The organism is Paenibacillus sp. FSL R7-0333 (assembly GCF_038000365.1).
Lineage (GTDB): Bacteria > Bacillota > Bacilli > Paenibacillales > Paenibacillaceae > Paenibacillus_AQ > Paenibacillus_AQ silagei.
In genome coordinates, this window is record NZ_JBBOBZ010000001.1 from 7,726,338 (window position 1) to 7,777,252 (window position 50,915).

The window sequence follows — 50,915 nt, forward strand, 5'->3', positions numbered from 1 at the left end:
TGCATCTGCAGCGGCTTCGCCCGCAGGCAGCGGGGGAGCCTGGAACCGCTCAATCATGCGGTCGCGCGTGCTCTTCGGCGTGCTGCCGTTCAGGTACAGCACCGGTTCCTGAAGCTCCTGCTGAAGTACGGCCTGGAGCATTTTACCCATGCCCACATACTGGGTGAAGATCAGGCAGCGCTCGTTCTCCTCGCGCAGCTCGCGCACCATCGCGAGCAGCCGTTCCAGCTTGGCGGAGCGTTCGATCAAGGAGGTGGTGTCCAGAGCGCTGCCGTCTTCCGGCTCAGGCAGTGCCTCCTTGGTCAGCAGCATCGGATGGTCACAGAGCTGCTTCAGGCTGGTCAAGGCGGCGAGAATGGCCCCCTTGCGTTCGATGCCCTCCAGCTTCTGCATCCGTTCAAGCAGGCTGTTCACGTTCTGATCGTAGAGTGCGGCCTGCTCGGCCGTCAGGTTAATGTAGGTCTTCATCTCATTTTTATCCGGGAGATCAAGCTGGATCGCCGGGTCCTTCTTCTTGCGGCGCAGCATGAACGGCTTGACCAGCCGCTGCAAATCAGCGGTCCGCTCGGCATTGCGCTCCTTCTCAATAGCATTTGCGAACCGGTCCTGGAACCCTTTCGGGCTGCCCAGATAACCAGGTGTAATGAAATCGTAAATCGACCACAGCTCGGACAGCCTGTTCTCAATCGGCGTACCAGTCAGGGCGATCCGGTGCAAGGCCGGGAAGCTGCGCACGGCGGCGGACTGCTTCGTTCCGGCGTTCTTGATATTCTGTGCTTCGTCCAGGCACACGGTTGCCCAAGTGAACTGCTTCAGCAGCTCCTGGTCCAGTGCAGCGGTAGCGTAAGAGGTAAGCACAACATCTGCCTGCGAAGCTGCGCCGTAGAAATATCCGGCATCCAGCCGCCGGCTTCCATAGTGAAGCATCACGTTCAGGGAAGGCGCGAAGCGCTGCAGCTCCTTCTGCCAGTTGCCCAGCACGGAGGTCGGACAGATGATCAGCGAAGGCCAGCCGGCCGGCTCGGTCTGCCGCCGGGCCACGTGTGCGCCGGAAGCTGCTGCTTCCTCCTCCTGCTCCTTCAGATGGAGCAGGTAGGAGATCAGCTGCACCGTCTTGCCAAGCCCCATGTCATCGGCCAGGCAAGCGCCCAGCCCGAAGCGGCGGAGGAAGACCAGCCAGGCGAAGCCCTCATGCTGGTAGCTTCGAAGCTCGGCATGCAGACCGGCCGGCACCTCCGGCTTCGGCCACTGGCTACGCTGCCCGAGCTGGCCGATCAGCTTCAAGAGGTGCTCGTTCAGTTCGACCTCCAGCCGGACGCGGACCGCTTCTTCCTCGGCACGCTGCGCTTCCGCTTCCTCCGAATCGCCGTCTGCACCTTCGTTCAGCAGGTGCAGCTGCAGCACATCCTGGAAGGACAAGCCGCGCGACTTGTCCATCCCGGCCATGGCCCGCTGAATCTGCGCCAGCAGCGCAGGGTCCAGCGGAATCCACTTGCCGCGGAACTGGACGAGGCGTTCCCCGCGCGCTACGAGGTCAGCGAACTCCGCCTCGGTCAGGTCGGCGTCGCCGATGGAGATGCGCCAGTCGAAATCGACGAGCGCATCCAGGCCGAACAGCGACTGCCCGCGGCTGCCCTCAGCCGTGCCGGAGCTGATCTTCGCGCGCAGGCGCGGCTTCCTGCGGCTGGCGGCTTCCCACCACGCCGGCAGCAGCACCTGCCAGCCGGCCTCCAGCAGGAGGCGGCTGTCGGCCGTAAGGAACCGCCACGCGACCTCGTCGCCGAGCGGTTCTGCCAGCACATCGGCGCCGCGCCCGATGTGCTCCGGAAGGCTGTCACGCAGCCGTGACAGCCACCCGCCCGCGCGCTCGTGGACATGCGCTGTCCACGCTGCGGGCCAAGTGCCATGCGGCTCGCCGTCCCCGGTGAGCCGCAGCGGCACAAGCGCGGACTCGTCGCGCTTGTCCTGGAGGAGCAGCTGGAGCCGCCAGTGCGGCAGCTCATCGTCAGGCTCAAGCAGCTGCAGCACCGGCCGGAACGGCGCGGTGTCTGCCTTCCAGCCGATGGACATCAGCCAGCTGTCCTCGTCCATACCGGCTGCGCTTCTCCCGCCTGCGCTGAACAGCAGCGGGAATTCACTGCGCAGATCACCGGCCTGCGCCTCGGTGCTGTAGTGCCGCTGGAAGACTGCCGCCGAGAAGGCGGCCTGCAGCCCTTCGGCGAACCCGCTGCGCTCCTGAAGACGATGCAGCGCGGCCGCATCGTCCCAGTCTGCCTCGGCGGCTTCCGCAAGCGCCTGCTCCGTCCAGGCCCAGCGGAGCTGGCCTTCACGGTAGGCTGCGAAGCTCGGGGCATACTGACGGTCCTCCAGCATTCCGGCCAGCAGCGGGGCCAGCCGGGTCAGCAGCTGGGCATCGCCCTGCCAGCTCCAGCCGACATGCCGGAGCAGCCGCAGGTCCGCAAAGAACGGCAGGACCTGCTCGGCAGGCAGCACCACCAGCTCGACCTCATCGGCCTTCGAGGTGCTGAGCTCCGTACCGTAGAAGGATTCCTCGTGCCAGGCGAACAGCTTCTGCTTGAGTTGGACACCGGGCATATAATCATCCCGGTCATCCACACCGTAGATCAGCGCATCGCCATACTGGGTAAGGGCGAGCTGGACGGTAATATTGCGCATCTGTATATTCATGGAATCAGTTTTCCTTTCCGCAGCTCCTCCTGGAGGGCGCGCAGGCGGCTGTGTCTATCTGTGAAGCCGTCCAGGAACACTTCCCAGCGTGCTTCACGTTTTAGTTTTTTGTACAGCTTGGCGAGCCGCTTCAGCAGCTTCACGGCCGCTTTGTAGCTGTGCCGGTTCTTCTCCAGCACGAAGCGCTCCACCGCCTGATGATAGAACGGCAGGAGCAGCTCCGGCGCATTCTTCTCAATCGGCTGCAGGTCGCTCACCCGGAAGTCGGAAGGCTGATGGCCGGAGGAGATCTGCATATCCATCCATTCCTGCCATTTGCCGTAGGCAAGCAGCTGGGCTTCATAGATCTCGCGGGACAGCGGCAGCATACCGGACAGCGTATCCCACATCTGCGGCTCCGCTTCGGGCAGGCGGCGCACCGCCTCATCCCAGTAGCCCGCATAATCCAGCAGATTGTACATTCGGCTGTTCAGCAGCGGGCCGAGCGCGGCCAGCCACAGGGCCAGGCGTCTCCACTGGCCGGCTTCGGCCAGCGGAGGCAGGAAGCTCATCAGCTCCTCCGGGTGCAGCCCGGGCCGTTCGGACGCTGTGTGCAGCTTCTCTATAGCCGCAGCATCCTCATGAAGCAGAGCGTACATCCGGCTCTCGGCCAGCAGCAGGGCGTGGCGGGGAGCAGCGGCGCTTAGCCCTTCTCCGGCTTGTTGCAGCTCCTTCAGCTCTTTGGTGTACAGCTCCGGTCCGCTTAGATTCGGGGTAATCCAGTTGATCCACAGCAGGCTGTAACAAGCAGAGAAATAAGGCTGTTCTCTGGCGCGGTCGCGGGCCTCCGTCAGCATCTCGCTCCGCAGATAGGCAATCGTATCGTAGACTCTCGGCCACTCCTCAGGGGCCTCTGCCAGCGGCAGCGCCCGCTGCATCAGGTCTGTAATATGTTTTTGCAGCTCGGAAATCGCAATAGAAGTGTAGTAGCCCACAGAATAACCAAGGGAGGAGAGGTTGGCCGAGAGCGGCTGTCCGCCAGGCCGGATCAGGCTCTCCAGCACACAGAGATGAGCATGGAGCTTGAACAGCATGGCGGCAGCGGGAGGCAACTTGGGCTGGCCCCCTGTGATGGCGGCGAGCGCCCGGTCGGCATACTGCGGGTTGCGCACCGTATGAGCAAGCGGCTCCACCAGCAGCGCCATGTATTCTCGCCACTGCTGCACCGTAGCCTCAGGAATCAGGGCGGCCAGCTTCTTCAGTTGTTCCCCGCGCCGTCCCGGAACAGCGGATGCCGGAGCAGAATGAAGCTTGGGCTGGTCAATCAGCGCCTTGGCGTTCGCGATGGAATGCACAGGCCGCTCCTGTTCCTCGGCGTATTGCATCAGCACAGCCGCCATATGCTTGCACATCCCGGATACAGGGCAATCGCAATGGCTCTCCTGCAGATCGTCCAGGTCAATGGAGACCGCATAATCCTCCCGCCCTTCGACCAGCGCCATGATTCTGTACGGCGTGACCATTCTGAAGGCCTGCACGCGCTGCTGCTTATAATATTGAAATCCCCGTTTCAGGGTCAGATCATCGAAAGAATGGGCAACCTCCGAGATGAGCTTATCCCACCCGGCAGCATCCATGATATAGTTTGACTGCATCGCTATCGTTCTCCTGTAGCAGATTGGGTGAATCCATCGTTCCATTATATCATTATTGTATAGCGTATCCCGGAAAAGTCTGAAATCCTGGCAGGTATGATATGCCCCATATTGAAAAATTAGGGGAACATGCTAATCTGAAATCTAAACCTATGAGCAACCGCTGGAAGGATGAAGCTTAAGCAATGCTGCGATTTAAAATGAAATACCTGCTGCACAACAAACAGAACCGTCTAATCCTGATGCTGACAGCCGGGGTATCCCTTCTGATTACTATGATTGGTCTATTCTCCTATAGAGAGTACCGTAATGCACTGGACACCGAGCTGAATACACCGAATATTGAACTGCTGCAGATTAATGTAGATGTTACGAACCGGGCCTTCCGGGAATCCGACAACAAGGCAGTGGATCTGTCCTTCCATCCCGCTGTACTGAGCTATATCAATGCGTCTGAGGCGGATAACCGGGGCAGAGCCGCAACGGCGCAGGAATACCTTAAGGCGCTGGCGACAGAGCCGGATGTACACGCGATCAGCGTGGTCAAATTCAAGGACCGGTCTGTGCTCTCCAGCCGCTACGGCTATGTTCCGTCCTGGGGGGAGGCGCCTGAGCATGAGTGGGAGTCCTGGATCGGGGGAATGAAGGAGAAGCCGCTTTTGATCAAAAGAAGGCTGTATACCGGCCCCGGTTCCCGCCCCGGTGATACTGAGCTGTTATCGCTTGCCCGGCCGGTGGTGGTGAACGGCGAAGTGGCCGGTGCCGTGCTGATTGATCTGGATTACGATACGCTGTTCTCCAAAATGTACACCCATCTCTCCAGCTACCAGCTCGTCTATAACCTGGAAGGAGAGCTGATCTACCCCAAGCTGAATCTTCCGTTCCCGCACGCGGAGCTGGGAAAGGTGCTGGAGGACATCGATGTCAGTCCCTTTGCCCATGTCACCATCGGAGGCCAGGCCTACATGGCGAATCAGACCTTCTCCAATGTGACCGGCTGGCGCCTGCTCTCGCTCGTACCCATGGAGCAGCTGCTCAAAAATGTGAAGATTGCGCGGAATATGATGCTGATGCTGTCACTGATCTCCATCGCCGTAGGTCTCGCTGCCATGTATTATTACAATTTTGCCGCCTTCCGGCCGCTCAAACGGATTAACAAGCTGCTGCTTCCTGAGCAGAAGGCAGCCGGGCAGGGCGGACTGTACGATCTGGAGCCGGTCATCGGCAAGCTGGTCGGTGATTTCCGCAGTAAATCGCTGGTGGCGGACTGGAGTCTCCCGGAGCTGCGCTCCAAATTCCTGCAGGACCTGATCACGCGGAGTATCGGCACACAGGAGACACAGACCCGGTTTGAGCACTACTTTACCGGCTGGAAGGAAGGTCCGTTCGAGCTGCTGGTCTTATCCATAGACCGGCATACCGAGTGGTCCGCGGGCTTTAAGGAAGAGGATCAAATGCTGCTCAAATACGCGATGATTAACATGGCCTATGAAATCTGCGAAGCTTCCTGGCGGACCGTGGTCGCTGCACCGCAGCAGGACAGTCTCGTCATCCTGTTACAGGCGGCAGGCGGAGAGGAGCGGGAGCTGTATGCAGATGCCCGGCGGCTGGCGGCTGCCATGCTCGATGTGCTGAAGATTCCGGTGTCCGTTGGCATCGGTGAACAAGCAGGCTCAATTACCCATATCGCCCAGTCCTACTTAGAGGCGCAGACTGCGCTCTCCTACCGGTTATATGAAGGGTATTCCCATGTACGGGTCTATTCCCGCGCAGAGAACAAATATGAAGAGAGCAGCGGGGCGGCAGATGAGCTATGGAAGCAGGAAATGCTGAACGCCCTGAGAGCATCCGATGCCGCCGCTGCACAGGATTGGATCCGCAGAGGGATTGCCGAGACCCGCAAGCGGGGAATTCAGCCGCAAAAAGTATTCCGCTCGCTAAGTGACCTGCTGGAGGAGATTCTGCATATGGCGGCTGCCGGGGGATACCCGGTGCCTGCGGAGCTGGCTGACTACACCTGGCATCAGGTGACAACGATGGAGCTTAATGAGATTGAACAGATGCTGTGCAGCATAGCGGTTCAGCTATCGGACGCCTTCGGGGCGCACCGGCAATCGAAGGAGTTCCTGCTGGTTCAGAATCTTATAGAGTATATGAAGGAGAATCTGCAATTCAATATCGGGCTGTCTGATATCGCCTCCCATGTGAACATGGGGGTATCCTCGGTGAGCACCATCTTCAAGGAAGAGACCGGAACTACCGTCTATGACTATCTGACCAACTTGAGAATCAATAGAGCCTGCGAGCTGCTGCAGGACAGCAGTCTGAGAATTGCCGACATTGCCCAGCAGGTGGGTTATCAGAATGAGAACAGCTTCATCCGGGTCTTCCGCAAGATTAAATCGACCACACCCGGCAAGTTCAGGGAGAGCAGCAAATCTTCCAAGGAGTATGCAGATCGGCCAAAACCGCGCCATTCCGGCGTTTCTGAGGATTCGGAATAAGATTATGCGATTGAAGGAATACCCCCGGTTGCGATAAAGTTCTATTTGAGAAAACTTTCACATCCTTCATGGCAGGCTGCTGATACTCAAAGAAAACGGGGGTGAGGGCACGGGCGCAAGGCTAGGCATCAAGCATCTGCAGGCTGCCCGATTACTTCTATATTAGAGAAGAGGGATGGATTTGAAACGATCGACTCAAATAGGACTCTGGACAGCGGCTGTAGCAGCTCTGGTCCTGTTGATTCTTAGAATCGGGATTCCTGGGGGAGGCGGCCCGAGCCGGGAGACTGCCGGCACAGATTATCCCGGACGGCCAATCACACTGCTTGTGCCCTACGCCGCAGGAGGAGGAACGGACGCCACCGCGCGAGCGCTCGCCACCGCGACAGAGAAGGTGCTGGGCCAGCCGGTAATTGTGGTTAACCGCACCGGCGGCGGAGGCTCCGTAGGACTGATGGAAGGCGCGAATGCCAAGGGAGACGGCTATACCGTTACTTTTTTGCCGGCCGAGCTGACCATTCTTCCGCATCTGGGATTATTGCCGATTACCTATGAGAGATTCAAACCGATCGCTCAGACGAATTTTGATCCTTCCGCCATCACCGTAAGACAGGACGCGCCATGGCAGGACGTCAATGAATTTCTCGACTTTGCGAAAGCGCATCCAGAGGAACTCAAAATGGGAAACGCAGGAACGGGGAGCATTTGGCACTTGGCCGCCGTAACGTTGGAGCGGGAGACCGGTGTGAAGTTCGCGCATATTCCCTTTGAAGGTGCAGGGCCGGCCGTCTCCGCCTTAATGGACGGATTCGTGGATGCGGTACCAGTCAGTCCCGCCGAGGTGAAGAAGTATGTGGATGAAGGGAAGCTGCGGATATTGGCAGTCAATGCCGACAAGCGCTCAGAGGCGCTGCCGGATGTGCCGACCCTGGAAGAGCAGACCGGAATTCATGTGAACTTCACAGGAACATGGAGGGGACTGGCTGTACCGAAGGATACGCCGGATGCGATTGCGGAGGTATTGGCAGGGGCATTTATCAAAGGGACCGAAGACAGGGAATTCCGCGAATATATGAATTCGAACGGGCTGGGGCTGCTGGTGAAGGACGGCAAAGCCTTTGCGAAGCAGCTCAAGGAGAGCGATGATCTGTTCGCCGCCATGATTCCGGAGCTTGGACTAAGCCGCAAGTAGAACATACACACTCATCACGAGTAAGAAGGGTAGGGTAATCATATGAAAATCAAAAAGACACTGGATCGGATTCCCGGCGGAATGATGCTCATTCCACTGTTTCTGGGAGCGATCATTCACACTGCTTTTCCTGATGCGGGCGAATATTTTGGAGGGTTCACCAAAGGCCTGATGACGGGCACCGTGCCGATCCTGGCCGTATGGTTCTTCTGTATGGGAGCCGCGATCGATGTCAGAGCTACCGGAACCGTATTGCGCAAATCCGGTACGCTGGTATTGACCAAGATTGCCGTGGCCTGGGTTGTTGCCCTGATCGCTATCCAGTTCCTGCCCGAGGGCGGGGTGCAAACCGGCTTCTTCGCCGGACTGTCGGTCCTCGCCATCATCTCCGCTATGGATATGACCAACGGCGGGCTGTACGCTTCCATTATGCAGCAGTATGGGACCAAGGAAGAGTCCGGTGCCTTCGTGCTGATGTCACTCGAATCCGGGCCGCTCGTAACCATGCTCATTCTGGGCAGCACCGGTGTGGCTGTATTTGAACCGCATCTCTTCGTTGGCGCTGTCCTGCCGTTCCTCGTCGGGTTCATCCTGGGGAACCTGGATCATGATCTGCGCGCCTACTTCGGCCGAGCTACTCAGACGCTCATTCCCTTCTTCGGCTTCGCTCTGGGCAGCTCGATCGACCTTGGCGTAATCGTTGACACTGGCCTGCTCGGTATTCTGCTTGGTATTGTCGTTATCATTATTACCGGTATCCCGCTGATTCTGGCCGACAAGTTCATTGGCCGCGGTAACGGAACTGCCGGACTGGCCGCCTCCAGTACCGCAGGTGCTGCGGTCGCCAACCCTATGCTGGTAGCGAACATGAAGCCCGAATTCCTGCCGGCCGCCCAGTCCGCTACAGCGCTGGTAGCCGCATCCGTGATCGTTACATCCATTCTCGTCCCGGTCATCACAGCTTACTATTCCGACTACATGAAGAAAAAGAACCCTCCGGCAGCAGAGGGACCTATAGATGCTAAAGCTCAGAAGGCAGTGAGCTAAACGTCGGATAACAACGTAATTAACACATAATAGAGCAATTAAATTCTATGTTACTTAGAACCTCCGGACAGCGTTAGGGCTGCTCCGGGGGCTTTTTTTGAATCATCTGAATGAAGGAAGAGTAGATGGAGAAATCCTGCAAGAAGTGCAACAATGGAATCCATACAAGCGGTTGGTGAGTGGACCCGTTAGGGTGATTTTGTTCTTAGTTCAAGCAATCAAACGAATAATACATAATATTGATTTTATAGAAAACAGCCTTTTCCCGGGCGCTAACTTCGGCATATAGGTTCCTTACTCCGGGATGGCCCGGATCAGCTCCGTATAAGAGAGGCCGGGGAATTTAAAGGTTGTTACAGTACCGTCGCTAAGCTTGTGATAACCGCTATATACACCGTTGTTGTAGCTAAAAGAATCCTGAAACAGATCGGAAATATACGCTGGCTGCACACCGCCGAATGTAGTAGCAGGATAACCGGGGATATCTGCCTCCGAAGCCTGCCATATGGCTGTGGCTGTTGTGCCTGCAATCTCAACCACTGTGGTTATTTCTCCATTGCTGTAGGCATAACGGGTGGCGTCCTTTGAGGCAAAGGCATACGAGTAGTAATGGGATTGATCACTTTGTACACTTGTACCGGGTTTAAAAGCGTAGCGCACCGGCAACGAAATGGCCGCCAGGCGGGCCTGCTTAAGATCTGCTGAATGGATAGCCTGGGCATCAGGAGTGAAATTCTTGGATTGAATGAAGATGATCTCCCTTATCTTTTCATAGTACACACTGTATCCAAACGCCTCACTGACAAACTTTGCGGGAACCATGATTCGCCCGTTGTAATTATTGGCTTCACTATCCATCTGTACAGGCTCGCCATTCTTATAAGCAATCGATTGCCCCTGAGTCATTTCAAAGTGGTCATTAGAGGAATTCGTGATCGTGACCGTATGGCGGGTAGCGTCCCATGAATATTGGAGCCCCAGGGAAGCAAGCGTGCGGATGGGAATCATCGTTCGGCCAGACTGTATAAAAGGACTGCTATCAGCAGAGATAAAAGCACCATTGATGTTCACCTGTATAGGTCTTGTGGTTGGCTGGGCGGGGCTGGAAGCAGGGGCTGCCAGAATAACGTTGGGAAGCATAAGCATTAACAGCATAATGCAACAGGCAGGAAGCCACCTTTTTAATGAAGACATATACCAATCATTCCCTTCCAGTAATTTGTATATATTGATTATAACGTGAGTATTGAGAGGTTAACAATCCGTTACCCTGGCCCTCAAAAAAGCCCTCCAGATGCCTTTATGGCTGGTAGAGGGCTTATCAGAAATGTTGTGTTTTATTTCTTCGTTACAGGAATCCATACCTCGCAAATACATTCATCGTGCTCATCATTCGTCCAGAAGTATTTCTCAATGCAAGGCCCTTCTACTTGCTCAAAGCCTGACGACGGGAACCATTCCGAATAGATCCGCCGCCACACATTCTTAATCTCCGACCCCAGCTCCGGGTCATTTGGTACCTTATCCTGGCAATCGAATACGGCATACGTCTGGCCTTGTATAGTCAGATTAACCAGATCTTCTGGTACCTTCTGTCCTTCCGGCAGTTCCATTCCCATCAGATACCGTTTGGTCCCATCTTCACGGAAGTCGTAGTAATAACCGAACAGCAGCGAACCGGCAGGTCTTCCGGCACATTCGTTAATCCGGTCATGCGTCCCATCGTTCCAGATTTTCTCTACGAACGCAGGGATTTCGCTATAAGCATCCTGGTGGATAATAACCTCCTTACCCATGACGCCATAGCCTTTCTCTTCAACCATCCTGTAATTCATTTCGCTTTCCCCTTTGATCTGAATTTGAAAGGAGATGCGGGGGAACGATTTGAGCTTCACGTTCTTTTTCTTCGCCATATTGGGCGTCACTCCATGCACCCGCTGAAACGCTTTGGCGAAGGACTCCGGTGTCTCGTACCCATACTTCAGCGCAATGTCGATTACCTTACCGTCCGTTCCAGCCAGCTCTTCCGCCGCCAGTGTGAGCCTCCGGTTGCGCACATATTCGGTAACAGTGAACCCTGTCAAGGCATGGAACATCCGCTGAAAATGGTACGTCGAGGTCATCGCCGCTCCAGCGATCTCCTCGACGCCGATGGCGTTATGCAGATTCTGCTCTACGTAATCGATCGCCTGCTGAAGCAGCCGTATCGTCTCCATCTCCTCACCTTCCTTTCACTATTCATTGTAGAGAAGCGGGCAGGGAGGGGCCTGACCGGGAATGCTTTGAATTGTCCGGATTTTTTATCATATATTCTATTCGATGCGTTTCCTGAAAACCAAGGCTGTTATACAAATGTATGGCCTCATTCCCAACGACACAGGATAGGGTAACGCTTGTATAGCCGCGCCGGTGGATCTCATTGCACAAGTACTTCACGAAGGTTCGTCCGATTCCGCGTCCCTGAAGGTCAGAACGTACACTAACACTGCTGATTTCATTCCCGTGGATGTGGCTGTAAGCCGCAATTTCCCCGTCAAGCTCATAGACCAGCCTGTCCTGTGCATCCGCTGCCCAGGCTGTTCGTCTGCCTTCATTAGGCTCTGCAGGCACAGAATCGGGGAAGCAGCCAACGCGCATCCGCATTTCATGAAAAGCAGTAGCATACAGCGAATGGGCAGCCACAAAGTCCTCATCTCTATACAACCTTGCAGAGGATGTCTCCTGAGGAAAAGAACCCCCGGTTCGTTCCATATAAATAAGTGAATAGTACGGAGCATAGCCCAGGCTGCGGGCAAACGCAAGAGAAGAGGATGCCCCGGACCGGACAGAAGTACTGACCTTACGGGTTCCGCCTGCCTGTAATTGAGCTTCTGCCATCTGCATCAATGCCCTGCCGATGCCTTGTCTGCGATACTGTGGGGCGACAAATACATTTAAATGAGACTGGGGTACGGACGCTTCCATTTGGACTAACGCAAGAAGCGTCTCATCCACATAAGCGGCACTAAACAGTTCGGGCTCCTCTTCCAGCACCTGCAGGAGGTCAGGACCAGTGTACGCGTCCAGGCTTAATAGTTTTGCGGCTGCGAGCGAATCCTTCTTGCTTAGGCGTTCGCAGCGGATGTCTGATCGTTTCATTGGGTTTTGTGTCCTCCCCTGACTTTAATTCAAGCAGTCAATAATAGCATTAACAGATGCTGTTTTTCCACTTGCTTCCGAACATTGATTGGAAACCGGCGAGGTAAGATACATTTTTCCAACTGTTTGTTGAAGAGTAGGGGCAGCAAGGCCTCGTTAGTCCGCTTGGCGAGAATAACCCTCTGCTTCACTGTCGTAATCTTGCTCTCCTATTGCAATAGGCTGCATATGTCAAAACGAATCGTTTATACTGGCGGTAAGAGGTGATGGGGATGGACCCGCAATTGTTCGAGCGTATCTATGAAACGGTGGTGCGGCGTGAGCCGACCTATGACGGGATCTACTATACGGCGGTGCTGACGACCCATATTGTCTGCCGTCCGTCCTGCCGGGCGAGAACGCCGAAGGCAGCGAATGTTGTATTCTATGGCTCCTTGCAGGAGGCGATTTCGGCAGGCTTCCGTCCCTGTAAAAGATGCCGCCCCGAGGAAGGCGGCACCCTCCGTCCGGACGCAGTCCTGGCGGCGCAGGCGGATGCCATAATGGACGGGCGGTTCGGCAGCAAGCTGACCCTGAAGTCGATGGCTGAAGAGCTGAAGGTTAGCCCGTTCCACTTACAGCGCACCTATAAACGGGTAACCGGCCAGTCACCTGCTGCCAGGCTGGATGCGCTGCGCACCGAAGAAGCCCGCAGGCTGCTGACGGAGACCGCAGCAGTGATGGCTGAAGTCGGCGGGGCTGTGGGGTTCCGTACGCCCTCTCATTTTGCCGCCTGGTTCGTGAAGAAGACGGGGCTGTCCCCTACAGAGTACCATAGCAAGCATAACGAAGGAGGAAACCAACATGAACCCAAGCCCAAGCCGGAATAACAGCCGGAGTACAGATACTATCACGATTTATCATCATACCCTGAAACTCGGGAACGGGGAGTGGACCCTGTGGGCTAGCGATAAAGGCCTGATCCGCGTATCCTTCCCGCAGGACGAAGGGCAATTACCCGCCTCCTGGTTGAAAATGTATGCGCCTGCCCATGAGCTCATGGAGGATGCCGGGAGATTTGAGCAGCTTGGGGTGATCACGCTGCTGGAGCGGTATTTTGCCGGAGAGCCGGTGGATTTCAGCAATGTGGAGCTGGATCTGTGGGGCACCCCGTTTCAACAGGAGGTGTGGCGGGGGCTGCTTACCATCCCGCATGGGGAGACGGCCAGCTACAAGCAATTGGCTGAGCGGATTGGCAGACCGCTGGCGGTTCGTGCTGTCGGTGCGGCCAACGGGCAGAATCCGGTGCCTGTCATTGTACCTTGCCACCGGGTTATCGGCGCGAACGGCACCTTAACCGGCTTCCGGGGCGGACTCCAGATGAAGCAGGAGCTGCTCCAGCTGGAGGGAATTCTCAATGTAAAGGCGGCTGGTCATGAACGATTTGCTTTTTGAGCTGCCGCTGCCGGAAGACTTCGACCTGGGGGCCTGTCTGGAGTACATGAACCGCTCGCCGCTGGAATGCCTGTTCCGCACGGATAAAGCAGGCGTCAGCCGGATGTTCAGGATAGAGGGTGGCCCGCTGCTGGTGCGGCTCAGTGTGTCCGAGAATCACAAGCTGAGTGTAACCCGGCTGCATGGGGCGATTCCCGGTGCGCTGGAGCATGAGGTGCTGGCCCGCTACATTGTGGAGTGGTTTGATCTGGACCGGGACCTTGCCCCGTTCTACAGGCTGGCGGCAGCGGACCCGCTGCTCGGGCCGCTGGCCAGCCAGCACCGGGGGCTGCGGATCATCGGCATCCCGGATCTGTTTGAGGCGTTATGCTGGGCGATTCTGGGCCAGCAGGTGAATCTGGCTTTTGCCTACAGGCTGAAGCAGCGGCTGACAGCTGAATACGGGGAAGCGCTGGAATGGGAAGGGCAGACCTACTACCGTTTCCCTGGACCAGAGGTATTCACAGAGGTGCAGGTAGAAGAATTATGCGCCTTGCAGCTAACCCGCAGCAAAGCACAGACGGTGCTTACCGTGGCCTCGCTGATCACAAGCGGGGAGCTAAGCCGGGAGGAGCTGCTGGCGCTACCGTCCCCGGCTGCCGCCGAGCAGCGGCTGCTGCAGATCCGCGGGATCGGCCCGTGGACCTCGCAATATGTGCGGATGCGCTGCCTGCGCGATGCGTCCTCTTATCCGGTCGGCGATGTCGGCCTGCAGAACGTGATCAAGCATCTGACCGGCATGGACCGCAAGCCGACGCCAGCGGAGCTGCTCGACCTGGCCCAGCCTTGGCAAGGCTGGGAAGCATACGCCACCTTTTACTTGTGGCGGGCGTTATATTAGAACAAAGCACGGTCCCCTTAAGTATGGCGGGACTGTGCTTTGTTTGCGTTGTTGCGGCTGATGCCCAATGCGGATGTGGCCGAAAAACCGACCACAATTGGACTGTGCAATGGCTACCGGACCGAATGTAATCGAAAAACCGATTACATTAGACGCCGCAATGGCTGCCGGGCCGAATGTAATCGAAAAACCGATTACATTGGACGCCGCGCGAAGATACATAGGTCTGCGGAGCATATCGCATTTGCCGAAATGCCCATCGGCCCGAGGTTACCTCAGCCTCCCCAGCCTCACCGCCCCTTCATCGTGAAAATCTGGAAGCATACGCCGAACTTATCGGTCACCATGCCGTAAGCGGGACTGTAGTAGGCTGGGGCCAGCTCGATATCGACAGTTCCGCCTGCCTTCAGTGAGTTAAATAGCTGCTGTGCTTCCGCCTCGGTCTCCACCGTGAGACAGATGTTGATGCTGTTGCCCCGGCTGCGCGGCATACCCGGCTCATAATCAGCCACAAAAAACTTCGTTTCTCCCGCCAGCAGCACCGCATGGGCAATCTGCGCCTTCTCCTGCTCCGTCATCGGGGCGTCCGGGTTCTGCGGGCCTTCGCCCATTGTTTGCCTGAAGAGGACCACAGCGCCAAGCGCCTCCTGATAAAAAGCTATCGCCTCCCGGGCAGATCCGTCCACCAGAATATAAGGGTTCATTTGCAGTTTCATGTCTTGTTCGCTCCTTGGAAGGTATATTTGCCTGTACTAACCGGCTATGGTTATAGTGTAGACTGTAATAGTGACAGGTCTTGTCATAGTTAAAATAATAAATGGAGTGAACCTTGTGTCGAAATCCAAAAGGCTGCTGGATCTCATGATGACCGTCAACCGCAAGCGTAAATTCACCGTCAGGGAGCTGGCTGACGAATTCCAAGTTTCTTCACGCACAATCCTCAGGGATTTGCAGGAGCTGGGGGAGCTGGGCGTACCGCTCTATTCCGAAGTGGGGCCGCATGGAGGGTATCAGGTTCTGAGCGAGAGAATCCTGCCGCCGATTGCGTTCACGGAGGAAGAGGCGGTGGCGATATTTTTTGCCAGCCATGCCCTGCGCCATTATAAATATCTTCCCTTCAAGGAAGAATCCTTATCCGCCTTGTACAAATTCTATAATTACATGTCTGGCGATGTCCGTGACCGGATTGATGAGATGAAGAACAGGATTGATTTCCTGACCCCGTCGCGGCAGGCGGAATTCCCTTATCTGCCCCAACTGCTGGAGGCGGCTACCGGGCAAAAAGTGCTGCTGATCGATTATGAGTCGAAGGGCCGGCGGCAGCAAAGGTGGATTCAGCCCGTCGGCATCTATGCCAGTAACGGCCTGTGGTATTGTCCGGCGTATTGCTTCCTGCGGGGCGGCATCCGTACTTTCCGCTGCGACCGGATTCAGTCTGCCGGGTATGATGAAGCGGGACCGGCCGCGCTTGATCTGCGTCATATCCACTTGGACAATACGGAGCATTACGGCAGCCCGCCGCAGGAGCAGGCCGAACAAAGCCTTATCCGGCTGTACGTGGAGCTGGGGAATGAAGGGGTCCAGGCCTGCGAAGGGGAGGTATGGTCCCCGCAGCTGCTGCATATCCGTGCAGACGGCACAGGCTGGCTGGAGGGAGAGATTCCGGGAAGCGATCTGGGCTTCTTCGCGCGGTTTGTGATTGGCCTGTGCAGCGAGGCTACTGTGCAGGAGCCGCCGGAGCTGGTGGCTGAGGTGAAGCGGACGCTTGCGGATATGCTGGAGAAGTATAGTTGATTCAAAACCTATATTGATTGAACTTGAAGCATAAATTAAGGGAGGAGTGGCGGAAGGGAATTTTGGAACTAGAGGAGCGTTAGCGTCCGCCTTTGTCTGCGGATTTTCACCACGAACAGCGGTATGAAAATTCAAGAAATCTGCAGACAACAGCGGCTGGAAGTCCAAATATTCTCTGGAGCCACGCCTCTCCCAAAATAACAAAATTAGTAGTTCAATCCATATAGCCCAGCCATATCCCCGCCAATCTGCGGATGCCCTCATCGATCAGCTCCTCGGCGATTCCGCCGAAGCCCAGGATGAATTCGGGTTCGTCATAATCCGGCTTGGCCCACCACGTATAGGACATGGGGGTAACGCGGATGCCTTCAGCTTCCGCTGCGGCAGCAAGCTCCCTGGCGCTGGTGCTAAATCCGGCTTTAACCCTAGCGCTGCCTTCTGCGGGCGGCTTAAGGGCCAGCAGCAGATGAAATCCGGCATCCGTTCCGCTGAGCACTGCGGCATCGCCGAAATGCTGCCTGACCGAACGCAGCAGCAGGTCATGCTTACGCTGGTAGAGCAGGCGCATCCGGCGCAGGTGCTTCTCGAAATGACCCCGCTCCATGAAATAATGCAGCGCAATCTGATGAAGCCGTGAGGCCGAATGCTCCAGGTACAGCTCGCTTCTCAGGCTGTGATAGTCTGGCAGCAGCTCCTCCGGCAGCACCATATAATGAATACACAACGCAGGGGTTACCGACTGGGCGAAGCTGCACATATAGATCACCGGACTGCCCTCAGCAAGCCCTTGCAGCGCGGGGATCGGCCGCCCGTGATAACGGAATTCCCCGTCATAATCGTCCTCGATGATATATCCGCCTGTGGACCGGGCCCACTCCAGCAATGCGAGGCGTTTGGTGATTGGCATGGTCATCCCCCGGGGAAACTGGTGGGACGGCGAGATGTACACAGCATCTGCCCCGCTGCTGTACAGCTTGTCTATTTGCAATCCATCCTCCTCCAGCGGAATGGGCAGGACGCTATATCCGCTGCGCCAGAATGCCGCAGGCAGCAGGTGGTACCCCGGATCTTCGATACCCAGCCCGCTCACCCGTCCTTTCAGCAGCAGACACAGCAAAGAACACAGCGTATACTGGTCACCACCGACTACAATCTGCTTCTCCGTGCAGCGCAGCCCGCGGAATTGCCGCAGATGGGCGGCGATGCTCTCGCGGAGGGCCGGCTCCCCCTGGGGATCGCCGTACTGGAGCAGGTCTGGATTCGCGAGCTGCTCCTGGTAGAGGCTGCGCCATATTTTGTGTGGGAACAGGGAGAAATCATTGCGCGACATATGGAAATCATACGCGTAGTGCCGTGAATCACGGGGCGTGATCGGGCGGGGGGCCGGACTGGGCCGTTCCCCGGCGGCAGCAGGGCTGCCTTCCCGGTGAACGGGCAGAATATAGTAGCCGCTGCGCGGCTTGCTGGCGATGAAGCCCTCTGCCAGAAGCTGCTGGTATGCAAGCTCCACCGGAGTGGCGCTGATTCCGCATAACGCCGCCAGGCGGCGGATAGAGGGCAGGCGCGTCCCGCTCTGGAGGGTGCCGCCCAGGATTGCTTTTGCCAGATAATTATAGAGCTGTATGTAGTACGGGACCTCGCTGTGTTCATTCAGATCAGGGACAAGCAGCATCCTTCACCTTCAATCTGTCCTTTGAAATTAGACGTTTTTGTATATTTTATAGTATGCAGATCTGCATTACCATAAGAGCTATAACATCAGGTGGGAGATGACGGGAATGAACAGGCATTCAGAACTTGTAACAGGGGATAAGGTATATCTGCGCCCGCTTAACGGGGAAGACGCCGAAATGTATTACCATATGTTCTATGGCACGGAAGTCCGCAGACTTACAGGAACGAAGAAGCATATCACCAAAGAGCGGATTGAGCAGTATATCGCCCATAAGTCCGGGGATGACAGTACGGTGCTGCTGCTGATCGCGCTGAAGGAGAACGACGAGGTTATCGGCGACATCGCGATTCAGGACATCGATGGGGATAACCGGAATGCCAATCTGCGGATCGCCATCGGGGACGAGCGGCATCAGGGACAAGGTTATGGGCGTGAAGCGCTGCTGCTTATGCTGGATTATGGCTTCGGCATTCTGAATCTGCATAGGATTGAGCTGGAGGTCTACAGTTATAATGCCCGTGCTGCGCATGTCTATGAGTCCATCGGGTTCGTGCAGGAGGGAGTGCGGCGTCAGACGCTGTTCTATAACCATGAGTATCATGATGTGATAATGATGGGCATGCTGGAGAGTGAATACCGGGAGCGTTATTTGAAGTAGAGCAGGAAGGTCAAATAAGGTCAAATCCTTAATAATGTTAAAATTTATTATAAAAAAAGAGCCGAAACGCCGGATTTTCCCGGTTTTTCGGCTTATACCGGTTTTGTTTTCTCCGGGGGTGCAGGCTATAATAAAGCCATAGGTCAGACAAAGTCAAAGTCTTAGCAAGACCGAATTCAAAAAATCAAAAGTCAAATGAGAGGAGAATGAAAGATGTTTGATTTGGTTCCTTTTGGTAAACGCAGAGATGATGCTTTTGGTGTGCTGGCGAAGTCGCTGAACGAAGTGTTTAATGATGATTTTTTCGCACCGCTGACAAGTAACGCGCTGTCTTTCCGGACCGACATTCGTGAGAGTGAAGGGGCATATCTGATCGAGGCCGAGCTTCCGGGCTTCCGCAAAGAAGAAATCGACATTGATTATTCCAGCCCTTACTTGACGATTAAGGCGGTTCGCACAGAAGAGAGCAATGAGGAGAACAAGGACCATCAGATGGTGCGCCGCGAACGGCGGTATGGTGAATATGTACGCCGGTTCTATGTCCAGGATATTGACGATGCGGGCATCCGCGCTTCCCTGAGAGACGGTGTGCTGAGCCTGGAGGTGCCTAAACGGCAGAAATCCCAGGGCAAACGGATCGAAATTCAGGATGGCGGAAACGATACTTCAGACCGGAAAGAGCTTCAGTAAGCGGAAGGACAGCCTTATGAGGAAGATGGACCTCCAAGTCCGCCTGAAGCTGCCGCTTCCGCAGGAACTCCGGGCTTAGCGGCTGTAGCCGCTGGCCTATCCGGTTCACCGGGCGGCAGCAGGATTTCACCGGGCTTTTCATATAGCACTAATATAAGACGCATTGTAGTGGGGGTCCCGGCTATAATGCGTCTTTTCCCGGAGGAAGGCAGAAGGTTCCCATTACACGAAAGGAGGAGGTTCCGGTGGCGGCAAATTACTATGAGCGTCTTGGGGTAGATCAGAAGGCCTCGAAGCAGGAGATCAAGAAGGCCTATCAGAAGCTGGCCAAAAAATGGCATCCCGATGTCAACAAGGCCCCGGAGGCAGAGGCGAAGTTCAAGGAAGCAGCCGAGGCATATGAGGTGCTGGGCGATGAAGAGAAGCGCAAAATCTATGATGAGGAGCTCCGCTATGGAGCCGCCGCAGGCTCACGGGGTCAGCGCAGCTACGGATCGGCCTCCTCTGCGTCATGGGAATCGCCGTTTGGCGCGGGCTGGAGCAGCGGAGCCGCTTCTTCCAGCGGTATACCGGAGGAGGATCTGTTCGGGATGTTCTTCGGCAGCCGGGGCGCGGCTGACCGTGCCGGCTTCTTCTCGGGCAGCAGTGGTGCCCGTCCAGGCGGAAGCCCGTGGGGGGATGAGTTCAGTATGATGCAGGCCCAGCTTGAGATTACGCTGGAGCAGGCCTACAAAGGCGGCAATATCAGCGTTCAGGCGGCCGGCAAGGACCTGAACGTACAGATTCCGGCACGCTCGGCGGAAGGGACGGTCATCCGGGTGCCCGGCGGCGGAAGCGGGTCGGGCCAGGGCGGCGATCTGCTGATCTCGCTGCATCTCCTGCCGCATGAGATCTATGAGCCGGACGGAGGGGATCTGCTCGGCACGGTTGAGATCGCCCCTTGGCAGGCTGTGCTGGGCGGGGAAGCCAAGGTAGCGCTGCCGGATGGCAGCAGCGTGAAGCTGAAGATCCCTGCCGGAATAGCCAGCGGCGGAACGCTGCGCCTCTCCGGCAAGGGGCTGAGACGTCCGTACGGAACGAATGGTGACATTCTGTTCCGGATGGAGATGGTCATTCCGGCCGGAACGACCGAGGCAGAGAAGAAGCTGTACCGTCAGCTGGCGGAGTCCGGCAGCTTCCAAGCCGGCGCGAAACGGCGTACCACAGGCGGAGCGCAGCGGCGAAGAGCGGCAACACGGTAAAGAACATTTAAGTTCAGCATATATAACAGCCGGGCATCCGGTTGATTAACCTATACCTATACATTTAGAAAGGCGATGATTTTATGGATTTCAATAAGCTTACCCAGAAGCTGCAGGAAGCGGTAGCAGAGGCGCAGTCGCTGGCGGCCTCCGGCGGGCATCAGGAGATTGACAATCTTCATCTGCTGAAAGCCTTACTTCAACAGAATGAGGGCCTGCTGCCCCGGCTGCTGCAGAAGATGAATGTTCCCGCAGCCGAACTGCTGCAGGGAACCGAGGCGCTGCTTCAGCGCAAACCCAGCGTAAGCGGGAGCGGAGCGGGCACCATGCGGCGCTATGCATCGCCCGCGCTGATTGCCATGCTGGAACAGGCGGAGCAGGAAGCAGCTAAGATGCAGGACGAATTCGTCGCGGTGGAGCATGCCGTCCTGGCGATGGTCTCGGATGCGAGCAGCGGGAACCGCGAGCTGCGCGGGCTGTTCACCAGCCGGGGCGTTACCCGGGAGAAGCTGCTTGGAGTGTTAGCGGAGATTCGCGGACACCAGCGGGTGACCAGCCGGGAGCCGGAGGCCACCTATGAGGTGCTGGAGAAGTACGGCCGCGATCTCGTGGCTGAGGTGCGGGCCGGCAAGATCGATCCGGTCATCGGTCGCGATGCCGAGATTCGCCGGGTGATCCGCATCCTCTCCCGCAAGACCAAGAATAACCCTGTCCTGATCGGGGAGCCGGGTGTCGGCAAGACTGCGATTGTCGAAGGGCTGGCCCACCGGATTGTCCGCCGGGATGTGCCGGAGGGACTGAAGGACAAGACGATTTTCTCGCTGGATATGAGTGCGCTAATTGCCGGTGCGAAATACCGGGGGGAATTCGAGGAGCGGCTGCAGGCGGTGCTGAAGGAGATCCGCGAGAGTGACGGACGGATTATTCTGTTCATTGACGAGCTGCATACGATTGTCGGTGCCGGCAAGACGGAGGGGGCTATGGATGCGGGCAACATGCTGAAGCCGATGCTGGCCCGGGGTGAGCTGCACTGTATCGGGGCGACCACGCTGGATGAGTACCGCAAATATATCGAGAAGGACCCGGCGCTCGAACGCCGCTTCCAGCAGGTGCTGGTCAGCGAGCCGGATGTCGAGGATACCATTTCGATTCTGCGCGGCTTGAAGGAACGCTTCGAGGTGCATCACGGGGTCAAAATCTATGACAGCGCTTTGGTAGCAGCCGGTGTGCTGTCTAACCGTTATATCACGGACCGTTTCCTGCCGGATAAGGCGATTGACCTGGTCGATGAAGCCTGCGCAATGATCCGCACGGAGATTGACTCCATGCCCGGTGAGATGGATGAGGTAACCCGCCGCCTGATGCAGATGGAGATTGAAGAAGCCGCGCTCAAAAAAGAAACCGACGACGCCAGCGCGCGCCGCCTGGAGAACCTCCAGCGGGAGCTGGCTGACCTCAAGGAGAAGCATCTGGGGATGACGGCCCGCTGGGAGAAGGAGAAATCGGCCATTCAGGGCATCCGCGACCTGAAGAAGCGGCTGGAGCAGGCCCGCAAGGATCTGGTCGATGCGCAGGAGATCTATGATCTCAACAAATCGGCTGAATTAAGCTATGGCATTATTCCTGATCTGGAGCGGCAGCTTAAGGCGGCAGAGGAAACGGCGCAGCAGGACCAGGAGACCCGGCTGCTGCGTGAAGCCGTGACGGAGGAGGAAATCGCCGATATTGTCTCACGCTGGACGGGAGTTCCCGTAAGCAGACTGGTGGAAGGCGAACGGGATAAGCTGTTGCGGCTGGAGGAGACGCTGCATGAGCGGGTAGTCGGGCAGGATGAGGCGGTCCGGCTGGTAGCCGATGCCGTTCTTCGGGCAAGAGCCGGCATCAAGGACCCGAACCGTCCGATCGGCTCGTTCCTGTTCCTCGGGCCGACCGGGGTCGGGAAGACGGAGCTGGCCAAAGCGCTGGCGGTCTCGCTGTTCGACCGCGAGGACGGCATGATCCGTATCGATATGTCGGAGTATATGGAGAAGCATAGTGTCTCCCGTCTCGTGGGTGCTCCTCCGGGATATGTCGGCTATGAAGAAGGCGGCCAGCTGACCGAAGCGGTGCGCCGCCAGCCATATACCGTGGTGCTGCTGGATGAGGTAGAGAAGGCTCACCCGGATGTGTTCAACATTCTGCTACAGCTGCTGGATGACGGGCGGCTGACCGATTCGCAGGGCCGGATGGTCGACTTCAAGAACACGATCATCATCATGACCTCCAATATTGGCTCACCGCATCTGATTCAGGGCACGGATGACAACGGCGAGCTGACTGAAGCGGTGAAGGACCGGGTCATGAAGGAGCTGAGCGGGCATTTCCGTCCAGAGTTCCTGAACCGGGTGGATGATATTGTAATGTTCAAGCCGCTGACACTGGGCGAGACCCAGAGAATTGTGGTTAAGCTGGTCGATGGCCTGCGTCTGCGCCTCTCAGAGCGGAACATCGGGCTGGTCCTCAGCGACCAGGCGGTCCGCTTCATTGCCGAGGAAGGCTTCGATTCCGTCTATGGCGCCAGACCGCTGAAGCGGTTCATCCAGCGCAGCCTGGAGACCCGGGTGGCGCGTGCGCTGATCGCCGGAGAAGCGGAGGAAGGCTCAGTGCTGACGGTGGACGAAGCGGACGGCGAGCTGACTGTTGCAATAGCGAAATCAGAGTCTGCGAAGACAGTAGGATCAATGTAAAATGTAATAGGCCCCGGCGCCTCCCCTAAGGAGGCAGCGGCAATCTACAAAGCATCCACAAAAAAAGCGTTCTGCCTTATTGAGGCAGGAGCGCTTTTTTATTATTCGACTTAGAGGCATTAGCATTCTCGCTGAAACGGTACCGTCCTTTAAAAGGACGGCAAAGCCGTTTCCACTTGCACGACCGAAAGTCAGCAGCTGTGTTTGTTCCGCAAAGTATTTGCCTTCTATTGATTCATATCACCTCGGTTAATAGGTCTTTGGTATGGTCTAACCAGCATCCGAATTGAGACTATGCGACGATTTTTTGTAAATATGTGGTTGAAATGTTGTCATGGCGGGAGCTGCCGGGTAATAGAAATGATTAGAACTTTCGAATATGGCTGGATTTGCAGCAGAAGCCAAGGAAACGGAGGGAGAGATCATGGCGGCACAGACGGTATCCGGTATCAGCCCGGTACAGGCCACTACAGCTTACGGCAGCACACAGAGCGATGTCAGTTCTCTGGAGAAGCAGCGCAACCGGCTGCTGATGGAGCTGGACAAGGTGAATGCGGCGCAGGGCGGAGAGATGCAGACTCCTTATCGCCGGGAGCAGCTGCAGCGGCAAATACGGCAGCTGGAGGCCCATCTGGTGCAGAAAAGCGGGAGTACCGCTTCGGCTTCATTTGTACCTGCTCCCCCGCTTCAGGATCATACTCCGCCCTGGCGGACTGAGGGAAAGGGAGGCCTTAAGGGCATCGGTCTGACCGATCCCCGGACAGCGACGGTAGACGCAGAAGGCCATTTCGACGCGTTGATTTAGATAAGGGAGTAGTGAACCCAATCCTTCCCTTTGACCGCGTTCATGTTTTCAAAGAAGCTTTGAGCGCGTTTGTTGTTAGTAGAAGTAATCCAAGTCATGTTGGCATTATCCAAAATCTAAAGGATTCTCACTATATTGTTAGAAACGGCCGGATAGTGTTCGAATATTTGCAGATCATGGAATGGGAGCGGAATTAATCCGCTGTGATGAGCCTCATTTAGAAACCGTTCGTTATTTTCTGTACTGGAAAAAACCCCGTTCGGCCGATTGCTTAGCAAATTATCGCACCAGTAGCATTCATCGCCGGTAATTATATAGTTGGTATGAACCGATTCAAAGTAAACCACCGATGAACCAGGGCTATGCCCGCTGATCACCTTGAATCTGAACTGGTTGTCGTAAATATATTCGTTGTCTACGGTGACAACCTGGCTTTGAAGCAGCTTCTCCTTGATGGCCGGCGAGCACTGCTGTAGCGCAGTTTCATAGTCGGTTTTTGAAATAATGATTTCAGGTTTATCAAACAAGTCAAGATTCTCAATATGGTCAAAGTGACTATGCGTAATGATGACTGTATCTACGGAGCTTAGATTGCCAATGATGCCTCTTAACTCGTCTGCTACGTCTGTTAGTGTAATTCCCCATTGCTGTGCCACATTCTCATCGCGAAAGCCTGTATCGATAAAGATTGTTTTATTATTATACTTGGCAATATAAAATGACCACGCAATCTGGACTAATTCCTCCGAATGATTCATATCACGGTATACGTTGCTTAAGCGAAATGAAGATTCACCAAATTTCACGGCGTAGAGTTCCATGGATGGGTTCAACCCCTTCTTGTGGCATCCGAGTTATACAATGTACGATTCAATATTTAATGAGTTTACCCCATTTCGCCGTGCCCGGTCTAGAGTGTCGATGGAAGCCTCGATAATGATGCGGATATCTGTGCCGGTTCCGAACGGTCCGACCAGACCTCCGATGTAACATCCCATGGGCCTCAAGCTGCGAACTCTCCGATCTTCAACGCATGAACACCCTTTCATAAGTTATTCCGGCCGGAACTTCTTATAGTAACCATAAACCTTACCCTAGCAGGAAGGTCAATACCTAGGTTGCAGCCGGCATGAATGCCGGTCTTGCCTGATAGATTAGCTATTCCCAATGAATGACAAGCGGGCAGCGCCACGATAGGTCGGCGTTTGCCCGCTTGTTCATGTGCTATCCCCCGCCTGTATGAAGTTAAGAATCTCCGTCACAATATGTGAAATGGCATCCTCCCGCGGGAGGAGGATGCATTGACTGACTATTTCGATGTCCTCCTGAAATAGCTCGATGATCTGGAGCATGGCCTCCGGCTGTTTCTGGCGGACACCTGTCAGAAGGTCTGCGAATTCGCTGTCTGTGATAGCTGCTGGAGCATTTTTTGCTTCCATTTGTTAACCCCCTGTTGACTCATATGCAGCTGTGCCGCGACCTCAGCCTCTGTCATTTCCTGCAGATAAATCTTTTGCAGAATCACCTTTCCTTTAGCTGGAAGGGTATCTAATAGCTGCTCAACGGACAACCGGTTAATCATCTCCTCCGCTTCATCCCGCTGAGCCGGGCGGATATCCATGAAGGTACATTCATGCCGGCGGGTTCGCTTGCTGCGGTATTGTAAGCGCCAGCCGATTCGATAGATTTCCTGCCGGTAACGCTGTATCATTTGCTGTTCCATTGCCGTTACGCCTCCTCTTCTATATATCTTTCTAATAATAGGGAAATATTAGGATGTATTTTACAACCAAAATACGAACTTATGTTCTGTTATTTTAGCATATTTGCCTGCGGACCTATAGTGATATATTTCCTGAAGCTTATTTGCAAAAAAAGAAGAAGCTCCGATAAGGAGCTTCTTCCTCTCTTCTTATGACTCAGCCCTCCGCCTTATTCGCTCCAATTCACCAGCCGGGGCTTCGGGTCAAGGATAGACTGATACTGCTCCTTCCAGCCGTACTCGGCATCCGGGTCCAGCAGCTTATAACGCAAATACTTCTCCAGCCTGAATTCCGGCTTCGACCAGCCAAGATGCTTCAGGCGCAGGTTGCTTAACTGATGGGGCAGCTCGAAGATATTCTCCGGCAGCCGCCCGCAGTGCTGCGGCAGATCATTCCAGGTATAGGTGAAGTCTTCCCGGTAACGGAGCAGGAACGGGCGGTAGCTCTGGTGGGCCTGCCAGTACATATCCTCGCGGTAACTTCCCTCATCCCAGAAGTCGTAGAGCCGGAAACAGAATAAGTCGCAATCTGCTGTCCGCAGCAGGGAGTCTACTTCCTCTGGAAAACATGACTCGAACAGCTCATCTCCGTCCAGATTAAGAATCCACTCGGGATGGGTCGCAACCACCGCCTCCCACTGCTGCTTGCGCAGCTCCGATTCATTATGGAAGCGGGAGACAGGATTCTGTATCAGGTGGAGCGGAATCCCCTCAAGAGCCTCCCGGCAGATATCGGCTGTATCATCTGTGCTTGCGTCGTCGATAATGACGGCCTCATCGATATACTTGCGGTGCTCCTCAAGCACCTGGCGCAGGAATCTGGTGCCTTCGTTCTTGACGATCATCGTGAGGGTCAGCTTGGGCCGGCGGGAAGCAGGGACTGCCGGGGTGACAGGGGACGCTGCATAAGCGGCTTGAGGCTTCTGCAGACCTGCTTCTCCTTCCCTGCCTGTGCTGGCTCCTCCTGCCGGATGCTCCTTCACCGCTCCGCTTCCTTCTGCCGTCTCGGCTACGTCAGCAGGCAGAGGCTCCTTGGACAAGCGCTGCCGGGCTTCGGCTTCGGTCCACAGCACATCCCACTGCGCTGCTGCCTCTTGTACTCTTTTGTCAGCAGGGGACGGAGCCGTCTCTGCCTGGCCCGGCAGATCAGTGTCGCTGTCTTCAACGGTCGGCGCTTCATCTGAGCCGTCAGGCTCTGCTTCACTCCTGGCCCCGGCTGCTTCTGAATGACTGCCAGCTTCATCCTTCGCCTCTACTATAGAAGCTGCTTCCGCGCCCGAGGTGTGCCGGATGAACTCCGCGACCAGATCCAGATCACTGTCTCTGTAGAGGTGCAGCGCAGGGAAGTGGGTATCCACGAAGAGCGGAAAGCCGAGGGCCGCTGCACGGATGCAGAAATGACGGTCCTCTCCCCAGTAGGAGATATTACGGACCCGGTCGTAGCTGATCCCGGAGCTGAGGGCTGAGCTGCTGATCAGCGTGCAGGCGCCAAGTCCGCCAACCTCATAGATTCCAGGCTGCTGCATCTTCAGCAAAAAAGCATAGAAACGGCGCTGAATCTCCTCCGGAGAGAGCTGTTCCCCTGGATGAATCTCCCACTGGTTGTATTCGTCATGCATCCATACCTGCGGCTGCAGCAGTGTATTCGGCTGCCACTGTGTCCAGAAAATCTCGGAGATAATATCCTTGCCTGTACCGATCAGATGCAGCAGCGTATCCGGGTGCAGAATGAGGTCCGAATCAATCAGGAACAGGTAGTCATAGCCGAAGGCCTCCGCCCGCCGGATCATCAGATTCTTGAATCCGGCCACCTTCCAGACCAGATTGGAATGCCAGACATGAGTATGCTCATCTCGGATATAGTTATCATGGTAGCCGGAGGATTGCAGGAAGACAGATCTGCCGTTCCGGGCGAACTGCTGCAGCAGCCCGCTTGCGGCTTCATACGGGTTATCGTCAATCAGATAGAAATCAAGATCGATATCCTTCAGGTTCAGACGCAGCAGAGAGTTCAGGAATTGCTCCAGGATCGCCGGTTTTTGATGAATCGGGCTGCCCAGCAGCACCCGGGTTCTATTCGGATTCATAGCAGCCACTCCAGAATAAGGTCAACATGATAGAACATCCCCTTGGATTCGCAAATAGTTGATATAAATTATATGTATTCGATATTTTTAGAGAAGTACCGGACTTTCCCCATTTTCCCGAAATAATCACCTGCATGTATAGAAGAGAGCCGTATTGCCGTTTGCCCTGAGCTATTGTACAATACCGCTAATATATATAATCCCCGGAAGAGGGCTGGCAGGAGTGAGAGGATGGACAAGCCAACGTTAAAAGTACAGCAATTGATCAATGTCCTCCTGGCGATGAATCCGCGCGCTGAGGTGTTCCTGCATATGGAGGGCGGAGAGCTTAGGCCGCTCGTGGACGAGGATATCGAGGAGATTTATGCGCCGCTGCATGCTGCCAAGACGGCCGTCTATATCGGTGTACCGGCAGATAATGCAGCCCGTGTAGAGGAGGAGGCGCCATGAAGCAGGCTCTGATCCGTCTGGAGCAGGGACCGGAGGTTCGGCTGGAGCTGTTCGATCAGGAAGCGCCGGGAACCGTAGCCAATTTTGAAAAGCTTGCGAACAGCGGCTTTTACAACGGTCTGGCCTTTCAGCGTGTGGTTCGCGGCTTTGTTGCCCAGGGCGGCTGCCCGGAGCGCAACGGCAGAGGCGGCACAGATCCCATTCCCTGTGAGACGCAGGGGAATCCCCATAAGCATGTGCGCGGGGCGCTGTCTATGGCGCATTTTGGACCAGGCACGGGGTCCTGCCAGTTTTTTATCTGTTATGATACGTTCGATTATCTGGACGGCTGGCATACGGTATTCGGCAGGGTTACGGAAGGAATGGAGCATGTCGATGCCCTGCGACGCGGAGCGGTCATGCAGGAGGTCCGCGTCTGGTAAAGTCCATGGTAAATTCATACATTGTAATTCCTAGTATTCCGATATATAATGACTCAACAACGAGTGGGAATGCTCATAGACATGGAGGAAGAGACAATGCGTAAAGGGATAACAGGGGTTGCTATTCTACTATTATTAACACTGATGATCAGTGCATGTTCGAGTGGGAATAACGCTTCATCTACCAATGCCGCACAGACACCGGCTGCATCACAAGAGCCTGCTGCCGGCGAACCGAAGGATGGAGGCAGTCTGATTATAGGGGTCGCTTCCGATCCGGTAGTGCTGAATCCGAACTATGCGGGTGACCGTGTCAGCCTGACCATTGACCAGGCCCTGTATGCTCCGCTGTTCCAGGTGAACAACGGCAAGAAGACCTTCTACCTGGCAGACAGCCTGACACCGTCAAGCGATAATCTGACGTATACATTGAAGCTTAAGGATGGATTGACCTGGCATGATGGAGAGAAGCTGACGGCGGATGATGTGGTATTCACCATCGACAGCATTCTTGATGAGAAGCAGAACAGCTTCCTGCGTGCCAACTTCCTGATTGGCGACAAAGCGATTAAGGCTGTCAAGGTCGATGACCTGACTGTGGAGTTCAAGCTGCCGCAGGTCAGCCCGGCTTTTGAAGCCACGCTGGTACAGGTATTCCCGATTCCGAAGCACATTTACGAGAATGAGACCAACATTGAGAAGAGCACGAAGAACGCTTCTCCTGTCGGCTCCGGTCCCTTCAAGTTCAAGGAATACAAGGCCGGCGAGTATCTGACGCTGGAACGCTTCGACAACTACTTCGGGGGCAAGCCGCATCTGGATTCGGTCACTTACCGGATTGCCAAGGATACCAATGCTGCGAATCTGGCTCTGCAGAACGGCGAGATTAATGTACAGTATCTGGACCCGAAGGATGTTCCTACGATTCAAGCGACGAATAATTTTGAGATTCTCCCGTATAGCGAAGGCCGCCTCGCTTATCTGATGTTCAATGCGAACAGCGATACCGGTGCCCTCGCCAAAAAAGAAGTCCGGCAAGCCCTGTCTTTGGCCCTCAGCCGCGACGAGCTGATTCAGACGGCGTACACTTCCGGCGAATATGCTGATCCGGCAAAGTCCTTCCTGACTCCGGATGCACTGTACTTCACGAACGATGTCCCTACCTTTGACAATGATGCTGCCAAGGCGAAGGAACTGCTGGCCACTGCCGGTGAGAGCAACCTGAAGCTCCGGTATATCGTACAGAGCGGTAACAAGGCGCAGGAAGCCATCTCGCTGTATGTGCAGCAGAAGCTGAAGGCAATCGGCGTAGAGGTTGAATTGCAGAACATGGATTCCTCGGCCTGGGTGCAGAAATTCATTGATCTGAAGGCGACCGACTATGAGCTGGCTCTGACCGGCTATATCATGGGCTATGATCCGGATGCGTACCGTATCCTGTTCACTACGGACAGCTCGTCCAACTACTCGCATTATTCCAACAGTGAAGTCGATAAGCTGATGAATGACGGTGCAGGCGAAGCAGATCCGGCTAAGCGTGCAGAGATCTACAAGAAAGCGCAGGAACTGGTAGCCGAGGATGCACCGATCTATCCTATCGCCTATACCAAGACCGTGGTAGCAGTATCGAAGAACTACGGCGGTATTGATGAGGCTGTGCTGAAGCCGGTCGTCATCTTCGAAGACCTGTCCAAGATTTACAAGAAATAATCCGCCTCACAAAATAAGCAAGGCAAAAAAATAAGCTGGTTCCCCCAGCTTATTTTTGCCTGTTAAGAGCTGGGAGAAGCTGCGTATGAGACAACTCATCGTCCGAAGGTTGCTGCAAACATTGCCGATGCTGTTTTTTGTATCGGTGGTCTGTTTTACCATGATTAAGCTGGCTCCGGGAGATCCGGTGCTGTCTTTCGTGACGCCCAATATGCACGCTGATGATATTGAGCGCATCCGTCATAATCTGGGGCTGGATAAGCCTGCTTATATCCAATATTTCATCTGGATCAAAGAGATGGTCCAGGGCAATTTCGGGTACTCGCTGGTCAATCACCAGCCTGTGCTGGATCAGATTCTGGACCGCCTCCCCGCAACTGCGGGTCTGATGGGCAGCGCCATTGCCCTGGCCGTCCTGCTGGCCATTCCGCTGGGCCTCGTGGCCGGTGCGAACCGCAACCGCTGGGTAGACAAGCTAATCAATTTTATCGCTTATATCGGCATCTCCATCCCCTTATTCTGGCTGGCTATCCTGCTGATGTATCTGTTCGCGATCAAGCTGCACCTGCTTCCAAGCATGGGGATGCGCACCATTGGTGTGGAATCGCCGCTTGATGTGCTGAAGCACGGGATATTGCCGTGTACGGTGCTGGCCTTCAGTTTCCTGTCCGGGTATGTGCGCTATATCCGCTCCAGCACGATCGGACAGCTTAAGGAGGAGTATGTGCAGATCCAGTACGCTTTTGGCTCGAAGAAATCCACCATCCTGTTCCGGCATGTGCTGAAGCATGTACTGCTGCCCGTGATCACGCTGATCGGTATGTCGATGGGAGATCTGGTGGCTGGGGCGATTGTTACGGAAACGGTGTTCTCTTGGCCGGGGATCGGCTCCCTGGGGATGACGGCGGTGAAGGGGATGGATTATCCTGTCATTATGGGGATTACCCTGTTCTCTTCCTTAATGCTGATCTTCGGTAATCTGGTGGCAGATATTCTCTACAGCGTTGTCGATCCAAGAATCAAACTGAAGGGGTGACCTCATGAATCGCAGTAAATGGAAAAATCTGCAGTCCGAGCTGTTTACGAACGGTCTGGGTGTCGCTGCTCTTGTTATATTGATGGTGTTTACACTGGGGGCGGTCTTTGCCTTCCTGTCCGGTCATGATCCGAATGCCATGGATGCCATGGCCCGCCTGACGAAGCCCGGCGCCGCGCATCTGTTCGGCACCGATGATTATGGCCGCGACTATCTGTCCAGAGCCTTATACGGAGGCCGGGTTTCGCTGCTGGTCGGATTCTCCTCCATGATCGTAGCAACCTTTGTGGGCGTGCTGGTTGGGGTGATTAGCGGATATTTCGGCGGCTGGATCGATAATCTGCTGATGCGGATGCTGGATATTATCATGTCGATCCCGTCCTTCCTGATCCTGCTGCTGCTCAGCGTCTATCTGAAGCCGAGCATCGGCAATCTGATCATTATTATTGCTCTCTTGATGTGGATGAATGTGGCACGTGTCGTCCGCGCGGAGACCCTGACGATCAAGGAACGGGAGTACGTGTTATATGCCAAAGCCTCGGGACAGAGTGCCTTCGGCATGATCTGGCGGCATATCCTTCCGGGGCTGATACCGGTGATTATTGTAGGGGCGACGAATAATATTGCCTCGGCCATTATGATGGAATCGTCGCTGAGCTTCCTCGGCTTCGGAGTACAGCCGCCGAATGCCACGTGGGGGAGTATGCTGAACAGCGCACAGGGGTATATTGCCCAGGCGCCTTATCTGGCGCTGTTCCCCGGGCTGATGATCCTGTTTACGGTGCTGAGCTTTAATGTGCTGGGAGATATTTTGCGGGTCGGCTTTGAACCTAAGCTGATCCGAAGATAGGAGGGCTTAACATCATGACTGAACGGCTGCTGACTGTTGAGAATTTACAGGTTTCCTTCGCTACCCGGGACGGGGAGAATCAGGCCGTCCGTGGCGTTAGCTTCCATATTGATGAGGGTGAGACCGTAGGCATTGTCGGGGAATCCGGCAGCGGCAAAAGCGTTACAGCCAAGGCGGTCATGTCACTGATCACACCGCCGGGGCATATGACTGCCGGGAAGCTGGAGTTCCGCGGCAAGAGCCTGAAGGGGCTTACGGAGAAGCAGTGGCGGTCCTTGCGGGGCAACCGGATTGCGATGGTCTTCCAGGACCCGATGACCTCGCTGAATCCGGTCAAGCGAATCGGCCAGCAATTGACAGAGGTTATCCGCAGGCACCGCGGACTGGATAAAGCGGCGGCGTATACCGAAGCGGCGGAGCTTCTCCGCCAGGTCGGCATCCGTGATCCGGAGCAGCGGCTGAAGCAATATCCCCATGAATTCAGCGGAGGGATGCGCCAGCGGGTGATGATCGCGATGGCGCTCTCCTGCCGCCCGGAGCTGCTGATTGCCGATGAGCCTACCACCGCGCTGGATGCGACCATCCAGGCGCAGATCCTCGATCTGTTCAAAGAGCTGAAGGAACGGGGAGATACGGCAGTTGCGCTTATTACCCATGATCTTGGAGTGGTAGCCCAGGTCTGCACGCGCGTCATTGTCATGTACGGCGGACTGGTGATGGAGGAGGGGACGGTGCAGGATATCTTCTACCGGCCTCAGCATCCGTATACGCAGGGCTTGCTGCGTTCCATACCGAAGCGCGGCGGCGGTGAACGTGAGCGGCTGATTCCGATCGAGGGCACACCGCCCGATCTGCTGAATCCCCCGCCCGGCTGCCCGTTCATGGACCGTTGTCCGCATGCCTTCGCCCGCTGCAGTGAACGTCCTCCGGTAGTCGAGTTTGCACCAGGGCACCGCTCGATGTGCTGGCTGACCGAAGGTACAGAAGAGAAGACAGCAGTTACAGCGGGGAGGGATTTCACTTGAGCGAGCGCAAGGTGCTTGTAGAGGTTAACAATCTGAAGAAGCATTTCCCGAAGGGCAAGGATTTGCGCGGACGGGATAAGGGTGTACTTAAGGCCGTAGACGGGGTCAGCTTCCAGATCCGCCAGGGCGAGACCTTCGGTCTGGTCGGTGAATCCGGGAGCGGCAAGTCCACGGTCGGGCGCTGTCTGCTCCGTCTGTACGATTATACAGACGGTGAGGTGTTCTACGACGGGAAGCCGCTTGGCAAGCTGGGCGAGAAAGGGCTGAAGCCCTTCCGCAGGCGGATTCAGTCAATCTTTCAGGACCCGTATTCCTCGCTTAATCCAAGTCTGAATGTACTGGAGCTGATCAGTGAGCCGATGCGGATTCACGGTCTCTATCCGGGCGAAGAGCGCAAGGAAGCGGTGGCAGAGCTGCTGGAGAAGGTGGGGTTGAAGCGGGAGCATCTGTACCGCTTCCCCCATGAATTCAGCGGCGGGCAACGCCAGCGAATCTCCATTGCACGGGCGCTGTCGGTCCGGCCCGAGTTCGTCGTCTGCGATGAGCCCATCTCTGCGCTGGATGTCTCTGTCCAGGCCCAGGTCGTTAATATGCTGGAGGATCTGCAAGCCGAGTTCGGGCTGACCTATCTGTTCATCGCCCATGATCTGTCGATGGTCCGCCATATTGCTGACCGGATCGGCGTGATGTACGGCGGCCGGCTGGTGGAGGTGGCTCCAAGCGATGAGCTGTACGATAATCCGCTCCACCCCTACACCAGAGCCCTGCTGTCCTCCATTCTGGAGACAGATCCGATGAAGGCCAGCCGCAGAATCCAGCTGGAGGCTTACCCGGCTGTGCGCGGGACAGAGGAAGCCGCTGCACTGCGGGAAGTGAGTCCCGGGCATTATGTGGCCGGGGAATATGCAGACTAATATTATGAACGAATCTTAGGAGATACACATCTGTGAATCAAGGAGGAGATACAATGACAATACCGACTAGCAAGGTCAAATTATCACAATGGGATGCCCTTCTGCTGGAATCGCTGCGCGCGCTGTCCGGATCTGACGAAGAGCTGCTGCGCAGAGTCAGTGAAGGGGATCTGCCGGCCGATGAGAGTAAATACGAGTTCGATTACGGGCAGTTGTCTGCCCTTGCAGAGGAACAGCCGGAGGGATTCCGCCGGGCCGTTCTGGAAGGCTACCAGATTAAATACAATACCATCCGCGGCATCCGCAGCTGGATCGAGGTTGCACTCGGTATTGAAGCGAAGCTGGAGCTGGAAGAGGGGCAGGAAGCGGTGGAAGCGGAATTAACGGAGGCTGAACGCGAACGGCTGGAGGATGTGTTGTCTTACGGCTGGGCGGTCACTGGCGGGCCTGCTGGAGACGGCAGTACCGGAACGTACCGGATTGAGCCGATTCAGCGCTAGAATCTGATAAGGGAAAGCCAAAGACAGCCGCTCCAGGAATGGGAGCGGCTGTTTACATTTACATATTCAACTGAATTCTGCGCGTGCTTAGTACGCCTTCCAGTCCGGTAGGGTCAGTGCTGACCTTGCGGGCAACGAAGGCTTCGGCCCGCTCTGAGGTGCGCAGGCGCAGCGGCTTGGTCTCAAGCTGTACCAGCTCCCACATCACATCCGCAACAGAGTCTGCCGTCTGCGGCTCCACATTGCGCTCCAGGAAGGCCGCTCTATAAGCATCCAGAATTGGCTTGTACTCGTCTTCCAGAACGCCGCCGGTGCTGGCGACATGCCCCATGACGGTTGAATTGAACTCCGTAGCAATCGCTCCTGGCTCCAGCAGGGTGATATCGATATTGAACTGCGGTTTGTAATAGGTGGCGAGACTCTCCAGCAGCCCTTCCACTGCGAATTTGCTGGCGCAGTAGACCTCGTTCATCGGTTGCCCGACCAGTCCGCCGACACTGGAGGTAGCCACAATATGGGCGTAGCCAGTCTTTTGCAGCAGCGGCAGTGCAGCCCGGATCGTATGCATGACCCCGTACACGTTGGTATTGAAGACATCCTCGATCTCAGGGAACGGTGCCTGCCCAAGCGCTCTCAGATATCCGAATCCGGCATTACAGAATAATAGATCCAGCTTGCCTTGCTCCGCTTCTATCCGGTCTATAACCTGCTGAATACTCTCCGGCTGTGTCACCTCCAGCTCTACGAACTGCAGACCCTCCACATTCTGGTACAGCTCCTGTTCACGCTTCAGATGGCGGGTTCCGGCATAGACCGTCCAGCCCTCATGGGCGAACTTCAGTGCAGTGGCAAGGCCGATGCCGGAGGATGCTCCGGTGATACAGATTACTTTGTTCATACCAGCTTTCGCCTCCATTAGTTTGAATTCATTGATTTGGAATATTGAAAAAGGTATATATGTTCCAGTTTTGCCCACATTATAGCATATAGCAATAGAGCTTCCTGTAAATCGACATAAAGTTCGTGGTTTCGCGGGAATTGGGCGATGCCAAAGTTGCTATATTTGTTTTCAGTACGGTACACTATAATAAAAATCTTATCTGCCAGCGAATGGAGAGGAACAAGGGAACAATGGAAGTATTCAAGCGTTATGTCGCCAATTTAACAGTCCGGCGCTTCTTGATTCTGGGATTGATTGGACTGCTGCTGTACAGTATCAGGGATATGCTGAATCTGGTGCTGCTGACCTTTCTGATCGCTTATGTGATGAACAGCTTTCAGGTGCTATTGAGCAAGCGGATCGGCAAATTCGTGAAGGTAAACAGCAAGGTCATCATCATTATACTGTATGTGGCGCTGATCAGCATGATCGTCATGGCACTAGTCAAATATATGCCCAAGGTATTCTCGCAGATCAAGCAATTAACCACTTTTCTCGGCACGCTGACCTCCGATGATATTCCGCAGAATGAAATTATGCAGTACTTGTTCCGAAAGGTCAGGGAGCTCAATTATCAGAGTTATTTGAATCAAGGGATCGAATATGTCTTCAAAATCAGTAACTGGGGCACCACCTTCGTCCTGTCCACGATTCTAAGCCTTGTCTTCATTCTGGAGAAGAATCGGATCGTCAGCTTCACCTCCCGCCTGAGAGACAGCAAAATCTCCTGGTTCTATGTGGAGCTGGAGTATTTCGGCAGAAAATTCATCTCCTCCTTCGGCAAGGTCATTGAAGCACAGATTCTGATTGCGCTGTTCAATACTTTGTTTACCGTGGTCGGGCTGTGGGTGCTTGGTTTCTTTTTCGAGCCATTCCCGTATCTGTTCGCCCTCTCCATTATGATCTTCATGCTCAGCCTGATTCCGGTCGTCGGCTTTGTCATTTCGCTGATTCCGCTGTGCATTATCGGTTATAACACGGGTGGACTGATGCTGACGATCAACATTCTGGTGATGATTGCCCTGTTACATGTCATAGAGGGCTACTTCCTCAACCCGAAGCTGATGTCCTCCAAAATGAACCTGCCGATGTTCTACACTCTGGTAGTGCTGTTGTTCTCCGAGCATTATATCGGGGTATGGGGACTGATTCTCGGGATTCCAATCTTCGTCTTTTTCCTGGATATTCTGGATATCAGCCGGGATAATAAGCCTTCGCTGGAATGACGCAGTCAATGATATAATTCGTAGTACACTAGGGGGATATTCAGCCTGCTCAAGGTTCGGGTATCTCCTTTTTTATAGAATTTATATGTTTTGGGGTCCCCGCAAAGTACCTGAGTCATCATCGAAGCTAAAGCCCCACTTGGTGGGGTTACCTTAGGAGGAATAACCGGATGATCAGATATCCCGTATTAGAAGCAGAAGCCGTTATTGGTGTAACTGCACCCTCATCAGGAGTAGGAGAGGAGCTTCGTGAACTGCTTGAGCTGGCTGTAGAACGGCTGCAAAAAAGAGGGTACGGCGTAGTCTGCGGACCCACAGCATGGACACAGGAAAAGGCTAAATCGGCTCCGGCTGCTGTACGTGCCGCTGAATTCAACGCGATGATGGCCGATGAGTCCATCGGACTCGTCGTGCCTCCCTGGGGCGGGGAGCTGCTGATCGAGATGCTGGAGCAGGTGGATTTCAGCAAGATGAAGTGTAAATGGATTCTCGGGTATTCCGATATCAGTGTGCTGCTGCTGGCTGTCACGCTGAAGACGGGGATTGCCACTGCCCATGGCACGAACTTCATTGATCTCCGGGGAGAAGAGACAGACCCGACAACCGCCATGTGGGACAAGGTATTGTCTACGCCAAGCGGCGGCTCTGTATTTCAGCAATCCTCACAGCAATACCAGCTGGAATGGGGAGGAGGCGAGCCGTCGCCCCATGTGTTCAACCTTACAGAAGCCACTAGCTGGAAGACGGTGGGCAATCAGGCCCTCGCCATGCAGGGCCGCCTGCTGGGCGGCTGCATTGACGTTATCCGTCATCTGATCGGCACGCCGTATGGAGATGTGCGGCATTTCCAGCAGCACTATATCCATAATGAGCCTATTCTGTGGTACTTAGAGAACTGTGAGCTGCCCGTGACCGACCTGCGCCGCTCCCTGGTGCAGATGAAGCTGGCGGGCTGGTTCGAGCATTGCAGCGGACTTATGTTCGGCCGGAGCGCGGCTAACCGCCCTATGGACGGGTACACCGTAGAGGATGTCTACCAGGAGCTGGCCGATGAGCTGGGCCTGCCGGTCGCATACGATATCGACTGCGGGCACCTGCCTCCCCAGGTTACTTTGGTGAACGGGGCTTTTGCAGAGGTCGAGGTTGGGGCAGGCAAGGGAACGGTGACGCAGTACTTCCGGGATTAGAGAAATAGTCTATGGAGTCGCGTGATCGCTAAGTTAGGCTCAGCCTGACAAACTAGCTTCAGGAGGTAATCAATGAGCGTTATTCATCACGTTATAGACGAGCTTAAGTTGAACGTTTCGAACATAGAGGGTGTGCCAGATTCGTTTAGTTCCGAGGTATATAAGCTTACGCTTGCCGGCGGAAAGAACGTCTATGTGAAAGTTCCGTATAACAAAGACAAGCTGTACCGTGAATTTCAGGTCCTTGAAGCATTGAAAGGCATGATTCCTGTTCCTGAGGTGCTCGATATTTGGTACGGGGATGACACTATGACAGGAGCATTGCTTCTTTCAGCAATTCAGGGGACGCCTTGTACAGGGGAGCTGGACGAGCAGCTTTCTTATCAAATAGGCATGTATCTTGCAATGCTCCATGAGGTTACAACTCCGGGATATGGCTACCATGTAGCCAGCGGCTTTAAGGATCTGGACCCGAATGACTGGCGAATATATATCCGGAGTAATTTTGAGAAATGGGAAGAGCCATGTAAGGAGATACTCGATCCAAGGCTGGTTGAGAAATGTATGCTTCACTTTGATGAGCTGTTCTCTGCTCTGCCTGATCCTGACGGACCCTGCATGGTTCACATGGATTATAGACCGGGCAATATATTGGTGAACGGGAACAGGGTTGCCGGCATTATTGATTTCGAGAGTGCCCGCGGCGGATCGTCGGAGGTGGATTTTACGAAGGTCAACCGGTATCTGTGGGAGGTCGATTCAGGAACTAAGAGGCCATTCATGGAAGGTTATCAATCAATCCGGCCTATACTGGATCTGGAAAGAGTCCTGCCGTTATATGATCTATACGATGCGTTCGCCTCCATTGTGTGGTGCCGTAACCGGGGTGTGGACAAGAATCAAGCATTCCTTCAGGAGAATGTGAACACGTTAAGTACCTTGGTTGGATATTAGGATGTTGCTCGTGCTGACGCTAATTTCCACTTTTCTCATACCATAATCAAACCTCTCTTAAACAGGTATATTCGTCATATATAATGTGAATTTATGTCGAATTTAGTTGAAAAAAAGTGCTGGGATTATTCAAGGAATGCTCTACGCATGCTTGGCATCCTGTATAATTTATGAATATACAGACAGCCATAGCTGCTGATTCCTGAGCAGTGAATTCCTCACGAAAGAGAGTAATGACTATGAAATCCATCGCCTGGGTGACTGACAGCACCAGCACCATTGATTCTGAATTCGCCAAGAATAACCATGTGTATATCGTTCCCCTCCGTCTAATCGTCAATAATGAATGTTATAGAGAAAATATAGATATTAACGCCGATCAGTTCTATGACAAAATGCGTCAGCATGACAAGGTAGGCAGCTCCCAGCCGCCGATTGGCGAGTTCGTGGAATTATACGAGCGTCTGAAGGAAGAGTATGACGAGATTATTGCGATCCATTGTTCCTCCGAGCTTAGCGGAACCTTCAACACCTCGATGCAGGCGGCAGACATTGCTGGAGTCAACGTAATTGGTATCGATTCCAAAGTAGGCGCGTACCCGATCCGTGAGATGCTTCTGCGCGGTATTCACTGGCAGCAGGCAGGCTGCTCTGCGCAGGAGATCAAGAACAGAATTGATAATATAATCGAGAAAATGTCCTTCTATATCATCCCCGCCAGCCTGAGCCAGCTGCACCGCAGCGGACGGCTCTCCGGCTCTCAGTTCCTGCTGGGCCAGCTGATGCGGATTCATCTGCTTCTGCGGTTCGATGAGGGCAAAATTGTCGTCTCCGATAAAATCCGCACCTTCAAGAAGACGAAGCAAAAGCTGCTGGAGACCATCCAGCAGGAAATCGGCCGCTTCCAGGATGTATGTATTATGCACGCCAACAATAAAGAAGAGGCGCTGAGCCTGGAGTGGGCCATTAAGGCCATGTCCCCTTCGGTGCGTACAGAAATAATGACCTTTGTCCCGGTGGTAGGTGCTCATATGGGCGAGGGGACACTGGCGCTGTCTTGGATTAACCGTACGGCCCTGAATAGTATTGAAGCTGAGAATGAAGTGCTGGAGTCTGTGCTCTAGAAAAGGAGCGGAACGATGTTCTTATATCATTACTATGATGCATCTGTGGGTCCGTTTGTTAGCCTATCTGATTTGCCGGGCGATCAGGCGAGGGCCGTGCTGGAGACGATTAAGCAGACCAAGCCCAAGGCCCAGAGCGCCCAAAGACATGATAAGTATGTGGAATATCGGCGGAACTGCGAGAGCATCATCCGGGCGGAATTTATACGTAAGGGCGGTGTGGTCCAGCGGTCCTCCCCGCATTATATGGTAGTTGAACACAGTCCGTGGCTAAGCACATGGTTCGAGAATGGCGCATCGCTCAAGATTCCGATTGAGGAATTTGATGTGAACACGATTTCTTTTACCTATGGGGACTCCATGCCCACCTTCAGCCCGCTGATTAACGATGGCAAAGAGTACAGGCACACTCTGTATACCTATCCCGAGATTGTGAGCATCATTGACAAGTACGGGTTACCGCAGAATTGGAACAATGACGGAAAGTACGGTCCGGAGCGGTACGTCGAAGCGCATGTCTGGAGCGATGGGGCGGTTGGCCGGTATCTGAGTGAGCGGAGCTGGGCCCGATAATATGGTATCGAAATAACCAGAAAACGGCTGGATCAGGGGAACCTGACCAGCCGTTTTTAATGGAATAGTATTATTATCAAGACTTCAATCTAAATGATAACAGAATTCAAATGAATAGTCTAGTAATTTTTGGGCGAGATGTTAACATAAGGTTACCGGTAAAACAAAATGTGAGTGCGCACTGTTACATGAAATGGAGTCTGCAAATGAAGGGTTTAGACTTGAGCGAGGAGTTCTATTGGGAGATTGTGAGGCCGCTGATCGCCAGACGTTTCCCGCAACTAATGGAGAAGCATGCTGCCGGATTGATTGGATATGGCTCGGATGTTCTAGGGCATGATGACGACTTATCAAGAGATCATGAATGGGGAGCCAGATGCTACATTTGGCTGTAGGACTCGGACTACGATCAATATGCTGTAACCCTCGATCAAGCGTTGGATGAAGAGGTTCCGGCTTTATTCAAAGGGTATCCCGCCCGCTTTTCTGTAGATGAGTCTCACAAGGTGCTTATACCCTCTAATGGTAGTGGCAATCTGCATCATATTGCTATTACATGTGTCTCCCGGCATATGCGAATCCAACTGGGTCTGCATAGTGTGCAGCCTTCCTTACACGAGTGGCTAATGCTTCCTGAGCAGAAATTGCTCGAATGGACAAGAGGGAGAATCTTCACAGACCCTATAGGGGAAATAACAGAAGTGCGTTAGACCCTTGCTTATCTGCCAGATGATATCTGGCGCTATAAATTGAAATATGCCTGGAGTTCATTCTGTCATCTCTATGTGGTAAAGCTCGCTGAACTTCGGGGAGAAACGTTGTCAGCCCGGCTGCTGTTAAACCGGATGGTGGAGCAGGCGGTGCAATTGGTCTTTCTCTACAACAGAAGGTATCGGCCGGGGACCTACAAATGGCTGTCCAGGGAGCTGGCGCAGATCAGCCCTGTGGTCAATGAGCATGTTAAGCAACTTGAAGCGATCCTGATGGAACCCTCTATTGCAATAGCAGTGCAACAACTGGAAGGCTTGTTAATGAAATTGGCGTATCAACATAATGGATTGAAAATAACCGAATTTATTGAACTTCAGCCAGCGCCGTTCTACGCAAGAGGCCTGCAATCGTATTCTTATGTAAATATAGAAGATGCGATACTGGCTACGTTACCTGGAGAACTCCAGCATCTTGAAATCCCGGGTGCACTGGATCAGTTGATTACAAGTGATCACGTGTTGATCTGGGCGGATCATTATTCCAAATTCAGGCCAGTATACAGTGCCAAGTCTGATATAACAAGAACCGGGATAGGGGATATGATTGTCTAGCTGACCGTGTTTAATAGTCACCGCCGAAACGATGAACATGATATTTTTAACAGTTTTTTTAACAGAAGATGAAATAATATATTTTATAACATCTGGGATTATATATCATAAATGAATCTTTATCACATAATTCTATTTCTCTTGAAATAGACCGTGAATGGAGGTGAAACTATGAAAAAGCCAGTAATGATCCATCCTTCGTCTGTTAAAACAAATTTAAACCCGTTGACGACTAATCGTCCTTGCTAATCTAACCAGGGATATCTGTGGAGCTTTTAGAGCACACAGATATCCCTTATAAATTATAACGGAGGATAAATATGAAGATTTTGTATAAGCTAGCCGCTAACTTAATCAGATATTCTATTACGGATGATTATTACTTTATCTATAATGCACTGTACGGAAATGGAAGAATAGTTTCTAAAGAATGTAATGATTTTTTTGATGGTCATACTATAGTTTCGGAGCATGAAGTACTGGAGTATTTTGGCGATGAAATGTTCAATGATTTAATTGCTTTGAATTTTATCTATAAGGTTGAAGAAGATGAACGGGCCTTGTTGGAGAAAGAATTGGATCAACGGCAGCAGGCGTTACATACTGGTATTTATTTTGACAGGCTTCATCTTTCTACAACTAACAAATGTAATATGAGCTGTAGCTACTGTTTTTGTAGCACCTTTGACTATAGTGAAGCTAACCCGCAAGATGATAAGCTGAGATTTCCGCAGCAGGCAATGTCTTTTGAGGTTGCCAAGGAAGCTATTGAGAAATCGATTCAGGTCATTCAAATGAACGGAAAGAACAAACTGTCAATTGAGTTTTTTGGCGGAGAACCTTTTTTGAACAGTAAGCTGATTGAAGAAGTATTATTACACTTCGGCGATGGTACAAGCTTTGGCATGGATTTGGAATACGGAGTCACTACAAATGGTTCATATTTGCCATCCAGTATATTGGAGCTGTTGGCTAAGTATAAGGTGCGAGTGGCTGTAAGCATTGATTATATTGATTACCTTACAGGTGAGTTCCGCGGAGAAGGAAATAATCTGATTAAGTGGGCTACACTGGACAAGAATATTGGTAAGCTTAGAGATCACAATATCAATATTGAACTGCAGTCAGTAATGTCAGAAGAGACTTGGGATCATTTTAATTATGAGCTCATAGACTATGCTGCAACAATGGGAATAAAAAGTATTGAGATTATCATGTCTTTTGATTTTGATTTTTATAGAAAGTTTGGTTCCAAAGAGATTGGTGACCGAATTCTGGATGCTTACGACTATGCTCAGACTAGAGGCGTGTTGTTATCAGGGTATTGGTATCAATCATTCTGGGGAATTGTTCATCCGGATGAATGGGTGGAAAGAAGAGCCTGGAAGACCTGCCCTACCATCGGGCGTCTAATAAGCATTGAGCCGGATGGCAGTGCCTATGCCTGTAAAACAACTTCAAAAAAATTAGGAAATACAGATTTATTTCAGGAGATTTTTGCTGGTGAAGCATACCGTTATTATGCGATGAGAGCATACTCCAACTCCAAGGGTTGCGTCGATTGCGAATTGGAGGGATTTTGTTCGGGGAACTGTACAGGTGCTGTAGAGAATGAATTTGATGATATCTATAACTATGATGAAGCATACTGCAAAACAATTAAACATATAGTTAAAGGATTGCTGGAACGTTATTTCGTGGAAATTAAAGTGCAATTGCCGGAGACCGAGAAAAAAGCAGATTATATATCAGGATAAACTTTGTTACCTAGGCTCCGTCTTTGTTAATGGATGGGGCTTTGTATAATTTGACTATCTAATTTCGCAATACATGAAGGGATGAACAGTTTGACTAACCCGAATCAGAGCCGTTCTCTTGAAGAGAGAGCAAATCCTATCCAAAAGTTATTTTTTACGTGGACACGTTCGTTTACTAAACATGCTATACGTAAGGATCAGTCGCTAGATGCCATCCAAGAATCCATTCTGACTATTCCCTCCGCCTATGGGATTGGACAGGTTCAAGAAGAGTCTGAGGTCATGCGCAGATCCCAAAAAGTGCTTCCGCTTGTTATTCATATCGTGCGTCAATTAAAGTGCTCTTTCCTGGCCTATGCATTACTATCCATTCTGACGCTTGCATTACAATTCTCTATCCCTTACTTGTTCCCTGATATCCTTCGCGCTATCATTAACGAAAGCTCGCAGCCTCACGGGAGAGCGCTGGGGGCAATCTTCCTGTTTGTCGCCATTCAAATGGTTAAGGTGATCTCCAATTCTCAATTTCTGCATTTCCGCTGGAAGTTAATTACCTCCATTGAATTCAATTACCGGAATATCCTGTTTAAGAATATTTTGCGGAAAAAAGAATCCGCTCAGCGTGCCGGGCAGCTGATAGATTTGTACGGAAACCAAATTAGCTGGTTCAGAGGAATAGTTTGGTTTATAGACGGCATAAGCAGCGCGCTCGGGATTCTATTCGGCGTTGCACTCCTGGCAATGTATTTAGGTGCCGGGGGCCTTATGGGGTGTATTTTGCTATTCGCAGCACCTATGTTTTCGAGGCTGCTTCATCAACTGAATCGGGTGGATACTGAGCTCAGCCGGGCAAACAGTAAGCGGCTATTTGAAATCAACGATTACCTTAACAAATATAGAGAAGCTAAACAAATGAGCTTCACCAATTACTTCATTCGCAAGATTAATGAAGAAAGATCGCGCCAATCGGAAATTTTACATAAAAAAAGTAAGATTCAAATTCTGCTAACTCTAATCAACTATTCTCTGGTTCCGTTGACGGCCATGATATGCATTGCCTTCTCCTCTCTTATGGGCTATCCGCTAAGTGTTGAGAAAACCATGGCATCCTTTATTGTATTTGGCCTGCTGGACCGGTGTATTAACGATTTCCTCGTCAGTATCAACACAGTTAGACAAGGGCTAAAGGCTGCCTCACTCGTAAAGGAATATGTTAGCCTGGATGAAGAAGAAGGGGAGGGAAGCAGGGGGACTGTAGAGAACGCAGGGATGATCTCACTGAAGAAAGCAACGTATAGCACACCTAATGACCCTGGCCAGATTCTGCTTACAGATATAGATCTAACGGTCAATCCAGGACAGTTGGTTATCATTATAGGTGCAACGGGGGCCGGGAAAACGAATCTGCTGCGGGCCATTGCCGGATATCTGGAATGCGTTCAAGGAGATGAATCTGCGGAGCTTAGCTGTGAGGAGGTCATGGATCCTTCACCTTTATTCCCGGTAAGCATCAGAGATAATATCATCCTTGACAAGCCTTATGAGGAAGCGCGTTATCGTCAGATCATTCATTTATGCGAGTTAAGCAAGGATCTGGAACAGTGGGCAAGCGGGGATTCTACAGTTATCAACACAGATATGGTCAATCTATCAGGGGGGCAGAAAAAAAGAATCTTGCTGGCCCGGGCTGCATATCAGAATGCCAAGACCGTATTGTTGGATCAAATTTTGAATTCTTTGGATGCAAAGGTGCGAAAGAGAGTACTTAAACATTTGATTCTGGATTATTGGAAGGATACAACAAGAATTATGGTGGCCGCCACTATGGATCAGGAATTGTTTGAACAGGCAGACCAAGTGATTGTAATGAAACAAGGCCGCATCAAGGATGCTTTCCAAAAGAATGCATTAGATTACAATACACTTCGTGACTTTCTTCCTGATGAAAATGTAATTCCAATGAATAATGAAAGTATCACCAAGGAATTGTCAGAAGAGCAGAGCTTGAAGCGGGAAGGGCCGGGCCCTGAAGAACAGGAGAAGCTTAAACAATCTAGTCTTAGAGTACTGAAGCATTACTTTTTAGCACTAGGAAGCAAGCCGCTACTGGTTCTTTTCATAGCTTTATTTATATTAGCGCAGATAATCGATGCTGCTTCTATTTATATTGTGCCGCGGTTCGGTGGAAATACTGCAAACCCTATGTTATTCGCCTCTATTTATTTTGGCATAGCCCTATTGCTGGTTATTACCAATGTAGTGCGTATAAGTATAATCTACTTGGGGAATGTAAAAGCCGGTGAAGCCCTTCATCAGCAATTATTACAGCGGGTATCAAAATTCAGTTTTTTGCAGTTCAGTAAACAACAGAACGGCGCATTATCCGCGCGTTTTTCTAATGATATGAAGGTTATTGATATGGATATGAGCGGGTACACCAGCAATCTGCTGGAATCGTTTTTCAAAATTATTGCCGCAGCAATTCTAATTGCTTACTCGGATTTCTACATGGTGCTGGTGCTTGGTGTGTTCCTGATATTTTTCAATAAAATTCAGAAGGAAGTTCGGATCACGGGCAAAATTACATCCAGGCTAGCCAATGAAGCACACGAGCCCTGCCTCGCTATTCTTAAATCTGTGGCTGCAGATTCTAATTATGTCAGGAAGCAAAGCCTGCAAACTTATTTTACGAATATCTGGGAAGGGAAAATTACAGACGCATTAAATGCAGAGTATACAAGACAGTCAGTGAATAGACTTTATCTGTTCTGGATAGAGGTAGCAGGGTATTTTACATTTTCTGTTTTCTTGATCCTTATGAGCTTGAGAGGCTTCGCGGGGGACTCCGTTATCATCTATGTGACTTTAACTTATACGTTAACGGCATTTTCCAATTTTGAAGGGCTGCTCAGAGATCTTCGTCATATGGAGATTGGGACGAATTCACTTGAAAGAATCTTGGGGCTCGAAAGTGAAAAATCCCCGGTAACCGCAATAGAGATCATGCCTCCGGTTATGAATACAGCAGGGGGCCTGACCATCAGGAATTTGCGCGCCCAATATAATGATTCCATACCCGTCATCTCCGGATTGACACTAAAACTTGCGCCTACTGAAAATCTGCTGGTCAAAGGAAGAACGGGAAGCGGCAAATCTACGTTATTTTATTGCCTGACCCGATTTATGGAGTATGAAGGCGAGATTCTCCTCGGAGACACTAATGTGAAGTCCATTCCAGAAAATCTGCTGATGAAAAAAATAGTCACCCTGCCGCAGCGGCCGGTGCTTTACCACGGAACGCTAAGAGATAATTTGGACCCCGAGCAGCAATGTACGGATCAGGAGATATGGTCAGTGCTTGAGAAGCTAAATCTTAGGGAGAGAGTATGCTCTCTCCGACAAGAAATTGATGAAGATCAGGGGAGCTTCAGTCAGGGTGAAAAGCAGCTTCTTAATTTGGGAAGATGTCTGCTGCTCAAGCCGGAATTGTTATTAATTGATGAAGCAACCACCGATATTTATGGAGCGCAAGAATCTGATTTATACCGACTGATAAGCAAGGAATTGCCGAATACAATGGTCATTGGCATTTCACACAAAGAGACCCAGTCCAGCTTTTATCATAACATTCTGGATATGGAAGAGATGAAACTCCAAAAAATAAGATAAGGGTCTCTTTTTAAATCTTTTTCCTCCAATATTCCAATTTATACAATTTCCTAGTATCAATATACATAGTAAATGTACATAGTCCTATTGTAGAATCAAGAAGTTGTCGAATTATGGAGTGATATTCCATCCTTGGAACTCTGTAGGGCGATGGTTTTTATGAATTTTTTTACAAAGAAAGAGGGGGAAGAAATTTTGTTATTCCAAGCAGCACGCCGTAAACTCAGTCTGTTGATTGTATTTGCCCTGTTAATCAGCAGCCTTACGCCACATCTGGTGTTCGGGGAGTCCGCGCAATTGAAAGATATCGCAGGCTCTTATGCTCAAAAGGAGATTCAATCTTTAACTGAAGCAGGAATCATCTCGGGGTATGAAGATAACACCTTCAAACCGAATAAGGCTATGTCGCGCGCCGAACTGGCGAAAATTATAGTCCTGTCCTTAGGACTGGAAGTAAGTGGTGATCAGGCCGCAGCATTCAAAGACGTTGCCGCTACCAGCTGGTATCGTGGTTATGTAGGTGCGTTGGTGAAGGCAGGCATCACAGAGGGGACATCGGCGAGCACGTTCAGTCCTAATTCGAGTGTAACCCGGGAAGAGCTGGTTGTATTTTTCATCCGGGCCTTTGAATTAGATGAAACGGCGAAGAAGCTGCCGCTTGGCAGTAAGCTGTCAGATATGTCTGAGGTGTCTGATTGGGCAAAAGCTCAAGTATCCCTCGCCTTCAACAATGGGTTCATCAACGGGGTAGAGGGCATTGACGGCACGCTGAAATTCAAACCTAAAGAGCGCGCAGAGCGCCAGGCTCTGGCTCGTCTCGCATATGAGTTCAAGACGAATAAGGCACTATATGTTGAGAAGTCCAAGCAGCTCCTTGCTGAAGAGACGAACAATGTTAAGACTCCGGTGGTTACTCCGGCTCCTACAGCGACACAAGCTATCCGTGATACGTCTGTGAGCGCTCCGGCAGCCCCGGGTCCAGGAACGCCAGCATCCGCAACGCCTGCACCCGCAACACCGGCACCAGCGGAGCCGACTCCAGCACCAGCAACACCGGCACCAGCGGAGCCAACTCCAGCACCCGCAACACCGGCACCAGTGGAGCCAACTCCAGTACCGGCCAATGCTCTCCAGATTGTAGTGAAGGGGGAGAGTACAGATGCTATTTATGCAGAAGAGTCCACTGAAGTTATTTTCCGTACAACGCTTAATGCGGCAGAGACAGCAACTGCAAGTGTCTATCAGATAGATGACAGCGGCAAAGTGATGTCACAGATCACCCTGCTGTACGATGATGGTCAAGAAATTCATGGAGACAGCCTTGCGGCTGACGGACTCTATAGCGGCAAAGCAGCATTAACTGAAAATACAGAGGGCTACATAAATCTGCAGGCCTTTGTTGGAGAGGTGCCTAGCAGTGCAGTCTTTAAACTGTCTGTACTGAAGCATCTTACAGATGAACAGCTTGCACAAACAGAAATGATTGAAAATAATACACAGAGTAAGCTTGATCAACTGGCTGCTTCTACAAGTAATTTGCAACAGGCAAAGGAAGAAACAGTGGCTTGGCTTCAAACCCAGGACGAAGTAGAGCATGCAGGAATATCGGGTGAAGGAGGAAGCATCTGGTATTTGCTGGACAACGGGATTCTAGGCGGAATATCCTCGGCCCCTGAGAATACAAAAGGATTAAACAACACTGTAGAAGAGGCTGCGTCCAATAATGCATTGACGGCGCTCACGCAAGATGTGGAACAAACCGTAGCCACCATAGGAAGCCAGCAGGTTGCTGTGGTCTCTCCATTCTCCGGCACACTTCCATCTTCGACGGTGTATGACGCTGTATATCAAAGCTTCGAGCAGTCGAATTACCCCTTCCTTGTGGAGAGAGTAAAGGACAGCGCAGCGGGCGTTAACTTCTTCAAAGGACTTAATCAGTATGGTGTTGTGGTCTTAGATTCCCATGGGGATACGTACTATGATGAGATCGTGCTCCAGACATTCCATGATAAATACGGTGTTGATTTCAAATATGCGGGGCCGCAAGTCATGTTCCTGACTGGAGAGAAGGCAACCGCAGAGAACAACAAGACCTATGAACTGGATCTGAAAAAGGGAAGATTGGCTATCATATCGGGTTATTATGCGATTACGCCTTCTTTCATTACACGGTACAATGATATGCTTCCCGGCACTATTGTATATAACGGCAGCTGCCGCAGCGCATACAACGATTCCATGTCGGATGCGTTCATCAACAATGGCGCCAGCACTTATTATGGTTACACCGATTATGTAAAGCTTGCTTATGATCAGGTCATTGCTCCATCCGTATTCAATGCCTTGAATAATGAGAATATGACAACCGGACAAGCTTTTGAGGCAGCAGTGGCTGCTCATGGAGCCGATGACGGGTTGGCAGCATTCGTTATGAAGGGAAGCAGCATCGGTACGAAGACCGAAGGGATCATCAACGGAACCTTTGAGAACGGAAAATGGACCGGCTGGAATGGAAACGGAGATGTCCGGGTCATCTCAAAGCTGGGGCCGCTTAAGCCTACAGAGGGTAACTACATGGCGATTATCAGTACTGGCCTTGGGTTTGAAAACAATGATAAGGGAGGATATGACTACAATTCCGATAGTTATATCGAGCAGAGCTTCATTGTCCCGGCGGGAGCCACAACCTTGTCGTTCGATTACAATTTCATTTCTGAGGAGCCAAAGGAATATGTTGGAACCAAATACAACGATACATTTAGAGCAACAGTAACTTCCAGTGTATACATCAATCCGGCTTCCCTCGTCACCTCACACTTGAATGGCGGACCTACGGTGACGTCCAGTGTCTACGGACAGGAATCTGTGATTGTTGGTAAGGAATCGATTAATGAGTCCACAGCCTATTGGATTGATGAGAACAAAGTAGACGTTAATTTCTACGGCGGGGATGATACGGCCTACATGACGAATTGGAAGCACGTCCAATTTGATGTGAGCCAATTTGCCGGCAAGGGCTCCATTGTCCTCCGGTTCCATGTGTGGGATCAAGGTGACAGCGTCTTTGACACGGCAGTATTGATCGATAATGTAATATTGAAATAACCGTAAACGGCTGGATCAGGGGAACCTGACCAGCCGTTTTTTAATGGAATGAGCAATCAAGACTACTACATAGCCTTTTGCAACCTAGAGTTGCAGAATAAATATAGAATACTCTACTTACGCTCGATTTCGATATCAGCTCCTCTATGCTACTATTGGCTGTGTTGAGTGAAAGTAGAATGGAGGTACGGTCACG

42 protein-coding genes (1 of these 42 only partly in view) are annotated in these 50,915 nt (G+C 52.7%); 30 read left to right on the plus strand and 12 right to left on the minus strand.

Translation table 11 applies throughout. From position 1 onward, the window contains the following. On the minus strand, positions 1–2,688 hold the 5' portion of the coding sequence (locus tag MKY86_RS33350; RefSeq protein ID WP_076077341.1) for a DEAD/DEAH box helicase. It extends 354 nt beyond the left edge of the window; only the first 2,688 of its 3,042 coding nucleotides appear in the window; it begins with the start codon at positions 2,686–2,688; the stop codon falls past the left edge of the window. Next, positions 2,685–4,322, minus strand: coding sequence for an SWIM zinc finger family protein (locus MKY86_RS33355; protein WP_076077344.1), 1,638 nt, complete (start codon positions 4,320–4,322; stop codon positions 2,685–2,687). Before MKY86_RS33355 ends, MKY86_RS33350 begins: the two co-directional genes overlap by 4 nt. Before the next feature lie 185 nt (positions 4,323–4,507). On the opposite strand from MKY86_RS33355, the gene MKY86_RS33360 reads away from it, so the two are divergent. The 3 genes from MKY86_RS33360 (at position 4,508) to kdgT (ending at position 9,065) form a co-directional block, all read left to right on the plus strand. Next, complete coding sequence (locus tag MKY86_RS33360) at positions 4,508–6,826, plus strand: helix-turn-helix domain-containing protein (protein ID WP_076077361.1); 2,319 nt, start codon at positions 4,508–4,510, stop codon at positions 6,824–6,826. 175 nt (positions 6,827–7,001) lie between these two features. Continuing rightward, the gene (locus MKY86_RS33365) at positions 7,002–8,018 is read left to right on the plus strand and encodes a tripartite tricarboxylate transporter substrate binding protein (protein ID WP_076077364.1); all 1,017 of its coding nucleotides are present in this window, start codon (positions 7,002–7,004) and stop codon (positions 8,016–8,018) included. Positions 8,019–8,060: 42 nt separating this feature from the next. Further along, complete coding sequence (kdgT, locus tag MKY86_RS33370) at positions 8,061–9,065, plus strand: 2-keto-3-deoxygluconate transporter (RefSeq protein ID WP_076077366.1); 1,005 nt, start codon at positions 8,061–8,063, stop codon at positions 9,063–9,065. 294 nt (positions 9,066–9,359) lie between these two features. Here the strand turns inward: kdgT and MKY86_RS33375 are convergent, their stop codons facing one another. The 3 genes from MKY86_RS33375 to MKY86_RS33385 all read right to left on the minus strand — a co-directional run bounded on the left by MKY86_RS33375 (position 9,360) and on the right by MKY86_RS33385 (position 12,203). Beyond that, positions 9,360–10,205 carry a copper amine oxidase N-terminal domain-containing protein gene (locus MKY86_RS33375; protein ID WP_340827749.1) on the minus strand — a complete coding sequence of 282 codons (846 nt, stop codon included), beginning with the start codon at positions 10,203–10,205 and terminating at the stop codon, positions 9,360–9,362. Between the two features lie 197 nt (positions 10,206–10,402). Further along, complete coding sequence (locus tag MKY86_RS33380; RefSeq protein WP_076077371.1) at positions 10,403–11,281, minus strand: AraC family transcriptional regulator; 879 nt, start codon at positions 11,279–11,281, stop codon at positions 10,403–10,405. A gap of 22 nt (positions 11,282–11,303) precedes the next feature. Next, a complete protein-coding gene (locus tag MKY86_RS33385; protein ID WP_076077374.1) occupies positions 11,304–12,203 on the minus strand; it encodes a GNAT family N-acetyltransferase in 900 nt (299 codons plus the stop codon). Between the two features lie 272 nt (positions 12,204–12,475). On the opposite strand from MKY86_RS33385, the gene MKY86_RS33390 reads away from it, so the two are divergent. From MKY86_RS33390 to MKY86_RS33400, 3 genes are read left to right on the plus strand one after another with little or no spacing between them, the layout of a single operon-like run. Beyond that, on the plus strand, positions 12,476–13,072 hold the full coding sequence (locus tag MKY86_RS33390; RefSeq protein WP_083684736.1) for an Ada metal-binding domain-containing protein: 597 nt from the start codon (positions 12,476–12,478) through the stop codon (positions 13,070–13,072). Beyond that, complete coding sequence (locus MKY86_RS33395; RefSeq protein ID WP_083684739.1) at positions 13,047–13,637, plus strand: methylated-DNA--[protein]-cysteine S-methyltransferase; 591 nt, start codon at positions 13,047–13,049, stop codon at positions 13,635–13,637. Before MKY86_RS33390 ends, MKY86_RS33395 begins: the two co-directional genes overlap by 26 nt. Further along, entirely contained in the window at positions 13,618–14,517 is a 900-nt protein-coding gene (locus MKY86_RS33400) for a DNA-3-methyladenine glycosylase family protein (protein WP_083684742.1), read from the plus strand. The genes MKY86_RS33395 and MKY86_RS33400 overlap by 20 nt, the downstream gene beginning before the upstream one ends. A 290-nt stretch (positions 14,518–14,807) precedes the next feature. Here the strand turns inward: MKY86_RS33400 and MKY86_RS33405 are convergent, their stop codons facing one another. After that, positions 14,808–15,233 carry a VOC family protein gene (locus tag MKY86_RS33405; RefSeq protein WP_076077382.1) on the minus strand — a complete coding sequence of 142 codons (426 nt, stop codon included), beginning with the start codon at positions 15,231–15,233 and terminating at the stop codon, positions 14,808–14,810. Positions 15,234–15,348: 115 nt separating this feature from the next. Here MKY86_RS33405 and MKY86_RS33410 point away from each other — a divergent pair, with 115 nt between their 5' ends. Continuing rightward, on the plus strand, positions 15,349–16,311 hold the full coding sequence (locus tag MKY86_RS33410) for a helix-turn-helix transcriptional regulator (protein WP_076077385.1): 963 nt from the start codon (positions 15,349–15,351) through the stop codon (positions 16,309–16,311). Between the two features lie 214 nt (positions 16,312–16,525). Here MKY86_RS33410 and pdxR read toward each other — a convergent pair whose 3' ends face one another. Then, complete coding sequence (pdxR, locus tag MKY86_RS33415) at positions 16,526–17,983, minus strand: MocR-like pyridoxine biosynthesis transcription factor PdxR (RefSeq protein WP_076077387.1); 1,458 nt, start codon at positions 17,981–17,983, stop codon at positions 16,526–16,528. Between the two features lie 106 nt (positions 17,984–18,089). Between pdxR and MKY86_RS33420 the strand changes: the two genes are divergently transcribed. The 5 genes from MKY86_RS33420 (at position 18,090) to MKY86_RS33440 (ending at position 24,106) form a co-directional block, all read left to right on the plus strand. Further along, on the plus strand, positions 18,090–18,644 hold the full coding sequence (locus MKY86_RS33420; RefSeq protein ID WP_076077390.1) for a GNAT family N-acetyltransferase: 555 nt from the start codon (positions 18,090–18,092) through the stop codon (positions 18,642–18,644). Positions 18,645–18,857: 213 nt separating this feature from the next. Then, entirely contained in the window at positions 18,858–19,334 is a 477-nt protein-coding gene (locus MKY86_RS33425) for an Hsp20/alpha crystallin family protein (RefSeq protein WP_076077392.1), read from the plus strand. Between the two features lie 245 nt (positions 19,335–19,579). Continuing rightward, a complete protein-coding gene (locus MKY86_RS33430; RefSeq protein WP_076077395.1) occupies positions 19,580–20,575 on the plus strand; it encodes a DnaJ C-terminal domain-containing protein in 996 nt (331 codons plus the stop codon). An 83-nt stretch (positions 20,576–20,658) separates the two neighbouring features. Beyond that, positions 20,659–23,301 carry an ATP-dependent chaperone ClpB gene (clpB, locus tag MKY86_RS33435; protein ID WP_076077398.1) on the plus strand — a complete coding sequence of 881 codons (2,643 nt, stop codon included), beginning with the start codon at positions 20,659–20,661 and terminating at the stop codon, positions 23,299–23,301. Between the two features lie 379 nt (positions 23,302–23,680). Then, positions 23,681–24,106 (plus strand): hypothetical protein, encoded by a 426-nt coding sequence (locus MKY86_RS33440; protein ID WP_036723643.1) that lies wholly within the window; start codon positions 23,681–23,683, stop codon positions 24,104–24,106. A gap of 116 nt (positions 24,107–24,222) precedes the next feature. On the opposite strand, the gene MKY86_RS33445 is transcribed toward MKY86_RS33440, so the two are convergent. The 4 genes from MKY86_RS33445 to MKY86_RS33460 form a co-directional block, all read right to left on the minus strand. After that, the gene (locus MKY86_RS33445; RefSeq protein ID WP_076077400.1) at positions 24,223–24,927 is read right to left on the minus strand and encodes an MBL fold metallo-hydrolase; all 705 of its coding nucleotides are present in this window, start codon (positions 24,925–24,927) and stop codon (positions 24,223–24,225) included. A 396-nt stretch (positions 24,928–25,323) separates the two neighbouring features. Beyond that, a complete protein-coding gene (locus MKY86_RS33450; RefSeq protein ID WP_076077403.1) occupies positions 25,324–25,545 on the minus strand; it encodes a hypothetical protein in 222 nt (73 codons plus the stop codon). Then, positions 25,488–25,829, minus strand: coding sequence for a sigma factor-like helix-turn-helix DNA-binding protein (locus MKY86_RS33455; protein WP_036723635.1), 342 nt, complete (start codon positions 25,827–25,829; stop codon positions 25,488–25,490). The genes MKY86_RS33450 and MKY86_RS33455 overlap by 58 nt, the downstream gene beginning before the upstream one ends. A gap of 209 nt (positions 25,830–26,038) precedes the next feature. Further along, entirely contained in the window at positions 26,039–27,955 is a 1,917-nt protein-coding gene (locus MKY86_RS33460) for a glycosyltransferase family 2 protein (RefSeq protein WP_076077406.1), read from the minus strand. Positions 27,956–28,186: 231 nt separating this feature from the next. On the opposite strand from MKY86_RS33460, the gene MKY86_RS33465 reads away from it, so the two are divergent. The 8 genes from MKY86_RS33465 (at position 28,187) to MKY86_RS33500 (ending at position 34,862) form a co-directional block, all read left to right on the plus strand. Next, positions 28,187–28,405, plus strand: a complete 219-nt coding sequence (locus MKY86_RS33465) for a hypothetical protein (RefSeq protein ID WP_076077409.1) — start codon at positions 28,187–28,189, stop codon at positions 28,403–28,405. After that, entirely contained in the window at positions 28,402–28,827 is a 426-nt protein-coding gene (locus MKY86_RS33470; protein WP_076077412.1) for a peptidylprolyl isomerase, read from the plus strand. Before MKY86_RS33465 ends, MKY86_RS33470 begins: the two co-directional genes overlap by 4 nt. Before the next feature lie 96 nt (positions 28,828–28,923). Next, positions 28,924–30,537, plus strand: a complete 1,614-nt coding sequence (locus MKY86_RS33475) for an ABC transporter substrate-binding protein (RefSeq protein ID WP_076077414.1) — start codon at positions 28,924–28,926, stop codon at positions 30,535–30,537. 85 nt (positions 30,538–30,622) lie between these two features. After that, positions 30,623–31,573 carry an ABC transporter permease gene (locus MKY86_RS33480; protein ID WP_036723626.1) on the plus strand — a complete coding sequence of 317 codons (951 nt, stop codon included), beginning with the start codon at positions 30,623–30,625 and terminating at the stop codon, positions 31,571–31,573. A 4-nt stretch (positions 31,574–31,577) separates the two neighbouring features. Further along, positions 31,578–32,423, plus strand: a complete 846-nt coding sequence (locus MKY86_RS33485) for an ABC transporter permease (protein WP_076077432.1) — start codon at positions 31,578–31,580, stop codon at positions 32,421–32,423. A 14-nt stretch (positions 32,424–32,437) separates the two neighbouring features. Then, complete coding sequence (locus MKY86_RS33490; RefSeq protein WP_076077435.1) at positions 32,438–33,448, plus strand: ABC transporter ATP-binding protein; 1,011 nt, start codon at positions 32,438–32,440, stop codon at positions 33,446–33,448. Continuing rightward, positions 33,445–34,362 carry an ABC transporter ATP-binding protein gene (locus MKY86_RS33495; protein ID WP_076077437.1) on the plus strand — a complete coding sequence of 306 codons (918 nt, stop codon included), beginning with the start codon at positions 33,445–33,447 and terminating at the stop codon, positions 34,360–34,362. Before MKY86_RS33490 ends, MKY86_RS33495 begins: the two co-directional genes overlap by 4 nt. A 53-nt stretch (positions 34,363–34,415) precedes the next feature. Beyond that, positions 34,416–34,862, plus strand: a complete 447-nt coding sequence (locus tag MKY86_RS33500; protein ID WP_076077440.1) for a hypothetical protein — start codon at positions 34,416–34,418, stop codon at positions 34,860–34,862. A 58-nt stretch (positions 34,863–34,920) separates the two neighbouring features. Here the strand turns inward: MKY86_RS33500 and MKY86_RS33505 are convergent, their stop codons facing one another. After that, positions 34,921–35,760, minus strand: a complete 840-nt coding sequence (locus MKY86_RS33505; RefSeq protein ID WP_076077442.1) for an SDR family oxidoreductase — start codon at positions 35,758–35,760, stop codon at positions 34,921–34,923. A 233-nt stretch (positions 35,761–35,993) separates the two neighbouring features. Between MKY86_RS33505 and MKY86_RS33510 the strand changes: the two genes are divergently transcribed. From MKY86_RS33510 to MKY86_RS33555, 10 genes are all read left to right on the plus strand, one after another. Beyond that, positions 35,994–37,028, plus strand: a complete 1,035-nt coding sequence (locus MKY86_RS33510) for an AI-2E family transporter (protein ID WP_036723609.1) — start codon at positions 35,994–35,996, stop codon at positions 37,026–37,028. A gap of 170 nt (positions 37,029–37,198) precedes the next feature. Next, positions 37,199–38,215 (plus strand): S66 family peptidase, encoded by a 1,017-nt coding sequence (locus MKY86_RS33515; RefSeq protein WP_076077445.1) that lies wholly within the window; start codon positions 37,199–37,201, stop codon positions 38,213–38,215. A 72-nt stretch (positions 38,216–38,287) separates the two neighbouring features. Continuing rightward, on the plus strand, positions 38,288–39,169 hold the full coding sequence (locus MKY86_RS33520; protein ID WP_076077447.1) for a phosphotransferase family protein: 882 nt from the start codon (positions 38,288–38,290) through the stop codon (positions 39,167–39,169). Between the two features lie 239 nt (positions 39,170–39,408). Continuing rightward, positions 39,409–40,293: a DegV family protein gene (locus MKY86_RS33525; protein WP_076077450.1), complete on the plus strand. Its 885-nt coding sequence runs from the start codon at positions 39,409–39,411 to the stop codon at positions 40,291–40,293. A gap of 15 nt (positions 40,294–40,308) precedes the next feature. After that, positions 40,309–40,866, plus strand: a complete 558-nt coding sequence (locus MKY86_RS33530) for a hypothetical protein (protein ID WP_036723603.1) — start codon at positions 40,309–40,311, stop codon at positions 40,864–40,866. A gap of 206 nt (positions 40,867–41,072) precedes the next feature. Continuing rightward, entirely contained in the window at positions 41,073–41,261 is a 189-nt protein-coding gene (locus MKY86_RS33535) for a hypothetical protein (protein ID WP_076077452.1), read from the plus strand. A gap of 327 nt (positions 41,262–41,588) precedes the next feature. After that, entirely contained in the window at positions 41,589–42,188 is a 600-nt protein-coding gene (locus MKY86_RS33540; RefSeq protein WP_083684745.1) for a DUF4037 domain-containing protein, read from the plus strand. A 320-nt stretch (positions 42,189–42,508) separates the two neighbouring features. Continuing rightward, positions 42,509–43,945 (plus strand): radical SAM/SPASM domain-containing protein, encoded by a 1,437-nt coding sequence (locus tag MKY86_RS33545; protein WP_076077474.1) that lies wholly within the window; start codon positions 42,509–42,511, stop codon positions 43,943–43,945. A 90-nt stretch (positions 43,946–44,035) separates the two neighbouring features. Continuing rightward, a complete protein-coding gene (locus MKY86_RS33550) occupies positions 44,036–47,614 on the plus strand; it encodes an ATP-binding cassette domain-containing protein (RefSeq protein WP_076077476.1) in 3,579 nt (1,192 codons plus the stop codon). 195 nt (positions 47,615–47,809) lie between these two features. Next, positions 47,810–50,719, plus strand: coding sequence for an S-layer homology domain-containing protein (locus MKY86_RS33555; RefSeq protein WP_076077479.1), 2,910 nt, complete (start codon positions 47,810–47,812; stop codon positions 50,717–50,719). Positions 50,720–50,915: the final 196 nt, after the last annotated feature.

What these genes read in the sequence shown, in the direction of transcription:
- MKY86_RS33355 (WP_076077344.1), bottom strand. Translation starts at nt 4,322, where the DNA reads ATGCAGTCAAACTATATCATGGATGCTGCCGGGTGGGATAAGCTCATC.
- MKY86_RS33360 (WP_076077361.1), top strand. Translation starts at nt 4,508, where the DNA reads ATGCTGCGATTTAAAATGAAATACCTGCTGCACAACAAACAGAACCGT.
- MKY86_RS33365 (WP_076077364.1), top strand. Translation starts at nt 7,002, where the DNA reads ATGGATTTGAAACGATCGACTCAAATAGGACTCTGGACAGCGGCTGTA.
- kdgT (WP_076077366.1), top strand. Translation starts at nt 8,061, where the DNA reads ATGAAAATCAAAAAGACACTGGATCGGATTCCCGGCGGAATGATGCTC.
- MKY86_RS33375 (WP_340827749.1), bottom strand. Translation starts at nt 10,205, where the DNA reads ATGCTTCCCAACGTTATTCTGGCAGCCCCTGCTTCCAGCCCCGCCCAG.
- MKY86_RS33380 (WP_076077371.1), bottom strand. Translation starts at nt 11,281, where the DNA reads ATGGAGACGATACGGCTGCTTCAGCAGGCGATCGATTACGTAGAGCAG.
- MKY86_RS33385 (WP_076077374.1), bottom strand. Translation starts at nt 12,203, where the DNA reads ATGAAACGATCAGACATCCGCTGCGAACGCCTAAGCAAGAAGGATTCG.
- MKY86_RS33390 (WP_083684736.1), top strand. Translation starts at nt 12,476, where the DNA reads ATGGACCCGCAATTGTTCGAGCGTATCTATGAAACGGTGGTGCGGCGT.
- MKY86_RS33395 (WP_083684739.1), top strand. Translation starts at nt 13,047, where the DNA reads ATGAACCCAAGCCCAAGCCGGAATAACAGCCGGAGTACAGATACTATC.
- MKY86_RS33400 (WP_083684742.1), top strand. Translation starts at nt 13,618, where the DNA reads ATGAACGATTTGCTTTTTGAGCTGCCGCTGCCGGAAGACTTCGACCTG.
- MKY86_RS33405 (WP_076077382.1), bottom strand. Translation starts at nt 15,233, where the DNA reads ATGAAACTGCAAATGAACCCTTATATTCTGGTGGACGGATCTGCCCGG.
- pdxR (WP_076077387.1), bottom strand. Translation starts at nt 17,983, where the DNA reads ATGCTGCTTGTCCCTGATCTGAATGAACACAGCGAGGTCCCGTACTAC.
- MKY86_RS33420 (WP_076077390.1), top strand. Translation starts at nt 18,090, where the DNA reads ATGAACAGGCATTCAGAACTTGTAACAGGGGATAAGGTATATCTGCGC.
- MKY86_RS33425 (WP_076077392.1), top strand. Translation starts at nt 18,858, where the DNA reads ATGTTTGATTTGGTTCCTTTTGGTAAACGCAGAGATGATGCTTTTGGT.
- clpB (WP_076077398.1), top strand. Translation starts at nt 20,659, where the DNA reads ATGGATTTCAATAAGCTTACCCAGAAGCTGCAGGAAGCGGTAGCAGAG.
- MKY86_RS33440 (WP_036723643.1), top strand. Translation starts at nt 23,681, where the DNA reads ATGGCTGGATTTGCAGCAGAAGCCAAGGAAACGGAGGGAGAGATCATG.
- MKY86_RS33445 (WP_076077400.1), bottom strand. Translation starts at nt 24,927, where the DNA reads ATGGAACTCTACGCCGTGAAATTTGGTGAATCTTCATTTCGCTTAAGC.
- MKY86_RS33450 (WP_076077403.1), bottom strand. Translation starts at nt 25,545, where the DNA reads ATGGAAGCAAAAAATGCTCCAGCAGCTATCACAGACAGCGAATTCGCA.
- MKY86_RS33455 (WP_036723635.1), bottom strand. Translation starts at nt 25,829, where the DNA reads ATGGAACAGCAAATGATACAGCGTTACCGGCAGGAAATCTATCGAATC.
- MKY86_RS33460 (WP_076077406.1), bottom strand. Translation starts at nt 27,955, where the DNA reads ATGAATCCGAATAGAACCCGGGTGCTGCTGGGCAGCCCGATTCATCAA.
- MKY86_RS33465 (WP_076077409.1), top strand. Translation starts at nt 28,187, where the DNA reads ATGGACAAGCCAACGTTAAAAGTACAGCAATTGATCAATGTCCTCCTG.
- MKY86_RS33470 (WP_076077412.1), top strand. Translation starts at nt 28,402, where the DNA reads ATGAAGCAGGCTCTGATCCGTCTGGAGCAGGGACCGGAGGTTCGGCTG.
- MKY86_RS33475 (WP_076077414.1), top strand. Translation starts at nt 28,924, where the DNA reads ATGCGTAAAGGGATAACAGGGGTTGCTATTCTACTATTATTAACACTG.
- MKY86_RS33480 (WP_036723626.1), top strand. Translation starts at nt 30,623, where the DNA reads ATGAGACAACTCATCGTCCGAAGGTTGCTGCAAACATTGCCGATGCTG.
- MKY86_RS33485 (WP_076077432.1), top strand. Translation starts at nt 31,578, where the DNA reads ATGAATCGCAGTAAATGGAAAAATCTGCAGTCCGAGCTGTTTACGAAC.
- MKY86_RS33490 (WP_076077435.1), top strand. Translation starts at nt 32,438, where the DNA reads ATGACTGAACGGCTGCTGACTGTTGAGAATTTACAGGTTTCCTTCGCT.
- MKY86_RS33500 (WP_076077440.1), top strand. Translation starts at nt 34,416, where the DNA reads ATGACAATACCGACTAGCAAGGTCAAATTATCACAATGGGATGCCCTT.
- MKY86_RS33505 (WP_076077442.1), bottom strand. Translation starts at nt 35,760, where the DNA reads ATGAACAAAGTAATCTGTATCACCGGAGCATCCTCCGGCATCGGCCTT.
- MKY86_RS33510 (WP_036723609.1), top strand. Translation starts at nt 35,994, where the DNA reads ATGGAAGTATTCAAGCGTTATGTCGCCAATTTAACAGTCCGGCGCTTC.
- MKY86_RS33515 (WP_076077445.1), top strand. Translation starts at nt 37,199, where the DNA reads ATGATCAGATATCCCGTATTAGAAGCAGAAGCCGTTATTGGTGTAACT.
- MKY86_RS33520 (WP_076077447.1), top strand. Translation starts at nt 38,288, where the DNA reads ATGAGCGTTATTCATCACGTTATAGACGAGCTTAAGTTGAACGTTTCG.
- MKY86_RS33525 (WP_076077450.1), top strand. Translation starts at nt 39,409, where the DNA reads ATGAAATCCATCGCCTGGGTGACTGACAGCACCAGCACCATTGATTCT.
- MKY86_RS33530 (WP_036723603.1), top strand. Translation starts at nt 40,309, where the DNA reads ATGTTCTTATATCATTACTATGATGCATCTGTGGGTCCGTTTGTTAGC.
- MKY86_RS33535 (WP_076077452.1), top strand. Translation starts at nt 41,073, where the DNA reads ATGAAGGGTTTAGACTTGAGCGAGGAGTTCTATTGGGAGATTGTGAGG.
- MKY86_RS33545 (WP_076077474.1), top strand. Translation starts at nt 42,509, where the DNA reads ATGAAGATTTTGTATAAGCTAGCCGCTAACTTAATCAGATATTCTATT.